A 57,671-nucleotide genomic window follows, 5' to 3' on the forward strand; every position below is an offset into this window, starting at 1 on the left:
CGGTGCTCCGGGAATTTCTATTAATGAAGAAGGGGATATGTTGAACCTATATTCAACGTTATCTGAACGAGTAGCTTCTTTTAGTTTTTTGGGTTGATTTTCCGCTCCTTTAAAGTTAGATAGCCTTATATATTCTCCGCTTGTATTATATTGGTGATTCTGTATAACAAATGTACATATAGGAACTGTAGCATCCTCAAAAGCAGAATATTCAAGTTGAACCAAACTTGATAAATTAGATTGATTTAATAAAAAACCTCTTAGTTTTTTATGGCTAGATATAAACATCCATGTATACGGGGTCATCAGTGCTGAGTACCCGTTTTCCTTTGTCATCTGTGAAGTCTTATATATAAATGCAGAATATAAATCAGATTTGTAATCTGTATAGTTAGTGTTCATAAATTTTTTAAGGACAGGATTAAATTTATTATGATATGGTGGATTAGTTACAATCACATCATACCTTTGAGATAACAACAATGCTTGTGTTAGTGCTGGTAACAGTTTGTGCTTTAGCTCATTAAAATAAGATTCATCTAACAAATCACTTATTCGGTTTTCTAAGTTATATATCCTGTTTATCCATTCTTTATACGGAACCTCAATTGGATTTATTAATGAACCAAACTGTTTTCCATTCTCAAATTGACTTAATAGTTCGTTGATTAATGACTTTTCTGTTTCACTTTCTGCAAAATAATCGATTGCTTCTGCAGATAATGATTGGTCTCCATCCAAAATTTCATATACATTCAACTTCGGACTTTCACCCTTACGACTTAATCTTGAGATAAAACGAGGTTGTTTTTCAGCTGCCTTCATCAACAATGCAAAGTTCGCAATTTGTTGGGCTCGTTTATCAATATCTAATCCATACAAGTTATTTTCTAATATTAATTTCGGAATGTCTCTTGATGGATATCCTGCTTCTTCATACATATCGTATAAAATTTCAAAAGCGTACAAAAGGATATGACCAGACCCGCATGCTGGATCCATAATTTTTATGTCTTCTAATGATTCAAATCCTGGATACAAGTGGTGGTTTTCCTCATGTTTTAAATAGTATTCCCAATGCTGAGCTAATTGATTGTCTTCATACTTTTCGTCATATAGTTTTCCCAATGAGTTTTGTACCATATACTGTACAATCCATTTAGGTGTAAACAATTGAGTTACAACAGGTAAGTCTTCCTTTTTAACAGCATTGTTTTTAAGTCCTCCAACCCGTTCTTTCTTCTCAGACATGTAGTATTGATAAAGCCAACCCAATACTTCTACATTGTCTGAACGAGAACCATCTTCTTCAAGCTGATAAAAGTTTTCATCAGTTAAATCATTAACAATTTTGCGTACAATAGATTCCTGATCTAATAAATAATCAGGTAATAATAATTCTGTGTAACTATCAATTCTTTCAAATAAGAAAGGTAATAATTTATTCAAACTGTTGCATTGAGCTACAAATAAATTACGGTAAGCTTGTTCATTTTCACCTTTTTGTAACAATTCATTTATTTGTTCATGATCTACATCCAGATTCATTGTTTCAAATTGAAGTAAAATATCCGGTTCGTTTTTACCAGTATTGCTCGATAATACATTAACTCTATCGGGTAAATAATTATTCACTTCCATATAACGAATCGCAATAATTCGGTTGAACCATGTATATGCTACTTCTTCTATTAGCTGATCATAACCGACAGCATTTAAGCGTTGTTGTAACGTATAGAAGGACTGCTTCAGTTCCGTAGAAAAAGACTTGCCGTTCACAAATAGTTGCCCATAGTTTTCCTCAATCTTAAATTCTACATTATCCTTGGTAATACCGTATTGTTCTGCTTTTAAAGAAACCTTTTCAAGCAAGTCACGTCTAGCTTCTACCGCAAATTTCTTCAATTCTGCTTTATTCATTGTTTCACTCCTATATGTATAGGTGCAGATGCTCATCTGCACCATAATCTATTACTTCACGAAATAATGTGTTTGCAACTCTTTGATTAGGCTTTGTTTTAACGACTCAATAGCACGTTCTAAATCTTCTTCAGATTCAATTGTATCTACTTGACTAAAGAAAGAGGTATATAATTCTTGCTCACTAATTTTCCTCGGTTGTCTCTTAACAGTTTCTGAATCATCTATTAAATCCTTAAGCATTTGGCGAGCCTTTATTGTTGTTGCATCCACAAGCTCATTAAGCTGTTGCTGATTGATTCGAGCACTTGATATACGTTCACCCTTTTTTATTTTCTCATGTAGCTGAGTTGCTTGATTTTTTTGTGATTGAATATATTCTACAATGCTTTCATATTGGTTATATTGATTGGCTAAGTTATCAAGTTGATTCAAAGATTTTTCGGATTGAACCATTACAGCTTGTTTTTGTTTAGTAGTTTCTTCTTGAGTGATCTTCTTTAAAACATCTGTCAACTTCGGCAATTGGCTGATTTCTTTTGTTGGCTCTTCTTGTAACAATATCCGTTTCATACGTTGTGCTGTTTCTTCTAACTCTTCATTATGAATAATTTCTATATCTTGCTTATGGTCTTTTAGAGCCTGTACCGCTTCATCAAATTTTACAATTGGATTTCCTTCATAGAATCCTTGCAAAGTCTCTAAAATGTCATACCACTCTTCTATATCATCTTCATATTGAATAAACGTACGGCAGAACTGTTCAGAATCACGGATTGCAAGTAGTTTTTGAGTATCATTCACAATCGTTCGTATATCACTTTCACTTGGGTATGGATACTCACTTGTTGGGTCTTGTTGGCGTCTTCTTCCTCGAATCTTCTCTATCGGTTGTACAAATTCTTCTTCTATCTTTTCTCGAATTAATTCTTCATAGGCGTCATATGTGTCATACGTTTGTGTATTCGAAAAGAAATCACGGACTAATGCAATAAGATCTTGTTTAACCTGGTGATCCATCTCTACTATTGGTAATACAACAATACGATCACGTTCCGAAATCTTCTCTAAACGGTCATAGAATTGATTGGACTTAGGGTTAAAAGCTTCACCTGCATAAGTAAAACGAACTTTTCCAGCATTCATTAATCCCATGAAAATACCAATCGTATCTTGTTCCTCCCATCCATAAGGGACAGTCTTATACTTTTGTACGACTTGTTTTAAGGTACGCTGATCATGGGAACGCTCAAGTTCCTCAATAAAATGCTTCACTTCATCAATTGCATTTTTATTTAGGTCACTAAATAAGCTTTGTTGTCCTAGATTCTCTGCCACTTGCATCCATTCATTCTTACTATTTTTAAATGAAATAGGTTCTTCTATATAATGGAATTTTGTATAAGTGTTGCGAATTAGCATGTCCATCGCTTGATCAACTTTACTTTCGAAAGCCCCGTTAAAATCACGGCGTTGACCTTGGATATAAAATTCAGCATTCTCACAGGCTTTCTTTAACAATACTGCTGCTTTATCCTCATATTCATCAACTTCAGTAACTTTTGTTTCGAAAATTCTTTTTTGTTGTGGACTTGTTGTGCTTGATTGCTTACGACGCACATAACTAGTCACTTGTTGAATATAAGCTAAAGCACTTTCCGCTTCAGCAACAAGGTCTTTGTCTAGAAGAATAATTAAATGTCCAGAGTTAGCTTGTAAAGCTGCCTCAGAATCTGTCATACCTTCCGAAAAAACTTGCATGGTTAATTCATGATTCATTTGACCTTTTACGTAATTATCAAATCGCTTATTATAATCAAAATGTTTGGTTTGTTCCTTATACGTATATTCATACTTAGGATAACGATACATCACGTTAAAAAAGAGGTTACCTAATCGTTCTTTAACAGCTGATGAATTGTAATCTTCTACGCGAATTTCGCGATTAATTTCTTGTTCTTCATCTGATAAGAATGAATACGACCCATCCGCATGTTGTTCGATGAACATTGCCATTTGAAGGCGGTTCAATGACTCCTTAATACGATATTCTAAAGGTTGACGTTCATCATAAACTGTCTCCACCATAAGTGTCGCAATATTAGTAGGAGTGGATTTTATATCATCTATCCCTTTGATTAGATAAAGTACTTGTAATACCTTTACATCATATTCTTCTAAACCTTCATTATTTCTAGCTCTATCCTGTGCTCTTGATATGGTACTTGTGATCGGTGACTCCAAATAATCACGAATAGATGGATAAAATTCCGCCAACGTCACCATATTATCGACATTTTCCTCAGCATTTAATTGTGCTGCTTCCTGAAAGGCTTTAAGTAATGAACGTTCACCACGTGAAGTATGCTGTCCACCTTCGCCTAAATTACGGATCTTAGTAAAGATTTTTTGTAATAAATCAATTTGATATGGAACGAACGGATAAAATGCTACAAATTCATCTATCGAACGATAACCTGAACGTAATTGAGTATTCTGCTTATCAAATGCTAAACGATTATGAATCAATTTCCCTTCTTGATCATGAATTGTTTTTAATGTATCTGCACCAACATCTTCTTTTTCTAATAGACGTTTTTTGATAACTTCATCCGTATTCGCACTAGTTAAGTTAATCTTAGTTTCAAATCTGCCCTGGATTTTTGAAAAATCTTTCGTAGTGTCAAGGTCTGAAACCGTTGCCTCTAGTTTTTCTTGTGATGTTACGATCACCCATGCCTGCCCATGGCATAAATCGCCCAAACGTTCAGTTATTGTTTGTAGATTTAACATCAAGTTTGTATTGTTACCAACATATTGACCAACCTCGTCAGCCAGGAAAACAATTCGATAATCCGGCCCTTGCTTTTTACAATGGTCGGCCACCAATTGAGCTACTGAATCCGCATCAATGGAAAACCACTCACGACTCATAATAAAGAAACTTTCTGCCGTATCAGTGTCATAGCCAACTGTCTCTAATGCTTGAATGACCTTCTTTTTTCTAAGCTTAATTTTCAAACGGAATTGTTCCCATGTCTTGCCGTTTTGATCAAGAATGGCTTGTTTAAAAGCATCATAAGTTCCATCGCTATCTAATTGGCGCTCCATATCAGCAACCCACAATGTATCCGAATAACCTAAATGATTATTAAATACTCTTAAAAAGACTTCAATAATCCGTTCCTTTTCTGCATCCTTAGATGAAGACGTGGAACGTGAATCAATGTTGAACAATAATACATCTGTTCTCTTTTCAGACAATTGTTGCATCATATTGAGTAGCTCTTGATTATCCGTTTTATCTTGGAAGTAATCGGCAGGTGTTTTGCCCGCAATCGTTTGATTATGTAACAAATAGGATAGTATCTTTAAGAAGTGGGATTTACCGGATCCAAAGAAACCAGATATCCATACCCCTACCTTAGTAGATGGTTGATTATAAACAGCTAAATAATTCCGATAAAACCGTTCTAAATAATGTTCACTTTCTTCTGTTAAGACATATTCATCTAATTCAGTTTTAACTACGTCTTCTTCAATTTGTTCAGCTTGAACAACATTATTAATTGGACGGAATATATCTTTTAGAAATAAATCTTTTATTTGCATATCGATACCCCCTAAGAAATACGTGACAATTGATAGTCATCCTCATAGTCAAGAATGCCAAACAATTTTAGTCGCAATCCTGTAAATTCACCTGGATAAAATAAGACTATTGGTTTCTTATAACCTTTGCTAGAAATAGCCTTTAGTAATTGACTAGATCTTAAAAACGGATGCGCAGAACCAACACCTGTTATAAAAATGATATCTGCCTCTTCAGTAATATCTTTAAACTGTTGAATCATTGTGTTGCTCTCATTTAATATCGGTTCAAATACATCAATCAAACCTTGTAATCCTTCCTCTTCCTCCAATTCAAATAATTCTTCTAACTCATCTTCGTCAAAAAATGAAAGGAGAAACTCAAATAAATTAACTTCTTTGATATTCATTTTTGTTCGCTTCAACATGTTCTTTATGTACACACGAACTTGCAATTCATCTTTTGGCGGATAGTCTAATACAAAATGAGGAATATCACTTCCAATCCCTTTTGGGTTCGTGAAACCATCTTGTATAATCCGCTTTTCCATTTGTTCTAATCGTTCATACGTCGATTTCATCCTTCATTCACCTTTTCTAAAACCGTAAAGGAATATAGTAGTGGGATATTCCTCTCAGCATAAGTTTTTAAAGTTTGACTAATATGTATTGGATTAACTTGGTACTTCGTCTGGTCAATCTTTTCAATCATCTTTGATTCTCTATAAAACAACATCAATGTGCTAATGAGACGTTTTATTGTTTCAGGTCTCCAATGACTGACTTTATCGCTGATATTCGCTTTTCCTTCAAAGAAATAATGAAAGTCATTTCTATATAATGGTTCTTGCTGTTCATATTTATAAACAATAATTTCCAAGTAAAACTCTAACGGTATTCGATATGCCTGTAAAAATGAGTATAGAGTTAATGCCTTTCGATCATAATCAATCGCTTGTAAGAAATGCTTCTGCATCTCATTGTTTAATGCCGTCGCACGATTATATACCATGTTAAATCGATTTTTGATACTAACTGGACTTCTTAACTGAAAGAGGTTACTTTCAATAATTTCCTCTAAGATTTGATTTTTATTTTTATCTTTTTGCAATAACTCGATAACAATAGCAATATCATTTTCAGACCATTTTTCCTTCGTAAACCCTGCTGAATATTCCATTATAACTACCTCCATCTAATGACTTACATTACTTTGATGGATAACTTGGTCAACCACTTCCAACCTACGTTTACCACATTGTTGTCGAAGGATTGTTGTGTAGATGCCTTCCTTCATAAATTTATTTGTATTGACGGCATACAATTTTTGGATAAGCTCTATCATCTTAGATTCATCTATTTCATCTTCCCAATATGTATCTATTACAAGGTTTATAGTTGCTGCTAAATCCCTTTGTGTCTTCTGAAATACCTTTATTTCCATAAAACCACCTCGGTGTTCTTACTTTTTTTATACTTTATCTTTATTTTATAGGTAGTTCTTTAGTAATACAACATTGAAGGTAAAAATTCTATATATTTTCCCAGAGCACCTGCATTCATATACGAAAGGGGGTACCCGTCCGTTTCATGCCCCACCCCCTTTTATTTAGACCGTTGTTTATCCATTTAGGATAGATAATGTTTTTTTGCGTTACAGAGACGACATGCGCTGTGAGAGGAGCACACTATGAAAGGAGAAATGAAGATGAACAACTCATTGGTCAAGATTCTTATTGAGGCTAAGAAACTAAACAAATGGATACCTGCCAAGTTTCTATTGAAATATGGCATTCAAATGGTTAACCTATCAAAGCTTGAGGATGATGGACTTATTCTGACTATGAAAAGTAAGTCAGATGGATTGCTATTGAAGTTAACACTCAAGGGTTATCACCACTTCAACAAATAATTAAGATTATCCAAAAACATTTAGGAGGAATTTTATTATGCGGAAGAACTTATGGATGGATCATGAATTGATTAATGGGAAAGGAGTTTCTATTACAGAGATTAAAACAATCTATCAATCGTTACTAGATCAGGATGTAAGAATTGCTAGCGAGATAGTAGATTCCATTGAATGCAATGACTACGTAAGGCTATCCCATTTACTAGCTAGTAGAAGTAAGATTCAATCAGCTATAAAGGAAGTTGAGTCATTACATGAAGATGTTTTGAAAGTTTCTACTAAAAAACGAATTTCACATGTAATTAGCAATGCTGCTGAATCTATGGGATCAAAAGGCGAAGATGTGTTGTTAAACGTTATTAACAGCCTAGAAAAGTTGAATCAAACAACACATGGTTTGGTAACTAAATCGCTAGATATTTCATCTAAAGCAATCAGTAAAGGTAATCAACTAAATCATAAAGCAGGAAAGTTTCTTGTTAAGAAGACTTCACAGGGGTTATCTATGCTTGCAGATGCAATTAATAAAAAGTCTTAATCTATTGAAAGGAGGTGAGAAACATATGAAAACTAACAAACATCTATTAAAGAACAATATCGTACCATTCTTCGGTAATGGTGAGGTTGTTTCACTACCTAATATCGTTATATCGACTATCGAATCAAAACGACGTGTAGAGGAACTACAAACGTTTGTTGAAGAGGTGATGGTGAAAGGTGTTGATTACGGTTTAGTAGATGGATTTTCAAAGCCTACATTACTTAAACCAGGTGCAGAAAAGCTATGCGATGTATTTGGGTTCTCGAAAACAGCAGATGTCGTAAATCGTATCGAACAATGGGAAGCAGGAATATTTGCTTATGAAGTGAAGATGACACTTATACGCAAAGACAATGGACTTGTTGAAGCTGAAGGCTTAGGTTCATGCAACAGCAAGGAATCTTCTTTTAAGCAACAAGATCCTTACACAATCGTCAATACCGTATTAAAGATGGCAAAAAAGAGAGCGTTGATTGATGCAGTTCTATCTGCAACACGTTCAAGTGGTATCTTCACACAAGACATTGAAGATTTTCCACAAGCAAAAACAGAAGCTAATAAAGGAGGTGGTGAACAAGCAACAAAAGCCCAACTACAAAAGATCTTCTGTATCGTTAATGAAATGGACATGCCGACAGATGTTGCAAAGGAATTGATGAAGATGACTTTTGGAGTTGAGCGTAGTACAAAGCTAACCAAAAAACAGGCATCAGACTTTATTCAAGATTTACTGATGCTGAAGGAGGTGAGAACGATGGATGAACAAAACCATATTGATTGAAAGCACATGGATTGCAGATGCGGTCGATGTGCTTTTTTATTGCACAAAAATAGATGAGCTCATCCTGCCAATGAACTCATCTACACTAAATATTATTCAACAACAGTATATCGTAACAGAAGTTTTCACTCAATCAGGAGGGGCGTAAATCGTCTCTCCTTTTTTATTTCTATCAAACAATAATGGAGGAATTTATAATGAACAATTCAATCGATAAAATCACTTTTAGAAATCTATTAGCAACAACAACTCGTGAAAAGGAAGATAGTTATGTAGTGAATGAACTATTCACCCGCTACCCATCTATTCAGGAATTATTAGCTGTAACCGAGGATGAGTTGCTGCAAATCAAAGGTATTGGAAAAGTAAAAGCTAAGCAGATCATTGCTGCTTTACAACTTGCACGTATGAATCCTTGCCCAGTTGAACAACGATTTACGATTCGTTCGCCACAAGATGCTTATGATTACCTTAAGGATATGCAATATTTAAATCAAGAGCATTTTGTAGTTCTTGGCTTAAATACTAAAAATCAAATAGTATTTCGTGAAACAGTATTTGTCGGTTCACTAAATGCTAGTATAGTACATCCAAGGGAGGTCTTTAATCATTTAGTCCGTCGCAGCTGTGCTAGTGCAATTGTCGGGCATAACCACCCTAGTGGAGACGTTTCACCAAGTATGGAAGACATTAATGTAACAAAACGTCTAGGCGAGGCTGGAAAGATGATGGGTATTGAAATATTGGATCATATCATCATTGGTCACGAAAAATATACTAGTTTGAAAGAAAAAGGATATCTATAAAAAATAATTTCTAGAAAGTCAGTGAAAGTGCTAAAAGCAGCACCAACACTGACTTTCTCTTAAAATATCAAGTTATGGGCTAAAGTTAGTGAAAGTCACCATTTTTTTGAAAGGTACCGCTATGGAAATGACCTTAAACCTTGGTATATATGGGTTTCCTAAGAGCCCCTTATAATTTTTATAATCTGTTAAAGACTAAAAATGCCCAATTACTATGTATTAATCCGCTACACACCAAAATTGTAACATTGAAATTTGAGAAACTTGATAAATTTATAAATACCCTATCTACGGATATGAAAACTATCCTTATAAATCATTTATGATAAGGTTCATTTTTCTGTATTTTAAATGCACGATATACCTGCTCCATTAAGATAAGCTTCATTAGTTGATGTGGAAATGTCATTTTTGAGAAGGATAATTTTTGATCTGCACGATTTAGCACATCATCACTTAAACCATTTGAGCCACCAATTACAAACGAAATCTGACTTCTACCATGGATGCTCAACTTCTCCATTTCACTAGCCAATTGTTCTGATGACCAGTTATCTCCTTGTATATCAAGAGCAATAACATATTGATTTAGTTTTATCTTGTTTAAGAGCCGTTCCCCTTCTTTTTGTTTTACTTGATATAGTTCCTTATTACTTAATTGCTCAGGGGCTTGTTCATCACTCACTTCGTCCATTGTTAATTTACAATATGGACGTAATCTTTTTTCAAACTCAGCAATACCTAATTTTAAATACTTTTCTTTCACTTTCCCTACGCTAACAATTTGTATCTGCATCTATGATCTCTCCCGATATAATAGTCCTTACTACAATTCTATAGGTTCAATATGTGTAAACCTTTCTGTATTATACCTTCTACCAAAGTCCCATCCAGTTATACTTACTTTATCATATGTTTGAAGAGCTATCGGATTACATTCTACTGCCACTAACGTATTTCTACCTCCCCAAACACTCATTTCCTTACAAGTCTCAGTAATGATCTTTAAAGGGAGTAATGGAGATCTTCTCATCCATTCCTCTATATCTTTACTTAATACACTCTGTATATCCATAACCGGATATACATATGCAGGGTGCTTTTTGAATGCCTTCTGTTCAGCCCTCGTTAACTTCTTATACGCAGTGTTTATCGAGCCTTCAGCTTTTATCAATCTCCTTATTTTAGACCTGCCGTCAATAGAATCAATATCGACCATATTCATATTTTTAAATCCATCATTTCTTGCGTTCAACAGAAAATAAGAAGCATTTTCTCTATTTTTCTTTGGAATTTTTCGTGTTCTTTCTATCCTAGTTAACTGCTTCCCTTTTAAACCACGTTGCTTAGCCTTATCATATACTTTAACTTGTTGTCCATTCCTTTTCCCCCAATAAATCGTTGTACTACTTACACTAGGCACTTTGGGATTGTTTCTTTGAGAACCTACAAACAGTCTTTCCGCGACTTCTAACGATGTGAATGCATCGATATCTATTTTCTCATCCCATGATGCTACTTCAACACCATTAAAAGTTCCTAAAATAAACGTTATAACATCTAACATATCTGAGGGTGTTAAATGGTTAATATCAGGATTAATTCTGATAATAGTATTCGGTAGATTAGTATATATCCTTCCCCATACAACTTGAAATAGCGGATGTGAAAGCATATAACTGTATCGATCGTCGGGGCCCGCATTACTGAAATACGATGCAGGCTTTACTGTGTTCCAAAAGTTACTTGTCACAGTTAAGTCAGAGTGAAAAATGATCCCATCATAAGGGCAAGTCCAATCGACGGGTTCAATCTTAGATAATATATGTTGCAATTCATATATACCTGCTAGCTGCTGTTCAAGTTTCGTTTTATTAAATCTCCACATCTTATTACCCTCCATATTTTTATAGAGAAACCCTTCGTACTCAAGGCTTCGAGCAACCTTATGCGACCATCAATAAGGATAGCTATTACCAAACAATTGCCTCAAATAATAAAACAAATATATTTTAATTAATGGTATATTTGTATTTATGTTAACAAAGAGTTATAATTGAGTAAAGTACTAAATACGAAAGGTGGAATTATAACTTGTCCAGTCGCCAAATCAATTCATTAGAATTTCAATTACTTGCTAAAAGCTCGCTTGGAGATCGTTTAAAGTTCTTTAGAATGGAGGTCAAAAAGCTTGATCCTAATAAAGATTACACAACAACTGCTATTGCAGAAAGAGTAGGTGTTACTCCCCAAAGCATCTCGGCCATTGAGCGAGGGGAATCGAAGAAGCCCTCTTTTCAACTCATTCATAAGCTGACTAAAGAATATGGTATCCCTTTAGAAGCTGCTACAAATGAATTTTATGAAGAGGAAAAATTATTTACAATAGGTCATCCAATTGAAGTAGATATTGACTTCACAGACTTTGAAATAATCGACGATTCTACCCCCAACCTAGGAATCTTGGTATATCAAGCAAATAGTGAAAATCAAATTCGATTTGTTTTGAATGAAGAAATCACTCATGTAAAAGACATCGATTTCATTAAATTACTATCCCGATTGATTTATGAGTTAGAGTTTTATCAGATGGAAAACTCCATTCATATTTCTGAACTGTTTAGAAAGGAAAGTCCCTTTGATAAAAGCATGAAATTATTTCGGGCAACCGAAGAGATTTACCCCTACATTTCGAAAAAGCAGTTTTCAAATGTGATTTACGAATTAACCAAAAACAAGAATGAAAGCGAGTGATTCTATGAATAAAAAAGAAAATTTCACAGAAGAAGAGGATAAGAATATTGCCCAGTGGATAAAGGATAGGCAAAATAATCAAAGTCGTTTTATTGATTTGCTTTCTGATTTGATCCAATCATCGTATTCATCCACAGTTAAGGAGGAAAAATAATGGATAACATAACAAAAGCCGTCCTTTATGCTCGTGTTAGTACGGAGGAACAAGCTACAGAAGGATATAGTATAAATGCTCAAAAAGAGCTTCTATACGAATACGCAAACAAGAATAACATTGAAATCATTGAAGAGTATATTGATGAGGGAAAAAGTGGAAAAAGCATTGAAGGTAGACCTGAAATGAAACGTCTGTTGAGAGACTCTAAGGAGGAAAACTTTAACGCAGTTATTATATATAAGCTTGATCGTTTATCTCGAAAAACAAAGGATGCACTTGAAATTGCGGAGAAGCTTGATTTCCATAATGTTCAGCTTATCAGTTATTCTGAAAACATCGATACTACTACCCCTGGCGGAAAGATGTTTTTCACTATTTTGAGTTCAGTTGCAGAAATGGAACGCTCCACTATTATTGACCGCGCTAAAATGGGGATGGTTCAACGTGCCAAAGAAGGCTACTACAATGGAGGAAGAGTGCTAGGTTACGACAGTGTCAATAAACATTTAGTGATAAATGAGGAAGAAGCTCATATCATCCGCTTAATATTTGATTATGCCGAGCAGGATCTAGGTTATAAGGCCATTGTAAGTCGTATTAATACCATGGGCTATAAAACAAAACGAGGATTTGATTTTTCCATTAACACCATTAAACAAATCCTAGACAATCCACTTTATATAGGAAAAATTCGTTTTAATATGTATGAAAACTGGGCTGAAAAGCATCGCAAAGGAAAGAACAAAGATTATATCCTTGTTGATGGGAAACATGAATCCATTATCGAGCAGCAGCAATGGAATCGAGTACAACAATCTCGAAAAAAGCGCTCAATAAAACCTGCACAATCTAATAATCCATACATATTAAATGGACTTATTAGATGCCCTGAATGCGGATATGGAATGGTTTCTGGATCTTCAAAAGGAGCGAAGGGTAAAAAGTACCGTTATTATGTATGTGGACTATTCCACAATAAAGGTAGCAAAGCATGTAGTGCACATTCCATTCGTGCAGATCGAGCAGAAGAACAAGTATTTGAGGAATTGGAACGCATCGTGTCTGAGCCTTATGTATTGAAACGGATTGTTGATAATGTTAATGAGAAACGTATTGATGCAAGAACCCCAATTAATGATGAGATTAAGATATTACAATCTAAGCTGAATAAGGTAGAAGTTCGAATTAATAACATTACGAATCAATTAATGGATGATCCCACACTGGTTGCTATTTTCAAGCCAAAATTAACTGGGCTTACCGAAGAACAAGCAGAGCTCCAAAGCAAACTTAAAGCTTTAAATACTGAATTAGAAGAATGTGATACAACACCTATTGATGCTCAAGCATTGCATAACCTTTTAGCAAACTTTGATAAGGTGATAAAGGATGCAGAGCCTGAACAACAAAAGGCATTACTCCGCTTAATCATAAAGAATATACAGATTAGCAAAGAGGCACCTCGTGGGATTGGGCGACATATAAAGAAAATCAATCTATACTTTGACTTTACAATAGAGGGATTAGAAGAACATACCCTGGATTTATTAGACACAGTTTCTATGGATTGTATTGCACCTGTTGAATCATGGATGTTAGAAAATGAGGATGGTAAAATGTTGAGCGAAATGATGGATTCGCTCAACATTTTACCCTTAAAAGATGTACGGTTCCCCCCTATTAATCCGAAAACTCCGATAAACCTGCTCCAACAACACCAGCCGCATCAACTGATGAGGAAACGTCATCTTAGAAAACGACAAAGCCAAATCACTCCGCTTCCGCACATCCTCACTAATCCCCAGTGAACCGCCAATCACAAACACAACCTTGCTCTTCCCGTAAGTCGCCAGCTCATCCAGCTTTTTAGCCAGCTGCTCCGAGCTCAGCATTTTCCCCTCAATCTCCAGCGTAATCACAAAAGCATCCGGATGAACCTGCGCAAGAATTCGCTCGCCTTCCTTACGCTTCACCTCTTCCATTTCCGCTTCACTCATCGTCTCCGGAGCTTTTTCATCTGCTACCTCGACTATATTCACTTTCGCATAAGCACCTAACCGCTTTTTATATTCATCGATACCCTGCTTCAAGTATTTTTCCTTTAGCTTTCCTACAGTGACAAGGGTTATATTCATTGAAATCTTCCTTTATAATTAAAATGGTATTTTTTCCGTTATATTGTCCTTCTATTTTACCATATACCCCAGAAAAAGTTGCCAATTCCCTGCATTTATCATTGATTCGTCCCTAAAAATGAATCTCTAACCTCTTTCTCGGGCCTCTCAGTCTTCACTATCCACACTATTGACTTCTCCCCGCTTCTCTGATAAATTAAAATTGTACAAAATGACAAACGCATACATAACATAAAGGAATGTTACCTTTATTGGGCATAACCTGACGAGATAGAGCACTTTTAGCGTGCCTTATTTTGTCAGGTTTTTTTATTGGATATTTTCCTTTGCTGTTATTTTAAAATTTAAAACGAAAGGAAGTAGAAATGATGGCAAACTATACTTTTCCAGACGGTTTTTTATGGGGAGGCGCGACCGCTGCTAATCAGGTAGAAGGAGCTTATCTGGAAGGCGGCAAAGGGCTGACAACCGTTGACTTAATGCCTGCGGGGGAGAAACGCGGACCTGTGATGAAGGGATATGTACCTTCACTGGAGCCGTTAGAAGGGGAATTTTATCCTTCTCATGAAGCGATTGATTTCTATCATCATTATAAATCGGATATTGCTTTATTTGCGGAGATGGGTTTTAAAGCTTTGCGTATTTCCATTGCTTGGTCGCGTATTTTCCCTACAGGTGAAGAGGAAATCCCGAATGAAGAAGGACTGCGCTTCTATGACAGTTTGTTCGATGAGTTGAAAAAGCATGATATGGAGCCTGTTGTTACACTTGCGCATTTCGATGTTCCTGTTCATCTGGTTGAAAAATACGGCAGCTGGCGTTCCAGAGAGGTAGTCGGACTTTTTGAGCATTATGCGAAAACTGTTTTCCAGCGCTATCAGGATAAGGTGAAATATTGGGTCACCTTCAATGAAATTAACATGCTGCTTCACCTTCCATTTATGGGTGCAGGCCTCACTTTCCAAGAAGGAGATAATGTCAAACAGATTCAGTATCAAGCTGCACATCATCAGCTTGTTGCCAGCGCATTAGCAGTAAAAGCATGCCATGAAATAATTCCGGACGCACAAATCGGCTGTATGCTTGCTGCTGGAATGTTCTATCCTTATACCTGTGATCCTGCCGATGTAAAAAAAGCAATGGACCGGGATCGTGAATCCTTCTTCTTTATCGATGTGCAGGCGCGCGGATATTATCCAAGCTATGCGAAGCGTTTCTTTAAAGAAAATAATATTTCTCTTGTAACAGAACCGCAGGATGAAGAAATTCTTGCTGCGCATACGGCAGATTATCTTGCCATGAGCTATTACTCCAGCAGAACAACAAGTACAGACCCGGAAATCACACGGAAATCTACCAGCGGGAATGTTTTTGGCTCTGTCCGCAACCCATATGTTAAAAAATCAGAATGGGGCTGGACAATTGATCCGCTTGGTTTCCGAATTACGATAAATCAGCTGTACGACCGTTATCAAAAGCCGATATTTGTTGTGGAAAACGGCTTAGGGGCGATTGATACACCGGATGAAAATGGGAATATTGAAGATGATTACCGCATCGAATACTTACGTGAACATATCTCCGCAATGGGAGAAGCCATTGAAGACGGTGTGCCAATCATCGGCTATACAAGCTGGGCTCCAATTGATATGGTCAGTGCATCCTCCGGCGAAATGAAAAAACGTTACGGTTATATTTATGTCGACCGTGATAATCAGGGGAATGGAACAAAGGCCCGCTCGAAAAAGAAAAGCTTTGACTGGTATAAAAAAGTGATCGCAACCAATGGACAGGACTTAGATTAATGTAAACGGGGCTTCATCCCCGTTTCCCTTCCTTCCCGTATGCCAAAAGGGCTCGGCCGGCTGCTGAAAATTATCTGATTTATACCATTTGAAAACGTTGACACAACGCCAGATATAGGATTATAATACTAACTAGATTATAAATAAGACTGTTTAGGGATTGTTACTGGTAGGCAGGCAAAACCCAAGTCACAGCGAAGAACGATACATTACTGTCACCGTTCTTCCTTTGACTTGGGTTTTTCATTTTTCACCCTGTATACGTGTGGAGGAAGGATATTAACATGAAAATTCACAAGGTAATTAATAACAATGTTGTTAGTGCATTTGATGAAGCTGGTCAAGAGCTAGTTGTGATGGGAAGGGGTCTTGCCTTTCAAAAGAAGCCAGGTCAAGAAGTGGATGAGACTAAAATTGAAAAGATCTTCACTCTGAAGGATCCGCAGACTTTTGATAATTTCAAATTACTTTTACGGGAAATTCCTGCCGCACTGATGTCAGATGTGGAGGATATCATTCAGGATGCCAAAGAAACCCTCGACACAGAATTAAGTGAAAAAATTTACTTATCACTCCCTGATCATATTCATTTTGCGATTGAGCGTTACAATCAGGGTATTGAAATAAAGAATGGTATTCTGTGGGAAATCAAACAAATCTATAAAGATGAGTTTGCTGTTGGGCAGCGTGCTGTCGAACGGATTAATAAATCCTTTGATGTGCAGCTTCCAGAGGATGAAGCTGCATTTGTTGCCATTCATATTTTAGAAGCAAGTCTGAATGAAAATACGAATCAGACGGTTAATACAACGAAATTCATTCAGCATATTATTAACATCGTCAAATATCATTTTAATGTGGAGTTTGATGAGGACTCCTTGAACTATGGACGCTTTATTACGCACTTAAAGTATTTTGCACAGCGCGTTTTCCATGGGTCACACTATAAAAATGATGATGATTACCTGTACATTATGATCAAGCAGAAGCATAAGGAAGCATCAAAATGTACGGAAAAAATAAAAGATTTTATCAAGAAAGAATATGACCACGATTTAACAAATGAAGAAATGCTCTACCTGACCATTCATATCGAACGGGTCGTCAATCGTTAGTCTTGAAGAAATTTTTTCAACAAAATAGAGAATGGCATTTAGGATTGTTACTGATAATGCAGGCAAAACCTAAGTCATGGAAAGGACATACTGCGTATGTGCTTCTTTTCCAATGGCTTAGGTTTTTTCTATAGATAATTAACAAAAAATGAGGAGGTTCAAAGATGGATAATCAAAAATTAGCTAAAGAAATTATCAAACAGGTCGGCGGCGAAGAGAATGTTAACTCACTTATTCATTGCGCAACACGCCTGCGTTTTAAATTAAAAGATAATTCCAAAGCGAACAAAGATAAATTAGAAAACACAGAAGGTATTATTACCACAAAAGAAAGCGGCGGGCAATTCCAGGTTGTTATCGGAAATACGGTGCCTGAGGTTTACCAGGAGATTGGAAAGATTACCAATCTTTTAGATGATGATCGTAAACAGGACAGTCAGGAAAATGAGAAAAGCGGAAATTTACTAGGCAGGATTGTTGACGTCATTTCCAGTATTTTTGCTCCTTTGCTTGGAGTAATGGCGGGTGCCGGTATTTTAAAAGGACTGCTGCTAATCTCGGATAATTTTAACTGGCTCGATGCAGAGGGCACTACCTATACCATTCTTTATGCAGCTTCTGACAGTTTGTTTTACTTCCTGCCTCTCTTGCTGGCAGTAACAACAGCACGTAAATTTGGGGCAAACCTTTTTACTGCATTGACGGTTGCCGGCGCACTTGTTTATCCTTCCATTATTGATTTGGAAGCGGCGGGCGATCCGGTTGGATTTTTCGGTATTCCTGTAGTAATGATGCCATATTCATCTACTGTTATACCTATTATTCTGTCTGTTATTATGATGAGCTATGTTGAAAAATTTGCGAATCGGTTTATTCATCAAAGTGTTAAGAATTTCTTGACGCCATTAATTTCTTTAGTTGTGATGGTTCCTTTAACTTTAATTGTGTTTGGACCAATCGGTGTATCTATTGGTAACGGTATTGCCGATGCTTTACTTGCCGGATTCAACTTCAGTCCATTACTTGCCGGCGCAGTTCTTGGTGCAGGATGGCAAATATTCGTTATTTTCGGTGTTCACTGGGGACTTGTGCCTGTGTTCATTAACAACGTTGCTGTCTACGGACAAGATGGTATTAAACCCGCTGCAACAGCATCTGTATTCGCACAAACCGGTGCTGCATTCGGGGTATTCCTGAAAACGAAAAATAAGAAAATGAAAGCTTTGGCTGGTTCAGCTACGGTTACTGCTCTATTTGGAATTACGGAGCCAGCTGTATACGGGGTTACTTTACGCCTGAAAAAACCATTTATTGCCGGAATTATCGGTGGTGCTGTCGGTGGTGCAATCATTGGCTATGGCGGTACACAGGCATTTGCTTCCGGAGCACCGGGATTACTGACTTTACCTATTTTCTATGGACCAGGCGGCGAAGGGTTCCTGGCACTTATCATTGGTATCACTGCTTCCTTTATTATTTCAGCAGTCCTCACCTATATTTTAGGATTTGATGATCCTGTTGAAGATCCTGTACAGGAGCCTGGCGCAGTATCAAATGAAAAGGAAACAATCGAAACAGTAGACGAACAAATCATGAGTCCAATCGAAGGAACATCCAAACCTTTAACAGAAGTATCTGACCCAACCTTCTCTTCAGAAGCCATGGGACAAGGTATTGCTATTGAACCAAGAGTCGGGCGCGTAGTTTCTCCGGTTGACGGAACAATTACCGTTGCTTTTAAAACGAAGCATGCTATTGGGATTGCTTCCGATAAAGGAGCAGAAATTTTAATTCACGTAGGTATGGATACTGTTCAACTGGACGGGGAACATTTCATCTCCCATATTAAAGAAGGAGATAAAATCAAAGTCGGAGATGTACTTGTAGAATTTGATATGGATAAAATCAAAGAAGCAGGTTATGAAATAACAACGCCTGTTATAATTACGAATTCCAATCAATACAGTGTTATTGAACCTACTAATCGAAAAGATCTGAAAGAATCAGATACACTGCTCACGCTTGTTCCAAAAGAATAAATGAAAAGAGCTAGCTGCTATTTTTCAATAATAGCAGCTAGCTCTTATTTAATGAAGGATAATATTATTTATACGAGCGAGGAATAGAGATTGCTTTTCTCCAGCAAGAAGAGCCTATTTTTCACTCTCTTCTTGACCAATCAGCCCGCACATCTTCATCCCATCTGCAATTCCATCGTCATCATGCGATTTCGTAATATATGTCGCGGCTTCCTTAATCTCCTCTACCGAGTTTTCCATTGCCACCGATGTTTTTACAAACTGAAACATTTCTAAGTCATTCAATCCATCGCCGAAAGCATATGTATTCTCTTTAGGCAGGCCGGTAATTTCTAAGAATTCTTTTATCCCTGTTGCTTTGGAAATGCCTTTTGGAAAAACATCACAGTTGTAGGGTGAGTTACGGACAAATTGGAGATCTGGGAATTTTTCCTGGTACTCTTCTTCACCTTCCTCAATAAATATTTCGACCTGGTAGACCGGTTTATTCATATAAATGTCATCATCGACAACCGGGATCTCTCTGTCGCAATACTCACAGTCCTTCTTTAACAGCTCAGATTGATCATTTGTTGTGTAAATCCGTTCAGCCGTGTGATAACAGATTGTTACACCTCTTTGCTCTGTATACTCCTCCAGCTTTTTTAATTGGACAGGATTAATCCTGTTCCGGTAGATAACCTCTCCTTCATGCACAATGAACTGCCCATTCATTAATACAGCTGACTGAATCCCTGTTTCTGCCTGCAGTTCCTTTGTCTCAAATACAGGTCTTCCAGTTGCGAGGACAGGTATGCCGTTATTTTCAATTAGTTTTTCGATTGCTTTTATGCTGCTCTCTGCTACTTTTTTTTCACTTGTTAGTAATGTTCCATCTAAATCAAAGAATACGATTGGTCTCTTTGTCATTTTTTTGACCTCCTCACATGTCCTGATGGAGTAATGTACCCTTATTCTAAAAGATAATGAGAGGAAAAGCTAGGCTTTCTATCTTTTTCTGAATTGTTTTCATTTCCAGTCTTTCCTATCCTTACAAGTTTCATGCTCTCCTAATTGTGGAATAGACAAACTAGGCAAAAAAGAAGCGTCCTATAAAGCCGCTTCATTAATATAAGAATTAAAATGCTCTTGATAAGGAGGCATATTTTATGTTTGATGATCGTGCAGGAAAAGTACTCGTTGAACAGCTCTCAGATTGGGGAGTGGACCATATTTATGGAATGCATGGTGACTCGATTAATAATCTGATGGAAGAGCTTCGAAAAGCCGAGGATAAAATAAAATTTATTCAGGTTCGTCATGAAGAAGCCGGGGCATTAGCTGCCTCTTCTTATGCAAAATTGACTGGAAAGCTTGGCGTTTGCCTATCGATTGCAGGACCCGGGGCGATTCATTTATTAAATGGTTTGTATGATGCGAAGAAGGATCACGCACCTGTTCTTGTCCTTGCCGGGCAGGTTCCAACGGATCAGATTGGAACAGATGGCTTTCAGGAAGTAAATATGGAACGTATTTTTGATGATGTCGCTGTCTTCAATAAGCAGGTTGTCTCAGAAGAGCAGCTCCCTTCTATGGTTAATCAGGCCATCCGAACAGCTTATGCGAAAAAAGGGGTAGCTGTCTTAACTCTGCCAGATGATATTTCTGCAGAAAAAATCAAGAATAAGGTACAGAAAAATGCCGTGCTGTATGAAGCACCCGAGCTTACACCGGACACTGCTGCGATGCAGGAAGCTGTTTCTGTAATTGAAAAGGCGAAGAAGCCAATTATTTTAGCAGGAACGGGAGCGAAAAAAGCTAAGGAAGAGCTGGCGGCATTTTCTGACAGGATTGCAGCTCCTGTTGTTATTTCCCTTCCTGCTAAAGGGGTTATGGAGGATGAACATCCAAACTTTCTTGGCAACCTGGGAATGATAGGAACTAAACCGGCTTATGAAGCAATGGAGGGTGCCGATTTGCTGATTCTGCTTGGTACCTCTTATCCGTATACGGAATTTTTACCCGAGGATGTAACATGCATTCAGATCGACAGTAATCCGCTTCAAATCGGTAAAAGGTATCCAGTGGATATCGGCATCGCCGGAGATGCAAAAAAAACACTCGCTTGGCTAAATGAACAGCTGCCTCAGACCGAAAAACGTGATTTCTTAGAAAAATATCAGGAGAAAATGGCAGCTTGGTGGGAGGAAATGAAAGCAGATGAAGAACAGGCCTCCACACCTATTAAACCGCAGCAGGTCATCCATGAAGTGCAGAAAATTACTGCGGACGATGCCATCCTGTCTGTTGATGTCGGTAATGTGACTGTATGGGCAGCACGCCATTTCCGGATGAAAACCACACAGGATTTCCTGACCTCCAGCTGGCTGGGCACCATGGGCTGTGGACTTCCTGGAGCCATTGCCAGTAAACTCGCTTTCCCTGATCGGCAGGTAATCGGTCTCTGCGGTGATGGCGGATTTACAATGAACATGCAGGATTTCCTGACTGCGGTGAAGTATAACCTGCCAATGATTATTGTCATTTTTAACAATGAACGGATTGGCATGATTAAATATGAGCAGGAGGCTGGGGGGAATCTGGATTATAAGACAGGTTTAGAGAGCTTTAACTTTGCCCGCTTTGCGGAAAATTGCGGCGGTAAAGGCTATCGCGTCGAAAAGTTTGAGGAGCTGAAGCCGTCTCTGGAGGCTGCTGCATCCTTTAATCAGCCGGCAATTATAGATGTCTGTATTGAAGACGAGCCGCCGATTCCGGGCAAGCTTTCTTATGATCAGGTAACTAGCTATTCGAAGCAGACAATTAAGAAGCTGTTTGAAAAGGGGAAACTGGAGCTTCCGCCGGTTCGTAAGGGGTTGAAGCGGATGTAAGGATATATTCCTTTACCCCTAAAAAGAGGCATGATCAATTTATGTGTTTGATCATGCCTCTTTTTTCACTTTCCGAACATGCTGCACATACTTATAATCTTTCTAACGTTTCCATCATACTCATAAACGATGCTTTATCTGTCATTTGCATGAGCTTCTGCAGACTTTCCGGATGCTCGATCAGCTTGCTGATCATTTCATAAAGTGGCTGCAGGTCCTCAACGCTGTTCTTCTTCACACTGAGCAACAGCACAAATTGAACCGTCCTTTCAGTTGTCCATGGAATCGGCTCAGTTAAGGTAGCAATCGAAATAAATGTCTGCTGCGACTGCGGCGTTAATGGATGCGGAATTGCCACCAGGTTGCCAAAAGCAGTAGGGGCGATTTTTTCTCTTTCATAAATGGATTCGAGAAATCGGGCTCTTTTCAGATCATCTGATTCTATTTCGCTGACCATAAATGCTAGAACATCTTCTTTGGCATGGAATGATTGATTTAAAAATAAATAGTCCTCTTGTAAAAAATCCCTGATGACGTTGGATGGGGTTCCGGCTATATAGGACGAAATATGCTGAAGATCATCCTTACTGATGATTGCATTCACCTCCACAACAGGAATACCTAAATCCTCATGAATCGGTATAGTCGTAATAATAAAATCTATATCATCTAATGGATAAGTGGATAACCGATAATATTCTGTGGTTCCTGCGATGTCCATTTTCCCATTAAATTTTGTCTTGAGCCGATAATAAATTAATTGAGACGTGCCCATTCCAGAAGCACAGACAATCAGGCAGCGTTTTGGTCCCTGCTTCAGCTTCTGCCTTTCCATTGCCGCACCGATGTGGAGTGCTAAATAGGCAATTTCGTTCTCATCAATGGTAACCTCTGTATATTTCTCAATCACGACTCCTGCATGTACGGCTGCCTGGAAAGCAAGCTGATAATTTTTCTTAATACTTTCCAGCATCGGATTTCTGATATTCATTCCATATTTATACCGGTTCATTGCCGGCTTCAAATGAAGTCCCAGGTTAATCATCAAATCCCTGTCGTGGCGAATATTTAAATGCATCTCCAGCTCAATACGATCTAATATCGCAATAACCAGTTCATAAATCGCCGGATCAAGGAGGCTTTCTATGTCCTGATTTTTCTCTATATCAGCAGTTGTCAATATCTTTGTACCTAATAAATGCAGCGCAACATAGGAGGTTTCCGTTGGAGGAAATATCACTCCTAACTCCTGCTCTGTATCCCCGACAATTTTTTCTGCAACCTTGTATTCTTTTGTATGGGTTATCTCCTGCTTGGGATTAGCGTCATTATCAACCGGATGACCGTTCTGAATACGCAGCACCGCAATGGCAATATGAATAAACAAATTCTGTATGGCAATATCTGAAAGGGTCATATGCTGCTTTTCCAGATGCGCAATGATTGTCTGCTTAATAAAGTCTGTCTGTTCCTTTGGCAGCCTGATGAAGCCGTCATATATATTGCCGTTGGAGTCACTTCCCCTTTGAATCAGGTATTCTGCCATACAAAACCGTATTTTCATCTCTTCCCCGATTATTCTAATTCCATAATTCGGCTTCACACGAATATCCAGATAGAAATTAGATAAATGCTCTCTTACTAATTTCATATCGTTTTGAATGGTTGCTTTGCTGATGTACATCTCATCTGCCAAGTCTTCCAGCTTCAAATAGTCCATGGTTAAAAGTAATTTCTGAATAATATAACGTACACGCTGATCCGGTGTATTTGGGATTTGTTTCTGATCTTTATTTTCATATAATGCCGTGGTTAAGAAGTGGCGAAATAACTGCTCATCCTCGATATGCAAGTGATACCCGCGGCCTTTTATCGATTGAATCGATGCTCCGTGCGAAAGAAGCTGCTGATTCAATTTTTTTATATCTTCTTGCGTGGTACGCGGGGTTACTTGATTAATATTTGCTATAAATTTGCTTGTCAAAGCTTTCTTTGCCTGAATTAATTCCTTCAATATAGAACGAAGCCGCCTGTCCATCATGACACCCCTCGCGAAAGAGAAGACGTTTTAAAAACATCTTCTCCCTATCTTTGTAACGAATCTATCTATATTATACTTTTTTCTTCCATCTCGTAATTATTTTTCTTCGTCAAAGCCATTTTCTTCACTTATACGCTTAAACCAATGGGCACTTTTCTTTGGCGTACGCTCCTTCGTTTCCAGATTGACAGAGAAGAATCCATAACGATTTTTATAGGCATTCGCCCAGGACCAGTTGTCCATTGTCGTCCATAGATGATAGCCCCTTGCATGACAGCCTTCTTCCATCGCCTGGTGCAGCCATTTTAAATGATCTCTGATAAACGTAATCCGATAATCATCCTGAATTTGCCCATCTACTATAAAGCGCTCTTCGTTTTGCACACCCATCCCGTTTTCTGAAATAAATGAATCGATATTATGATAGTTATCTTTTAAATTTATCATAATATCATAGATTCCCTTCTCATAAATCTCCCAGCCGCGATATTCGTTCATCCGTCTTCCCGGCATTTCATAATTATCAAAGAACCAGTCCGGCATAAACGGCCCATGCGGATTCGGGAGATGTTCCTTTGCCTTCACTCTTCTTGGCTGGTAGTAGTTCACACCCAATAAATCAATCGTATTTTCTTTAATTAGGGCTGCGTCGCCATCCTTTGTGTGAGGGAGATGGCTGTATTCAGCCAGCAATTGAATCAGATCCTTGGGATAATGTCCCAACACAGCCGGGTCTAAAAAGCTTCGGTTAAAAAATAGATCGGCAATATGGGCTGCTTTTTTATCTGCGGGATGATCACTCCTTGGATAGGACGGTGTGAGATTAAGGATAATCCCGATTTTCCCGTCCTTTATATCAAGCTCTTTAAATGCCTTCACGGCCTTCGCATGAGCGATAATTGTGTGATAAGCCACCTGAAAGGCCCGTTTGGCATCGACAATATTCGGATAATGAAAATTATATAGATAGCCGCCTTCCACAGGTACAATTGGTTCATTAAATGTAAACCACTTCTTGACACGATCACCGAAAAGCTCAAAGGCTGTTTTGGCATATTGCTGATACATATCGGTGACATCACGGTTTTCCCAACCGCCTATTTCCTGTAGTTCAAGCGGCATATCAAAGTGAAAAAGATTTACAAAGGGCTCAATCCCCTGCTTAATCAGTTCATCAATGACATGGTTATAAAAAGAAACAGCTTCCTGATTCACTTCACCTGTACCGCCTGGAATCAGCCTGGACCAGGAAATGGATAAGCGAAAAGAGTTATGCCCATATTCCTTCATTAATGCAATATCCTCCTGATACCGATGATAAAAATCAGAAGTATACTCCGGACCCACTTGGTTATAAAACCGCTCCGGCTCTATCTCGTACCAGTAATCCCAGATGTTTTTTCCTCTTCCGCCTTCATCAGCCGCCCCTTCAATCTGTGTTGCAGAGGTAGCACTTCCCCACCAGAAATCTTTTGGAAATTGATATTGTTGCGTTGTCATATAGAAAACCCTCCATTATTTCATTCGATATAGCTCAATGATTTCAATAGCCAAATCGCGTGTCGTCATTGCATTCATTAAATGATCCTGCGAATGTACAAGCAACAGATTAATTTCCTGCTTATCCCCCTTCGCCTCATCTTGCAATAATGCAGTTTGATAGTGATGTGCATTCGTTAATTCGTTTCCTGCCGCTTGAATCAGCTTGTCTGCTTCCTCGAATTTTCCTTCTTTGGCAACCTGGATTGCTTCCATTGCATTTGATTTCCCATTACCGGCATAAAGGATAATTTGAAAGGCGGTTTCTGTCATTTTTGATTGATCCATATTTATCTCCCCTACCTGTACAAGATTGCTTCTTTGGTGTATCTTTTCGATCAGCTTGCTTTGGTTTCTTCTCCTGATTTTTCTGTTTCATAATAGTTTTTATCGAGAATTTTCAGGAACGGCCACCAAATAATCATCACAACGAAGAGATTAAATGCCTGCAGTACAGCGCCCTGCCATGCATTTCCTGTAGCCAGAAAACCGCTGAGTAATGGCGGTGTTGTCCATGGCACGATAATCCCCGCAGGTTTTGGAACGAGCCCCGTCGACATGCTTACATACGTAATGACAGTTACCACCACTGGTGCAATAAGCCATGGAATAAGCACTAAGGGATTCATAATAATTGGAAGCCCGAAAATAATTGGCTCATTCACATTAAAAACGCCTGGCGGACCGCCTAATTTCCCAATTTCTTTTAATTGTCTGCTTCGCCCGATAAGTATAATCAAAATAATGACAGCTAAAGTCATTCCCGAACCGCCCATTCCGACAAGAAAGGAATCAATAAATTGCTTGGTAATTATGTTAGGTAATTCTGCTCCAGCTTGAAAGGCAGATAAATTCTGTTCATTCAGGCTGTACCAGATAGGATCAAAAACAGAGTTTACGATAATTTGTCCATGCAATCCAAAGAACCAGAATACTTGGATAAGCAATACTGCAATAATTGTCGCCGGTAATCCGCTTCCCAATTGGGTCAACGGTTCCTGAACAACTGTGTAAATAAAGTTTTGGACCGTCTCAAACGGTGTAAAGCTCATCAGAATGCGCACGAGAAGAAAAACAGAAAGTGTGAACGCAATCGGCAGTAACGCACTAAATGACTTGGACACTGCTCCCGGTACACCGGCAGGCATTTTTATCATCCAATTCTTTTGGACAAAAAAACGATATAATTCCGCAGAAATAAAAGCAGTGAATATCCCTAAGAACATCCCTTGAGCTCCCAATGCTGATGCAGGGATCACCCCGGCTACTCCCTCCAGCACCTGGGGAGTTAAAATAATAAATGCAGCAACTGCCACTACACCGCCATAAATCGCCTCTCCTTTGTAGTGCTCAATTAATTTATAACCGATACCAATAATGACAAACAGTCCCATAATACTTAACGTTGATGCTGAAGCAGGCCCCAGAGCCTCCTGATACCGAGCGAACGCATTCTCACTCATCACAGAATCCAGGAACGGGAAGTTGGCGATAACCACAAAGATCGAACCAAATATAATTAATGGCAGCGCAACCATAAAACCATCTCTTAACGCGGATAAATAACGGTTATTATTTAATTTATCCGCAATTGGGAGCAGTATATTCTCTAGCATCTGCATAAATTTACTATTTTCCATCCGAATAAACCTCCTTTGTATTCAAAACATTTTTCCGCCCTATCAGGAAAATAAAGACAATGCTTTCTCTAATACAGCTGCTCCATCCACTCTCCCATATGCTACAGGATCAATCACGTCGACAGGGATGCCTTCCTCAGCGGCAGCTTTTTCAAATTTCTTTTTTAAGAATCGCATTTGCGGACCAATTAACAGAACGTCTGCCTTTCCCAATTCCGTAAAAGCTTTATCCTGTGCCACTGCCCAGATTTTTACATCTATTCCCTTTGCAGATGCCGCTTCTTCCATTTTTGATACTAGCAGGCTTGTTGACATTCCCGATGAACAAGCTAATAAAATGTGCTTCATTGTTATTCCCCTCCTTGAGTTTATCTTGTTTTTCTCTACATTCATTGTATTAAATAAGCGCTTACATTAAAATCGATTATTTTTCCGCTGCTTAACGGAAATGGTTATAAAATGAAATTTTTCCTTACTGACTCATCCCGCAAGCAATAAAATGCTTTCCCAATGTGAACGGGAAAGCATTTTCTACTTTTTCTCATGATACTGTAGGCTCGGATAAAGATCGATAATTTCAGATGTGTTCTTACGTTCTGCTTCTATATTTCTAATAAGATGCTTCACTAAACCTTCAGCAATTTGTTCGGCTGGTACACCGACGGAATAAATCGGCATCTCGATGGACTTAAATTGCTTGATATTATCATAGGCAATAATGGTTTTCCGGGATTCCAGTCCATCGATATGATGTAAAGCTCCCATCGTAATATCATAACTCCCGCAAATAATACCGTCATGCAGTGTCTCCGTTTTTAAAAATTCTTTGACAGCCTGCTTTGTTGCCGTTTCGGTTAACCCGCCGGAATCAATGAGACGATAGTTTATCTGCTTCTCCCTGCAGTAATTTTCAATGGTTTCTTTCTTCACAATCTGCCGGATATCCTTTGTATGCAGCTCACCGATATAATCAATACTTTGATGCCCTTTTTCAATCAACAGGTCTACAGCCTGCTTCATGGCCCAATTATGATGGACGTTAATAATTGGATAAGGTAACTTCCGGGCAACCCCATAAGCAATGACAGGAATATTATTCGTGATTTTCTCTGGCAAGGTAGTAGCCTCTCCCTCATCAAAAACAATAACGCCATCAAAGCGTAATTCTAAAAACTTACTCGCTGCTGTAATTGGATTATCAATAGAGACAGCCATAAAGTATCCAGCCTGCTTTAATGCCTCATTTACCTGCGTTGCCAACGTTGTTATCGCTACTCTATCCACTGCCGGCCAAATCAAACCAATTGTATGACTCTTGTTTGATACGAGCGATCGGGCAGAGTTATTTGGAATATAATTCATCTCTTCCGCTTTTTCTTTAATTTTTCTTTTGGTTGCTTCTGTGACGAGCGGAGAATCCTTCAACGCCTTGCTCACTGTGGAATAACTCACCCCGCACTCGGTCGCAATATCCTTTAAAGTTACAGCCATTTGTTTACTCCTTAAAAATTATCTATTGATTTCTTCTTGATATAATTATATCATAAGGAATAGGAAGTTTGATTTTTTTTATACCCGAATAACAACGTTGTTATTTTAAGAGGAGGATAAATATGCGTATTTTTTTATTATGCATTGTAAGCGTTTTAACTTTATTGACAGGTTGCGCACAGGCGGATAGTTCAGGGGATACCAAGGAATTTGTTCTTGCTCATAACCAGCCTACCAACCATCCAATTCATGAATCACTGCTTGATTTCCAGAGGCTTTTAGATGAAAAATCAGATGGAAAGCTAAAGCTTAAAATTTATGCAAATGGACAGCTTGGCAGTGAACGGGAGGTTATTGAAATGACCCAGACCAACGCAGTACAGTTTACGAAAGTATCTGCAAGTGCATTAGAAAGTTTTTCAGAATCTTACTCTCTGTTTAGTATGCCATATCTATTTGATTCTCAGGAACAGTATCGTGATGTCATGAAAATGCCGGAAATTCAGGATGCTTTCTACAATAAAACAGAAGACAATGGATTTATCGGCATTACTTATTATGATGCAGGTGTACGGAATATGTATACCAAGGATCGAATGCTGGAAACCAATGAAGATATGCATGGCATAAAAACACGTGTTCAACCAAGTAAAACAAGTGTTCAAATGATTGAAGCGCTTGGTGGTACACCGACACCGATGGGATTTGGTGAAGTTTATACTGCTTTGCAGTCCGGGTTATTAGATGCAGCAGAAAATAATGAGTCTGCTCTGACTGATAATAAGCATGGTGAGGTTGCCAAGCATTATTTCTATACGGAGCACGCGATGGTTCCTGATATTTTAATTATGAATGTGGAAGCTTATAACCAGTTATCGGACGAGGAGCAGCAATGGGTTCGGGAAGCAGCAGAAGAATCCTCCGTTCTGCATGAGCCGCGTTGGGATGAGCGTATGCTGGAAGCTCGTGAAATTGCTGAGGATGAAATGGGAGTTACCTTCCACGAGATTGATAAAAGCAGCTTTATGGAAGCTGTAAAGCCATTACAGGATTCCTTCCAGGAAAATGAAGCTACGAAAGAACAATATGACTTAATTATGGGAGAGAAAGAGAATGAGTAATATTAAAAAGTATATTGATAAATGTCTTCTCGTCTTAACAGGAATTTTAATTGCTGTCATGTCCGTTCTATCTGTTTGGCAGGTTATCGCACGGTATATTCTTAACACACCCAGCACAGTCAGTGAAGAAGTCATCCGCATGCTTTTAATCTGGTTTGCTTTAACAAGCGCTGCGTATGTATTCGGCCAGCAAAAGCATATTGCAATTGTGTTTATCAAAGAAAAGCTGGCTCCGAAGGCACAGCTGGCGCTTCACCGTCTATCGAATGTTATTTTATTACTTGTTGCTGTTGTTCTTATGATTTGGGGAGGGATTCAGGTTATCAGTCTTACCTTGACCCAAACTGCTCCTTCTACAGGCATATCCATGGCATGGATGTATGGAGCCCTTCCAATTTCAGGACTCTTTATTATATTTTATGCTATCTATAACTTAGCAGTCGGGGATATGACATCATCTGAGGAAGGAAGTGAACAGCTATGACATTAATTGCAGGACTGGTACTATTTATTTCGTTTCTTGTAATGCTTATTTTGAGTATTCCGATTGCGATATCGATTATTTTAAGCTCCCTTTTGACAATGCTTTTGATTCTGCCCTTTGATGTAACTGTTGTTACTGCTGCACAAAGAATGGTTACAGGAATTGATAATTTTACAATGCTGTCCATTCCACTTTTTGTACTTGCGGGGATCTTGATGAATAATGGCGGGATTGCTTTCCGGCTGGTCAATTTCGCAAAGGTGTTAGTTGGAAAATTGCCTGGTTCCTTAGCTCATACAAACATTGTTGGGAACATGCTTTTCGGTTCTATTTCTGGATCAAGTGTAGCTGCCGCTGCCGCTATGGGTCGTATCATGACTCCTTTACAAGTAAAGCAAGGCTATCGGAAGGATTATTCTGCTGCTGCAAATATTGCTTCGGCACCGGCAGGGTTATTAATCCCGCCGAGTTCTTTATTAATCGTATACTCATTAGTTAGTGGCGGAACATCTATTGCAGCTTTATTTATGGCAGGATATATTCCAGGTATTTTATGGGGTATTACAGGAATGATTGTGGCTTATGTCTTAGCGAAAAAGCATAACTACCCTATATCTGAGAAAATCAGCTGGAAGGATCGTTTCTTTCTTATTCTTGATGCTATCCCAAGCTTGTTGCTGATTATTGTTGTTATTGGCGGTATTGTTGGAGGAATCTTCACTGCAACAGAAGGAGCTGCAGTTGCTGTTTTATACGCTTTTATTCTGTCTCTTATCTATAAGAGCTTTAAAATCGCTGATATCCCAACGATTATCAAAGAAACAGTTGAAATTACAGGTATGATTCTTTTATTGATTACCGCTTCCGCTCTATTCTCATTAGTAATGAGCTTTACAGGTCTGCCGGAAGCCATTTCAAATGGAATTCTATCACTGACAGAGAATCCGATTCTCTTATTACTTTTAATGAATCTTATTTTATTGCTTATCGGAACATTTATGGATATAACACCAGCAGTACTCATTTTCACACCAATTTTCCTGCCGATTGCAACATCTATTGGCTTAGATCCTGTTCATTTCGGTATCGTTATTGCATTCAACCTGTGTATCGGTAACATTACACCTCCTGTAGGAAGTGCATTATTTGTCGGAGCTAGTGTTGCCAATGTTAAAATTGAAAGTGTCATTAAGACACTTGTCCCTTATTTCATAGCGTTGATAGTGATGCTGCTCGCAATTACATTTATTCCGCAATTATCACTATTCTTACCGAATTTATTTGGACTATAAAGCAAGGAGAGTATATTTATGACACTCATTAATGAAAACTTTTTATTAACAACAACGAAAGCAAAAGAGCTCTATCAAGCTGTTAAAGATATTCCGATATATGATTTCCACTGCCACTTAAGCCCGCAGGAAATCTATGAGGATAAAAACTATGCCACAATTACGGATTTATGGCTCGGGCATGATCATTATAAATGGCGCCTGATGCGGGCTTACGGTATTGATGAAGCCCTGATTACCGGAGATGGCGACAGCTTTGAGAAATTTAAAGCGTTTATCGGTATGCTTCCAAAAGCCATCATGAATCCGATGTATCATTGGTGCTATTTGGAGCTTGCCCGTTACTTCAATCATTATGAAGGTGTACAGCATAGCGATGCCGGAGAGCTTTATAAGAAATTAAATGAAAAGCTCGGACAGCCAGATATGTCTCCGAGAAGTATCTTGCGGAAAAGCAATGTACAAGTAATATGCACCACAGATGATCCTTGCGATGACTTATACTATCATCAGCAGCTGGCAGCAGATAAATCCTTTGATATAGAGGTCCGTCCAACTTTTCGTCCGGACTTCTATGTTAGCCTGAAGCAGGAAACCATAGAGACAGCAATTCAGAAATTGCAGACAGCAACCGGTTCAGAAATTAATAGTTTATCTGATTATATCGGTGCTCTTGAAAACAGAGTAGATTACTTTAACAAACATGGTGCAAAAAGCGCTGATCAAAGCTTTGCTCAAGTAGTATTAACAGGATTATCTGAAGAAGCAGCTGCAGCATACTTTACTAATTTAAAAAATGGAAAAGCACTTGATAACCGGGAAACACGCGAACTGGCTGGCTGGCTGTTGTCCCGCCTGGCAAAATCATATAAAAAATATGGCTGGATCATGCAGCTGCATCTCGGACCGCTTCGAAATAATAACACGCTTCAATATGAGAAAATTGGTGCGGATGCTGGCTTTGACAGTCTTGGAAATTCGCTGAATGCAGAAGAATTGAATCAATTATTAGATTATCTGCATCAAAAAGACTGCTTGACCAACACCATTATTTACCCGCATAATGCCAATGATCATTCCATGGTACAGGCTGCTGCCGGTAATTTCACTTCAAAAGACGTGAAGGTACAGCTTGGTGCTGCCTGGTGGTATAATGACACGAAAGACGGGATGCTTCAGCATTTAATAGACTATGCAAACATCAGCCTGCTGTCAGAATTTGCAGGGATGCTTACTGATTCTCGAAGCCTGTTATCCTATTCCCGGCATGAATACTTCCGGCGTATTCTCTGCCAGCTTATCGGGTCTCTTGTGGAAAAGGGAGAAATTGAAGATGACCCGGTATTGCTGGAAGGTATTTTAAAGGATATCTGCTTTAACAATGCAGCACGCTTATTTAAAGTTGAAAATATCAAGGAGGTTTACTGATGCAATTGTCGTTTAGATGGTATGGAGATACCGATCCTGTTACCTTAGACAAAATAAAACAGATTCCCGATATGAAGAACATTGTTTCTGCAATTTATGATGTTCCCGTCGGTGAGGTTTGGCCAAAAGAGCGGATTGAAGGCTTAAAGGCTTCGATAGAAAAGGAAGGACTCTCTCTGGCTGTGATTGAGAGTCTGCCTGTTCACGAATCTATCAAACTTGGTGAAGCTGATCGGGATAACTATATTGCCAATTACAAAGAATCTTTGAAGAATCTTGCTGAAGCAGGAATCAAAACTGTCTGCTATAATTTTATGCCGGTTTTTGACTGGACAAGAACAGATTTAGAGCATGAATTAGAGGATGGCTCTACTGCTTTATTATATGATCATGATTTTATTAAAGAAATTGACCCTGTTACGACAAACTTGAATTTGCCCGGCTGGGATGAAAGTTATACAAAAGAAGATATGGCAGCTCTGATTGAAAAGTACCGCCAGATGACGGATGAAGATTTATGGGATAACTTGACCTATTTCTTAAATGAAGTATTGCCGGTTGCTATTGAGCATGATGTTGACCTGACAATTCATCCAGATGACCCACCTTGGTCTATCTTTGGGATTCCTCGTATCATTAAAGGAAGAGAAAGCTATCAGCGGCTGATTTCCATTAATGATGCAAAAAATAACGGAATCTGCTTCTGTACCGGTTCTCTTGGCTGCTTAGAAGAAAATAATCTTCCTGCACTTATTCGTGAATTTGGGGAACACATTCATTTTGTTCATATGCGGAATATTAAGCGGCTAGAAAACCATTCTTTTGTAGAGACAGCACACCTGTCTAAACTGGGATCGGTTGATATGAAAGAAGTTACGCGTGCATTAAAGGATATTGATTACACAGGAACCATTCGCCCAGATCATGGCAGAATGATTTGGGGCGAAACAGGAAGAGCGGGCTACGGCCTCTTTGACCGTGCATTAGGTGCAGCCTATATTAATGGCCTGATTGAAGGAGTCGAATAAGCTATGAAGTTATCATTTGAAGGACGGAATATTGTTATTACCGGAGCAAGTGGTGTGATTGGCAGTACTTTTGTGAAAGCTCTTGTTCAAGAAGGAGCGCATGTCGGCTTGATCGGCCGCAGCCGAGAAAAGCTTGAGAAGTTGATGGGAGAGGTAAACACGAAGAGCACACACACGATTGCTTTAGAAGCCGATGTGTTAGATAAAGCTTCTCTTGAAAAAGCAAAGCAGGCCTTTAACGCAAAGTTCGGAACAGTGAACGCGTTGATTAACTGTGCCGGAGGAAATCATCCTGATGCGACAACTGATGATGAGCACTATGAGAAGGATATCAAGAAAAACTTGTTCGGATTAAGTGAGGAAGGTGTGGAAAGTGTCTTTCGTTTAAATTACACTGGAACCTTCCTCCCTATCCAGGTATTTGGAACAGATTTAACAGAGGGCGAAGGAAATTCAATTGTTAACATTTCCTCTATGAATGCTTTTCAGCCTTTAACAAAAATACCGGCATATAGTGGTGCCAAGGCAGCAATCAGTAATTTCACACAATGGCTCAGTACTTACTTTGAAGGGAAAGTTCGTGTTAATGCCATCGCGCCAGGGTTCTTTGAAACAGCACAGAATAAAGGTCTTTTACGTAATGACGATGGCTCTTATTCCGAGCGTGCAGAGAAAATTTTAGGGCAAACACCGATGAAACGTTTTGGTGACCCGGAAGATTTAGTTGGAACATTGCTATGGCTGCTTGATCCAAACGCAAGCCGATTTGTTACTGGAATTGTAGTACCTGTTGATGGCGGATTTTCTTCGTATTCAGGAGTGTAAAAATAAAGGGAGAGGACGTTAATTTAGCGTTCTCCCTTTTTAATTTAGTAATAAAGCTGATTCCCCAAAAAAACCATCTGTATTCCAGTAAATAATACAGATGGTTTTTCCAGTTTATTAAAATGTCTTTGTTTCTACCTCTGTCAGCTCATCATTATACATCGGCAGGGAAGCTCCTTTTTTAACAAAGAAAGGAATATTAGCAAGCGAAACATCCAATGTAATCGTTCTTCCCCCTTCGTAAACATCGCCAGTATAATAATCGACCCAGCCTTCCGGATTTTTCGGCAGGTAGATTTGCCGTTCTGTTTGTCCTTCTTCTACAACAGGGCAGACAAGCAGTTTATCCCCCAGCATAAAATCATCACTATCTTTATACGTTTTCTCATCCTCTTCAAAAGCATAGAATGTCGGAAGAATAATTGGCTCATAATTATCGTGAGAATTTTCTACCAGACTTTGAATATAAGGATTCAGACGTTCATGAAGATGCATTGCTTCCTTCACTTCCTCCAACACCTCTTCATGCATCCACGCCTCGTTTACAGACCCATCATCATTCCATGAATGAATAGAGAATCTAGGATAAAATACACCGCATTGCACCCATCTCAAAAACAATTCAGGATCTGGCTTTGGTCCCGAAAAGCCGCCGATATCATGCCCAAAATTATAAATACCGGATAAGCTCAATCCAAGCGCTATTTTATTATTAAACTTCAGTGTATGCCAGCTTGTCCGATTATCTCCTGTCCAAGTCTGTACATACTTGGACATCCCCGCACAGCCTGAACGGCTGATAATATAAGGGTGCTCCTCTGTATTGTATGCAAGCTGCACCTCCCGGGATGCCTTCATCATCAAGAGTGACATGATGGCACGATAATCCTGGAAGTTTCCGCCTTTTCCAAATCCATGCACCTGCGCTTTTTGATCCCAAATTTCAAACTCGTTATTATCATTCCATGTGCAATTAATATGATTATCTAACAGCTTGGTTTTAATCTGATGCTTCCACCAGTTGATTGTATCTGGATTGGTAAAGTCTAAATAATATCCTTCATCATCCCAGAACTGAACCAGCAAAGGCTTTCCGTGTTCATCTTTAATAAACCCGTCAAACGCTAAAACCTCATCAAGCAAAGGATGATTCAGCATAAGTGATGGTTTAATATTTGCTACAATTTCTACACCTTCATCAGTAAAATGCTTTCCAAATGCTTTGGGATCCGGGAACTTATCATAATTCCAGTTAAACACATAGCGTTTCCCGTCAATGGAAGTATAGCCGGAAGAAAGATGGAAAGAGCGCACTTTTATATCATGACGGTTACATTGCTCCAGAAACCCATTTAGTAACTCTTGTGAATCCGGCAAATCTGTATACTGCATCGTAGAGCCAGAATAGGAAATCGCCCATGCCGGCATTTTAGCCGGTCTTCCTGTCAGCCAGCTGAATCGCTTTGTTACATCCTTGATTTGCGGTCCGGCGATCACATAATAATCTAAGAAATTACTATTTGTCTCATAATAGCGGTAATAACCATGGTAATTATCCAACTCCTGGCCAAAATCAAACACCGAGTTCTGGTAATCATCATAGAAAATTCCGATAGATTGACGAATTTCCGGCTTATAAGTGATATAAAACGGAATATGCTTGTATAACGGATCTGTTGTTTCCGCATTATATCCCATTGCATCAATATTATTCATCCGAAATCTTCTTCCATGTCTATCAGCAGCACCGGCTTTCTCTCCTAACCCGAAATACATCTCTTCTAAACCACGTTCAAGATAGTGGCATGTAGGCTGATTGGCACTAATATGATGCTGGTAGCTCTGCGTCTTGCGGTCTGTCATCACCTGTTCAAAGGATCCATCAGCATTTTTTTGAAACCAAGTTAAATAGAATCCTTCCTTTTGAATATCTAATTTTAATTCTTCTGTTGTAATGGTAATCGACTCATCCGACTCTGAAAAGCTGTATTCTGGCAAAGAGAACGGTTTCATATTTTGACGTGAAAGTCCTTCAAATGGCAATTCCGTATCTCCTGGCGTAATTGTCCAGGTTGGAAAGCTGATTTCTTCTTCCGTACTTACTCTTACATTAATAATCGACGGCTCCAGCACACGAATATGCGTATATATTGACTGCTCCTGATTATGCAAAATAATCTGATTCTCTTTATGAGCGGTTACATCAAACCTTTTCATTCTATTCCTCCTAAAATAACAACGTTGTTATTTATAATATGACATAATTTTAGAGAAAAAGAAAGGGATAATACTTTCTTTCCAGAAAAAACATCTTCTTTTCATCCATAAAAATAAAGAGAGAGAAGAATCTTTTTTCTCCCCTCCCTTTTATTCGAAAGGAAACAATCAATCGTCTCCTTCCTCCCATTGCACACGCTGCATAAATTCTGCCGAAGCTTTATAGCCCTGCTGCTGCAGGTACCAGTTATTTGCAGCTGCTTCTACTAACCCAGCCACATCCCGCCCTGGCTGGAGCTGAATTTCGATTCTTGGAATTTTCACACCCATGTATTCCTCATGATCTGTTTTTAACTCCAAATCATTATTGAGTGCATCCTTCTCCCACTTTGTCAGTTCAATATCCAGAGAAATACGTGATTCGTCCTGGAATGCCTTTCTGCCGTACATACGGACAACATTTAAGAGACCAACACTGCGAAGAGCAAGAAATTCCCGGTTAATATCATTATGTGTCCCGAGAATTGTCTGATGGCTCACTTTTTTCAATATAACAATGTCGTCGGAAACAAGACGATGCCCCCGGCCAATTAAGGTATGTGCCAGCTCACTCTTCCCTACACCGGACTCCCCGCGGATTAAAACACCAATGCCGGAGACATTCAGACATACACCATGAACGGCAATTTCTGTTGCCAGCTGACGTGTTAAATAATTATCTACTTTGGCGATAAAATCAACTGCCGTATCCGCTGTGCGCAGAAGAGGAATGTTCTCCTCCTGACAGAATTTAGTTAAATAAGTAAGCCCCTCTTGATTCGAAGTAACAATAAAGCATGGAGGATGATAGCTCACCACATGGTCTATCCGTTCCTTCCGTTCTTCAATATTCTGCTGCTTCAAAAAGTTAATTTCTTTTTTCCCTAAAATCTGCACACGCTCCATCGGGAAAAAATCAAAATAACCAATAAACTCCAAACCTGGGCGATGTGTCCTGGCCTTTTTGATGGTACGATCTAATTTTTCTCCTCCAGCCAGCACTTCTAATTGAAATTCTTTTACTAAGTCATTTACACTGATAGATTTCAAAGCTCCGCACTCCTCTCTACCCTGCTAGTTTCCCTATATTATAACGAATTATAGGATAAAGAGACAGGCTCATGTAGGAAAAATCGCTATTTTACGCATTTTATACCGTCAAATTTTGGACACGATAAAAATATGCTTGAATTTTTTCACTTCATTAACAAAAAGGAGCAGGAAAGCTGTGCGAGATCATATCACCTTTCTACACACTCTATTTAATAATTTGAACACGTTTAATATAGCGTCCATCTACTTCTAAGATGCAAAAGGTTAAATTCTCGCGTTCAAGAACATCTCCTTCTTCCGGGAAGGTAGTGAAATTTCTCAATATATATGCTGCAAGTACATCATCTTCTTCTGGGATATCCGTATCAAATGTATTGTTTAACTGATGCAGCGTAATCTTCCCATCACAGATAATTTCCGTTTCTGTCTGTTTTTCAATCAAAGCATCCTCTTCTATGTCTGTCTCATCTTCAATTTCCTGTCCAATCATCACTTCAATAATATCCTCTTGTGTTACAATACCTTCTGTACCGCCATATTCATCCAAAACAATGGCCATATGCTTTTTTTCCTCCAGCATTTTATGAAATACCCATTCGGTATTATTAAATTCATACACACGAAGCGGATTCATATCACTATAATTTGCCAGCGTTTTTTCTTTGTCATCGCTCCAGGCAATTAAGTATTTGGAATGAAAAACCCCGACAATATCATCGACATCCTCTCCAAAAACCGGATATCGTGTAAACGGGCTGGAAAGAACTAATTCTTTGACCTCCTGGTAGCTTGCTTCATGCTCCAGACCGACAATTTCGACACGGGGGGTTTTAAGAACATCCTTTACATTCAAATGATAAAAATCAAATACACCTCGAATCCGTGATGACTCCTCTTTTTGAAAAGCTCCTTCTGAGTCTGCAATATCAACAATTGCCCGCAGTTCTTCCTTGGAAACAGATTCAGCCTGTACTTCTCCTTTGGATAGTGCATTGGTAATCAAGCTTGTCAATCCATTTAATAAAAAGGTGACTGGTTTAAGGATAAATACAACCGCCCGGATAATTGGGTATACGATAAATGAAATACGGTTTGGAAAACTGGCTGCCACAGATTTTGGCAAAACCTCTGAGAATACAATAATGGTGACTGTAATAACAGCTGAAGCAATACCTATGTTCCAACCATAGTCTATCGCAATGATTGTAACCAGTGTAGGAAGGATAATATTTGCAATATTATTTCCAATTAAAATAGCTGTAATAAATTCACTGGGCTTAGAAATAAGATGAAGAATTTTTTTTGCTTTTTTATTTCCATCGTTTGCCTTTGCCTGCAACTTAACTTTGTTTGCCGCAGTTAAGGCTGTTTCACTTCCTGAAAAGAAAAAAGAGACAAATAATAAGAAAATGATCGCAATGATCACGAGTAAATTCCTCCTAAATAAGATAAAGTTTTTAGTGTGCTGATAATGCTTTCTAAGTAGAGATAAAAAGATAGCTTTCCTCGATTTGAAAACTATCTTTTCTATACTTGTCGGGTCTTAAAATTTATATTTATAATAAATTCTGAATGAACACCCGGATAACATCCGCTCCGCCGATAAGTGTTCCTAAGGAGCTTCCAATATTGGCAAATACGACAACAAGCAGAATGCGTGTTACTTTGTTATTCCAGAAGCCTTTTACAGAATGCACATCATCTGCTAATGAATCAAAATCTCCTACATTTGGCCGCTTAATATAAGCCTGAACGAATCCTGCAAACCACCCGGCTGCAAGTAATGGATTCAGCGAAGTAAATGGCGCTGCGACAAATGCTGTTAAAGCAGCTAATGGATGTGCCAACGCTACAAATGCACCGATAGCTGAGAGCGAGCCATTCCATAGCACCCAGCTGATTGTTTGTTGCCAGCCTGCGGACGGGTTCATCATAAATGTATAAGCAATAACCCCAATAATTAGAATAGGGATTGTCCATCCGATTACTTTCGGCCACTTTGATTTTGGCGGGCGCTCCCGCAGCTTTTCTAAATCCTGTTCTTTTTCAATTTCTTTTGTAATACCTGGAACATGCGCAGCGCCAAGTATAGCTACAACCTTCTCACCCGGAGCTTCTTTAATTTTTTGTGATAAATACTGGTCCCGTTCATCAATTAATGGCTTCTTTAAGTCTGGAAAATGCTCGGTAAACTCCTGAAGCATCGCATTAATCGTATCCTGCTGCTTCATTTTTTCTAATTCTTCTTCAGAAATTTCCTCTCTGCTGAAAATACTTCCAAATACCTGCATTAGCAGCATTGCCTTTCCTTTAAAGCTGATGTTTCCCCAAATTCTTGAGAATGTAATTTGAATATCCCGATCAGCTAAAACAAGCTCTGCACCTGTTTCTTCTGCAGATTCTATACCTTGTATCATTTCTTCTCCCGGGCGAATGCCGAATTGCTTAGCCATCCGCTTCTGAAAGGAAGAAACCGCCAAGTTCATTAATAGCATCACTGCTTTTTTATCCCGGATGACTTGAAAGATATCTGTGTTTTTCCATTTATTATTATCCTTCACAGATTGAAAACGCTGGGCGTCCAGCTCAATACATACAGAATCTGGATGCTCTCTTTCAATGACTTCCTTAACCTGCTCCGCACTATTTTTCGAAACATGGGCTGTCCCAATTAAAATATATTCTTTCCCATTTAAATGGATTCTTGTGATATTCTCCTCACTCATGTACCATCCTTCTTCCTGCTATGATAAAATCCAAAGCATTGTTCCTTTTTAAAGTTTGTATAACCTATTGTAATACATTTTCAACAAATAATTAAACATCAGCTCACAAATAACGTATGATATAGGAAGTAAGATAATAAAATGATTAAAAGTGCATGTTCAAAAAGCTGTCAGAGGAAGTCTTACAGGTTCATGTGAAATGCCTTTTTGAACATCCTCTAAAAAAGACACAAATATGGAGGATTACTTATGTTTCACTATCAAATAAATGAAGATTTGGTGATACGGCAGCTGCAAATGTCCGATGCGAATGCCTTATTTAGAACGGTAGAAAAATCCAGAGGCGAACTTCGTGAATGGCTTCCCTGGATTGAGACGACAAAAAAACCGGCGGATTGCTTAGCCTTTATTGATTTATGTCTTCAGGGCGCCCAGCGCAGACAGTCGCTCAATCTTGGTATTTTTAATCAGGATAAGCTTATTGGCTGTGTGAATTATAATTTTATTGATTGGCAAAATGGCAGCACCTCCATCGGTTACTGGTTAGATCCCGACTATCAAGGAAAGGGTGTTATGACAGCAGCTGTTCAAGTGTTGATTGATTATGCTTTTTACACATTACAGCTAAATCGGATTGAAATCCGGGCAGCAACACATAATAAAAAAAGCAGAGCCATTCCAGAACGGCTCCGTTTTCAAAAAGAGGGCATTATCCGGCAGGGAGAATGGTTATACGATCATTATGAAGATTTAGTTGTTTATGGGCTCTTGGCAAGGGAATGGACACATTAATACTTTAAAATACAACAATTTTTGACACTGCTTTATTTCTGCGTTTCTCTCATTTTCACTTCAATAATTTCTTTTGTACTGGTTTTAAAATAAATATCAATAATCACGCCAAATTCTTTTTCCTTACCGACCAGCCATAGCTTAAATGTTTCGACAGTTTGTTCTCCTTCTGTTTGTCTGCCTACATGCAAATAATCTACAATTTTATCTTGAGGATATTTCGCCTTGACTTCTTTCATGGCAACCTGTCCCCATTCTGCATATTCCGGTTCTTCTGCATTCACCCATGTCCCGATCAGCAAAGGAATGATAATAATACCGGCAAAAATAAGCGCTCGATACATTCGGTTCATCATGCCACCTCCTAATTAACATTAGCTTTTGTTATTTTTATGTTTTTATGCTAATCAGATGCTCGCATTTATTTCCCGGGAAATGGGCGCACTGCTTTTCTGTAAATAGTTATCCACAAGGCAATAACTCTATAATTTCTTGCCGCTAAAAAACAGGCTGTGCTTTACCACAGCCTGTTCGATTATTTCATCTGCACCCCATGCAGGTGAGCAAAGATACCTTTTTTCTGTAAGAGTTCCTCATGTGTTCCTTCTTCTTCAATGCCTTTTTTCGTCACAACCATAATGCGATCTGCCTCTTTAATTGTCGCAAGACGGTGGGCAATAACAAGTGTAGTACGGTCGGCTGCAAGCTCGTTCAATGCTTTTTGAATGATCATCTCTGTTTCTGTATCAAGTGCAGAGGTGGCTTCATCCAAAATTAGGATTGGTGGATTTTTCAAGAACATACGCGCAATCGCTATACGCTGTTTTTGACCTCCTGACAGCTTCAGTCCCCGTTCTCCGACCTGTGTTTCGTAACCATCTGGAAGCTCATTGATAAAGTCTTCCATATGTGCACGTTTGGCCGCAAGCTCTATTTCCTCATTCGTTGCTTCTAAATTACCATAAGCAATATTCTCACGCAGCGTTCCAGTAAATAGAAATACATCCTGCTGAACAACACCTATATTGCTGCGGAGGGATTCCTTTGTCATATCCCGGATATCCATTCCATCAATCGTAATCGATCCCTCATTCACATCATAAAATCTTGGGATTAACGCAGAGATAGTGGTTTTCCCTGCACCAGATGGTCCGACAAAAGCAACTGTTTCTCCTGGATTAATATGAAAGCTGATATCATTTAGAACAGGTTTTTTCGTTTTATCATAGCTGAAGCCGACTTGATTAAATCGGATATCTCCTTTTAAATCACTGACTACTGTGGCATCCGGCTTGTCCTCGACGTCCGGATTCACTGCCATCATATCTGAAAAACGTTTGAAGCCTGCCATTCCTTTTGGATACAGCTCCAAGAGTGCTGTTATTTTATTAATCGGTGTTGTTAATACATTTACAAACAAGATAAAACTGACTAATTCCCCATAGCTGAGACGATCCGTATAAGTGAACCAGGCACCTACTACAAGTACAAGCAGTGTCATTAAGCGCATAAGCAGGAAAATATTCGAATGAACAATTCCCATTATTTTATACGCCCCTACCTTCACAAGGCGGAACTTTTCATTATTCTCCTGGAAGCGTTCCTTCTCAAATTCTTCATTTGTAAAGGATTGTACAACGCGCACACCTGAAACAGCGTCTTCTATCCTCGCATTAACTCCCGCAATATTTGCATACATTTTCCTCCATGCCTTATTCATGCGAATGTTTCCAAACGTAATAAGGAAAATCAATAGAGGTACAGTAATAAGAACAATAAGTGCTAAAACTGGATTAATAGTGAACATAATAAAGAATGCACCCATAAATGTCATAATCGAGATAAAGAAATCCTCTGGGCCATGATGGGCCAGCTCTCCTAAATCGAATAAATCATTGGTAATACGGCTCATAATATGACCTGTTTTCGTATTATCAAAGAAACGAAAAGATTGTCTCTGTACCTGATAGAATAAATCCCGACGCATGTCTGTTTCTATATTAATACCGAGCTTGTGCCCTAAATAGGAAACAACATATTGCAAGTAAGTACTGATAATATAAATAATCAACAGCAATACAGAGGTGACAACAATAGCATTCCAGTCCTGACCAGGCAACAGCTGATCGATAAACCACTGAACAGCTACCGGAAATGCCAATTCAAGCAGTGCTACAACTACTGCAGCTGAGAAATCTATAATAAATAACCGCTTATGTGGTTTATAATATGAAAAAAATTGACGCAGCATTCTTATCTCCCTTTCTTTTGTTTTTTTATAATGGTAAGCACATATTAATGAATTATATATTTAATCTCTTATGAAAACAATATACTTAACTTCATATTCGAATTAAAAACGCAGGCCACAGCCGATTTTAAAATGCAGAGACTTACTCGAAATCTTAATTTGCAGTCTAATTTAGCTGCCCTTGAATAAGAATAAATTTCCGCTAAAACGATACTTTTCCAATGTACTGAGAAAGTTTGTCCCAGTCCGTGCATACCATTAAAAAAGGGGGGCGTTTCACGTGAAACCAATGAAGCTTATTTGCTATCTGGTGGGGTTTGTTTTTCTCGTTTCCGGACTGATGAAATTTATAGACCTGTCGATGGTCAGCAGTTTTGAACAGATGGGGGTGCCTTTATCTAATTATGTTTATTTTTTTGTAGCTCTTTTCGAAGTGATGGCGGGGATGCTATTAATCGGCAGAATATTTATCCACATATCCATTATTCCGCTTATCTTTATTATGCTTGGTGCACTCTTTTTTACAAAGGTGCCTGTCCTGACTGGCGATGGAGTATTCGCATTTCTCTTTGCATCGCGATTAGATATTACGTTACTTATATTGCTCATCTTCCTTTGGACACAACGCAAGGAAAAAGAAGCCTTTACTTAACTTTCCCACAACCAGATTGTGGACAACATCTGTGTAATTCTAAAAACCTGTATATATCTTATGGATAAACCAATCTTATCCACAATTATATCCACATATGCACAAATGTTCGCCGTTATCTTGTATAGGAACATGTTTTCCACACTAAATATAGAAAAGAAAATAATATTTATCCACCGTTTGTGCATAATTCTTTATTTCTGTGGATAATTAATGAACACAAAAAGAATGGATGATTCTTCTTTTCATCCATTCTTCTCTCATTATTCTTGAACCTCCAGCACAATCTCCGTTTGATTAAGCTCCCCGTCCCGATAATAGTCTACTTTTATATGATCTCCAACGTCTTTCTGCTCATAAAGGATTTTTCGCAAATCAATCGTGTTATACACAGGCTCGCCATCTAACGCTACAATGACATCATATTGTTCAATACCTGCTTTATCCGCTGGAGATGCGTTTTCCACACTCCATACATATACACCGCCATCTACTTCTAATGGCAGCTGCAAAGTATTTCTCCATTCATACTGAGGCAGCTCCTCAATTGAATAAATCTCTACACCTAAAAATGGACGGACGACTTCGCCATGCTCCTCCAGCTCCTGCATAACAGGAAGAGCACTATCAATTGGAATCGCAAATCCTATCCCCTCTACTGCTTCTTCATTAATTTTCATGGAATTAATCCCAATTAATTGTCCATATAAGTTAATCAGTGCTCCGCCACTATTTCCCGGATTAATCGCTGCATCTGTCTGAACAACTTCTGCCTGCCAGTCAGGCTGCCCATCAAAATTAAAATCCATTGGAATTGTACGCTCTGTTCCACTGATTACTCCTTGGGTAACTGTGCTCGATAAGTATGCTCCTAACGGGTTTCCAATAGCAATCGCTGGCTCTCCCACTTTTAAATTTGCTGAAGAGCCTACTTCCATTGCCTTATCTTTATTTCCACTCTCCATTTTAAGTACTGCTAAGTCTGTAAATAAATCACTTCCAATAATATCTGCTTCCATATGTGTATCATCATACATAATAACTTCCACTGCATCTGCATCTTCAATAACATGGTGGTTTGTTACAATATACGTTTCACCATTCTCTACTTTATAAATAACACCTGACCCAGTCCCTGCTTCAATACCATCTGCACCGGCTCCCCATGAAACATTCTGCTGAATATTGGTAATACCGACTACAGCCGGGGTTACTTGTTCAATAATATCTGTCAGCTGCGTGGAGACATCTACCTGCATTGGCTGACCTGCTGAATCATCATTGCTGCCGGAAGTCTCATTGTTTTCTTCTTCAGCAAGATTTGCCTGCTCAGTATTCTCATTATTAAGAAAATCAGGGTTAATAAGTATCACAAGTATTCCACCAATGATAATACCTAATAATAGCGGGACAAGCCATTTATTTTTATTGCCTGGCGGCTGTGGTGGCTGTGGCTGATCCGGTTGATCATTATATTCCATATATCCTTCTCCTTATCAATTTATCTACCTAAGTATTCCCAAAATTCCTTTAGTACTAAACCCATAATTCCTACTTCTTTATTAAATAAAAAGGACTGCATTGGGCGGCTAATTTCAGTTTATGCATAAATGAAATTTTTATCCCAATACAGGCCTCTGTACCTTTTCCTTTGAGAAATTCTAACCCGTTCAGACACGCTCCGTTACAGTACTGACCTCGTAAAGCGGTGTTGGTGCTTCGGGGTCTGTATCATGCAGTTCTAATTCAATTCCCCGTTCAGCCAGAATCTGATTGACAGACATGCGCGCCAGATCCTTCATATTATTGTCTAAGCTAAGATGAGCTAAATAAATCCGCTTGGTGCGGTTAGAGATAATATCCGCCAGAGCGAGACCGGAATCTTCATTTGAAACGTGCCCGGAGTCACCCAGAATACGTCGTTTTACATTCCATGGATAACGCCCCATCCGCAGCATCTCTACATCATGATTCGCCTCAAATATATAAGCATCTGCATCTTCGACAGTTTTCTTAATCCGTTCAGATACGTAGCCTAAATCTGTAACCAGTGCAACCTTTTGCCCGTTACTGCGGAAGGTATAAAACATTGGTTCTGCAGCATCATGAGATACACCAAAGGATTCGACTTCTATATCACCAAAGCTCCGGACCGATTCCATATCGAATTGAAACTTTTGGTCAATTGTCAGTTTGCCAAGGGAATTATCCATTGCCTGCCATGTTTTCTCATTTGCATAGATAGGCAGATTATACTTTCGGGCAAAGATACCCAGACCTTTAATATGGTCACTATGCTCATGTGTTACAAGAATTCCGTCAAGACGTGACGGATCAACATCAATCTCCCCAAAAAGTCCATCCATCTTTTTTCCGCTTAAGCCAGCGTCTACCAACAGGCGCTGCTGTTCTGATTCTATATAAAATGCGTTGCCTGTGCTCCCTGATGCAAGCACACTAAAACGTAAGGTCATTCTGACTCACTCCTAAAAGGCTCAATCTTATTCTCTATGACAGAAATAAGGTTATCAGCTAGAGAATCATCCTCATCCGCCATTAAATAGAGTTTTCTTAAATAATTATCCTCTAGCATTTTCACAAGATAATCTTTATAATTGCCGGAATACGTAGAGGATTCGGCTGCATTAACAAAATAATCACGCTCATCATCTACAGTTATTTTATAGGTCGGTGCGAATACTTGCGTTCCCTCTTCCGCTTCGGCAATTCTTGAGTAATAGCCATAGCTGACATCTGTTATATCATCTTCTGCATTTAAATAACGACTTTGAAGCAAGGAACTAATAGCAATCTTAGGAGTATTTAAGGTTGGGCTTCCCTGTGTATCGGTCTCCCCTAACATGGTTTGTGTATAATGTGTAATTTCATTATTATCATTAACATAAAAAGTAAGCATTGCATGTCGATTTAAGTAAATTGGATGCCCTTCCTTATTTTGAAAGAAAACAATAATATTTAAATCATCGTCCCATGCTCCAAAGGAAAAGTCGGATGCATCTAGAATATAAGGGCTGACCAGACTGGAAAGCGTTTCTTCATCCGCATTGTCAGGAATCTTTAATGGAGAAGAAAACTCTACTATTAATAATTTACTGTCCAGGGTCTTCTCGGCCTTGATATCCTTGTTATCATTTAAATTACTGATTTCCGATCCTGTAAATTTCTTTTGTGCGGAGGAAATATAACTCAGTTCCGGGACCTCAAAATCAACATCAGCAGAAATAGTAATGTTTTCCTCTCTCAGCTCTTCGTCCAGGTCCATATTACTCGTATCCAGCTCTGGAATATTCATTTCATCCTGTTTGCTGATAAATTGATATAGTAAATACCCATTCAGGACAAGGAAGCTGAGGATAAACAGTGTTTTAATATGTGACCATCGCATCTCAGCTTCCTCCTTCAACGTTCTGTGTTCCTGTATTTTTTTCTGGTACTGCTGACCAGCTGTCATTCACACGCTGGTACCAATCCGGCTCTAATAATACATAGTCCTCACCATTAACATCCTTTTCAACCGTCAAACGATATCCAATCTGCACATCCTGAATATCTGCTATATTTTTACTCTGCTGAATGCTCGAAATGATTTCATCGCTGTCTCTTAATTTTTTGCTGGATGTATTAGCAACAGTATCCAATGTTATCAATGAACGGGTGTATTCACTCAATTGATCACTCTGCCATCTTTGATAAATTGTTGATAAATCCATATAAGAATTATTTATAACAGGATATTGAAACCGATACAAACGGTAAGTAACACTGTCATTCGTATAGCTGTCCAGACGATAATCATCTGTAAACCCTGCATGTTCATTAATATTTTCCAAGCTTTGCTGAAAGACACTTTTGTCTACCGGTTCTTTATTCCACTCAGCAACATTGATAAACTTCATCCCATGCCCTGTAATATTTAACTGTCTATCATCTGTCCGATACATAATTGATTCCGGAGCAGATTTCGATTCACTCACCAGATTGGGACGGGTGAACATGATATTTCTAACATCAGCAGAATTAGTCCTATCGAAGGTATACTTAAATGATTCCATTGATTTTTCTTCAACTGGAATATATATATTTCTGGCAGTCTCCGTCAATAAATAATTTTCTTCAAATTTTTTATCTGTCAGATTACTAAACATCGACAGCAATTGCTCATAGTTTGTCGTAGAATGGATAGTGCCTTCAACTGCTTCATCCCCATCCAAAGAAACAAAATAAACCTTTAATAACTGATCTTCTTCTTGTAATTGAATATAAAACCGATCTACATAAAAGTTCATATTTTTCGACAATGTACGGTCTATATTTAAAATATTTTCAAATAAAGATAATGGAACTCCTGTTGGAAATATAATTTCTACTTCTGCATCAGCAGTCTTTTCTTCTGCATCTGTACTTTGCAAATCGGTAATTTCCCATGTCTGGATATCTTCAAATAATTCGGCACTATCTTCTGGATCCACATAGCTGTAGAATTCTCCGTTTATTTTAAAAACAACGTCATTTGGTTTTATAACATCATTTTCTTGCTTTTGCTCGCCGCCCAGATCAGCTTTATCAACCGACTCATCGTCATTTAGCGGTTCATACTCTGCTCGATAATTCCACATTCCAAAAGTGAGAATTAAGCTCGTTCCTATTAATATAATCAGCAACAATGATTTTGCAGTCTCTAACTTCATTTGCCTTTCCCCCGCTTCGAACCCATGAGTGGCAAGGTAAATAGAATTGTCGTTCCACGCCCTTCTTTACTTTGCGCCCAGATTTTCCCGTGATGGGCTTCTACAAGCTCTTTCGTGATAGCCAGACCAAGACCGGTGCCTCCAAGCTTTCTTGTTCTGGCGCGATCGGCACGGTAGAAACGATCAAATATTTTATCAAGCTTATCATATGGAATACCCACACCTTCATCCAGAATACTAATAATAACAATATGACGTCTTACATCGAGATTTACACGAACCTTTCCGCCTTCCGGAGAGTATTTGAAAGCGTTGGTAATAATGTTGTCAAACACCTGGGTAATTTTATCTCTATCCATCCATACAAATGATTTTCCTTTTGGTATATTACGCTCTAACGTAATTGTTTCGGGCAGATTCATTTCGTACCGGTCCAAAACCTGATGCACATAGCTCATGAATTCGGTTCTTTCCTTGTGCATCGGCAATTCATCCGAATCCATTTTAGATAGCTGCAGCAGGTCGTTTACCATCCGGATCATACGGTCTGTTTCTTTCTGTGTGACCTCTAAAAATCGCGGCGCAATTTCTTTGTTTTCCCAAGCACCATCAGATAACGCTTCTAGATAACTTTTCATTGTTGTCAGCGGCGTCCGGAGCTCATGTGACACATTCGACACAAAGTCTCTGCGTTCCTGATCAATTTTCTCCTGCTCAGTAACATCACTAATCACGGTGATAAAACCAGTCGTTTCTTCTTCCTCATCAACAACTGTAGAAAAATTAGCCCGTATAATAAACGGCGTTTCTTCATCACTGAAATCAATAATTATCGAACCGCTATCCGGCAGCTTACTGATATCGACAACTTTTTCTTCCAGCTTTAAAACATCAATTAAGTCCTCTCCAATGACATCATCCGGATTTAAACCAATCATTCTGGCTGCAGCATCATTCATCAATGTTACGGCCCCAGACTCGTCTGTAGCAATAACCCCGTCACTCATATAGGAAAGAACAGAGCTTAGTTTCCTCCGCTCCTCTTCAATGGTGGCATAGGAGTGCTTCAGTCTGCTGTTTAAATCATTAAATGCCTCCGCCAGCTGTCCGATTTCATCCCGGCCATAGATCTCGAGCTGCTGTGTAAAGTCTCCATTCGACATAATCAATGCTTGTTCACGCATTTCCTGAATCGGTTTAGTAATTGTACGTGCTACCAGAATCCCAAGTATTGCCGAGATACTTATCGCTAAGATAGAGCCCTGGAGAAAGATATTATTAATTCCTTCAATCTGATCATAAACCTCCTCCATAGAGGCTTTAAATTGAATTGCGCCGACTGTATTTCCTTCATCTCCGACCAACGGTTCCACATGTACATAGACTCTGCTATCTGTCTCCCGGTCAAAATATGGTTTTTGCTGGGATTTATCGAAAAGTAAGGTATTCCTTACATCGATATCTGTGGTTTTTCTCCCAATTTCCGATCTCCCATCGATCCGGTTTGTCCCTAAAGTCCTTCTTTGATTATCATATACATGGATTGTCGTTGCCAGATTATCTGTGTTGACATCATCAATAATTGTCTGAATTTCCTGCTCTAAACTCGGATCTTCTTCAGAACGGTCTCTTATAAAGGCTTGTTCCAGATTATAGCTCAGCATTTCGACACGCTCATTAATTGATTGTTTAAAGGTCGTCGTCAAGTCATCTTCCAACCGGTTGGTAAAAAAAGACCCAATAACCTGTACAGCTAAGATTAGCAGCAGGATGTAAATAATAATAAACTTTAACTGGATCGATCTGAAAAAACCAACTTTATTCATCATGCCTTACTCCTGCTCAGGATTACGTAAATAATACCCGACACCTCTTCTTGTTACAATCCATAATGGGTTACTAGGGTTTTCTTCAATTTTTTCACGCAAACGGCGGACCGTAACATCTACAGTACGCACATCTCCAAAATAATCATAGCCCCACACAGTTTCTAACAAGTGCTCCCGTGTCATTACCTGTCCGATATGACGTGCCAAATAGTGTAAGAGTTCAAATTCACGATGGGTTAATTCAATTTCTACTCCTTTACGAGAAACAACATACGCATCCGGATGAACGGCTAAATCTCCGATGACAATATCCTTCGTTGTTTTTGCCGGCTCTTCTGTAACATTCTCACGACGCAGATTTGCTTTGACACGTGCAATTAATTCACGATTGCTGAATGGTTTGGTTACATAGTCATCTGCACCCAGTTCTAATCCAAGCACTTTATCAATTTCTGCATCCTTTGCAGTCAGCATAATAACCGGGATACTCTGTGTTTTACGCACTTCACGCAAGACCTCATTCCCGTCTTTTCCAGGCAGCATGATATCTAGTAAAATTAGATTAGGGCGCTCTGATTCTGCGAGTTCAATCGCTGTATCCCCATCATTTGCCACCACTACCTGATAGCCTTCTTTTTCTAAGTTAAATTGTAATATATCTGCAATTGGCTGTTCATCATCGACAACTAATATTTTTTGACTCATTGGTTGCACATCCTTTTTTAGTTAAATAATTTATAAAAATGTTATTAGATTGGAATTAAAATTTTGCCTTTATAGCCTTCGCTACTGAAAAACACTACGCTTTTCCACAGGATTTTCCGTGTTTTTCCTCCGCTAATTATAGTGCTTAACCGTGGAATAAATGATTTTTATACAAATATCAAAAGATTTATTAATTATACTTCTGGTATTTGTATAAAATAATTTAATTGGATTCACTAAAATATAAATCCATATTATGAACAATGCTATTTCTACAAAGTCTATAGAAATAGAGACTTACTCTCTCTATTTTAACGTAAAACAGCGCTTCTGTCTTGTTGGCTGAATATAAATATACATTAGAAAAAATTGGATACATTATTTTTCAAAACTTACTTCATTCTATTTTTACGGAGTGCCAGAAAAATAATCAGTCCAAAAGTAATATAGATTATAATTGCTGCTATCCCTAACCATGTATAGAGGCGGAAAAATTCAATTAGCTGATAGATAACACCAAAAACTATAAAGATATAAAAAATAAAATAACCAGGCTTCTGCTTGCCTCTTTTTAAGAAAGAATAGACAAGCGTCGCTGCCAAAAAGGTGAAAATGATTAACATAATAATCGATAATATTAGCATAAAAACATCGAACTCTGCCCCTGGCTGGACAAAATTCATCGCTATCTCTCCTTTATCACTTTCCCTCATTTTAACATAGATTAGAACGTTCATTTTTCTCCGCACAGGAAAAGGAGCTGATCGCAAAAATCAGCTCCTTTTCCTACATTCATTACTTTATTATGGACGATACACACTTCTTACTACGTTTGTCTGCGAACGATCTGGACCAACAGAGAAGATAGATAATGGAATTTCTGTCAGCTGAGAAATCCGCTCCAGGTAGTGACGCGCATTGGCTGGAAGTTCATCCAATGTCTTCACTCCAGTAATATCCTCTGTCCAGCCTGGCATTTCTTCATATACCGGCTCACATTCTGCTAATGCTTTTAAGCTTGCAGGAAATTCTTTAATAATTTCCCCTTTGTAGCGATACGCAACGCAGATTTTTAATGTTTCAATACCAGTCAGTACATCAATGGAATTTAGAGATAAATCCGTAATTCCGCTCACACGGCGTGCATGGCGGACAACGACACTGTCAAACCAGCCTACACGGCGCGCGCGTCCTGTTGTTGTACCATATTCACGCCCGACCTCACGAATTTGATTTCCCACTTCATCATGTAATTCTGTTGGGAAAGGACCATCACCAACACGTGTTGTATATGCTTTTGACACACCTACAACATGATTGATTTTTGTTGGGCCTACACCAGAACCAATCGTCACACCACCGGCAATCGGGTTAGAAGACGTTACAAACGGATACGTACCTTGGTCAATATCAAGCATAACACCTTGTGCACCTTCAAACAGGACACGTTTGCCCTCATCAATAGCGTCGTTTAAAACAACAGATGTATCTACCACATAAGGAGCCATTTGCTGCCCATATTCATAGTACTCGTCTAAAATATCCTCGACTTGAATGGAATCGGACTCATATACTTTTTCAAATAAACGATTCTTTTCTTTTAAATTCTGTTCTAATTTTTCACGGAAGGCTTCTTTATCCATTAAATCAGCAATGCGGATACCGACACGTGCTGCTTTATCCATATAAGCAGGGCCGATCCCTTTTTTCGTCGTACCGATTTTATTAGCACCTTTTTCTTCTTCTTGAAGAATATCCAGCTTCAAATGGTATGGAAGAATCACATGCGCGCGATTACTGATACGAAGATTATCTGTAGAAACATTACGCTCATGTAAATAAGCAATTTCTTCTACAAATGCTTTTGGATCGATAACCATTCCGTTTCCAAGAACACAGGTTTTTTCACTAAAGAAAATTCCTGATGGTATTAAATGTAACTTGTACGTTACATCATCAAATTTAATCGTATGGCCAGCGTTATTTCCGCCTTGATAACGAGCAACTACTTCTGCATTTTGAGATAGGAAATCGGTAATTTTACCTTTCCCTTCATCTCCCCATTGCGTACCTACAACTACTACTGAGGACATGGTGCACCTCCAAGATTGATTTTATATATGAAACTTTTTGTCCTGCCTATTTTTTGCCTTTTGATAATATACACAGCTGAACAATCATTTATCATTATTTGTATTTTACTCACTAGTTAATAGTTTATCAGTTAAAAAAATAAACGTCAATGTAGAACACGAACGTTGTTTTTCATTTTAACTTTATCATACGCTTAATTCGTCTGTTTATATTTGTTGCAGCTTTAAAAACACGAACTAAATACAATAACAAAATGGTAATGTTCGGATTTCATCTATAAATATAAAAAGGCAACCCCAATATAATTATTGGAGCCGCCTTTCAAAAGGAAATCTCTATTTATTCAATACCTTCTGTCCATTCAGCTACTTTATCCTGATTAGCTTCTACCCAATCAGCAGCTGCGTCTTCTGGAGCAGCGCCTTCGTTAATAGCTAGCATAACCTCTTCCATATCATCTGTATCCCAATAGAAGTTATCTAATACTTGATATGCTTCCGGAGCGTCGTCTTCTAAGCCTTCACGAACCATTGTTTCAATAGATTCTGCTTCACCGAAAACACCTTCCGGGTCTTCAAGATATTTCAAATCATATTTTTGGAATTTCCAGTGTGGAGACCATCCAGTAACAACAATCTCATCTTCATTATTAATAGCACTGCCTAATTCTGTGGCCATTGCACCACTGGAAGAAGTTTGTACAGTCCAGCCATCCAGATTATCATATTCTTCCACTGCATTTTCAGCAGCATTTACAACACCAGCACCAGCTTCAATACCTGTAATGGTTTGACCTGCTTCATCGGTTAGATCTTCAATAGAATCTACATCCATATATTCCGGTACGACAAGACCAATTGCTGCTCCTTCTAAGTTAGGTCCAAGCTGTTCAACTTGGTCACCATAAGCTTCGAATTGCTCGGCATGTGTTCCTGGTAACCAGGCAGCTACCATTCCGTCTGCTTCACCGCTTGCAACTGCTTCCCACATAATGGCATTATCAAGTGGGGTTAATGTCACATCATAACCTAAATCCTCCAGTACTTTTCCGACAACATTTGTAGAGGCTACCTCTGTATCCCACTCTACATAGGCTAATTCGATTTTGCCATCTACTCCGCCTTCTGCAGAATCACTATCTCCGTCATCGCTGTCATTACTTCCACAACCAGCAACAACTAGTCCAAGTGCTAATGAACCAATAAGTCCTGCACGTTTCAGACTCCATTTAGACATAAATAAAACTCCCCTTTTCTTAAAATTATTTTTTCTATATTGACACTTTTCATATCAACAGAGGAATGAACCACTCTTAATTGAAAAGATTGTCATGCAGATTTATCTTTTTGCTTTATTCATATTTTGTGTAATACGGTCAATAATAATCGCCAGAATTACAATTCCGATACCAGCAACAAATCCGGTACCGACAGATGCACGTTGGAGAGAAGAAAGCACTTGACTTCCAAGTCCCGGCGCACCAATCATTGACGCAATTACAACCATTGAAAGTGCAAGCATTACCGTCTGGTTAATACCAGCCATAATCGTTCCTTTTGCCATAGGTAATTCTACTTTAAACAGCTTCTGTGACCCTGTAGCACCGAATGAATCAGATGCTTCAATTAAATCATTAGAAACCTGACGGATACCTAAGTTTGTAAAACGAACAGTCGGCGGTGTCGCAAAAATAAGAGATGCGAATACACCCGGAACCATCCCGATTCCGAAGAATGCTACCGCCGGGATTAAATATACGAATGCCGGCATTGTCTGCATAAAGTCTAATACTGGTGTAAGAATCGAATTGGCAATTTTGCTTTTTGCCATTAATATTCCCACTGGTACACCAATAATGACAGACAATAAACTTGCTAAAATAACCAAAGTCACTGTAGACATTAACGCATCCCATAATCCCTGGTTATATACAAACCATAGGCCAATGATAGAGAACACTGCTAATCCTAACTTCTTACCGGAAACAAAGAATGCAATCACGGCAACAATTAAGATAAACAGAATTGGCGGGATACCTGGTAGAAGATCTCCAGATACAAAGTCCATAAAATCGCCAAAATGGTCTTTAATTGGTTCGAAAAGAAATGCAAATGTATTTTGAATCCAGCTTGTCGCTGATTCAGTCCATTCTGCTAATGGTATTTTATCCATAAAATCAAGCATCTATATTCACCTCACCATCATTTGCAAGTGCGGCCAATACCGCTCCCCGGACAATAATTCCATTTAAACGATTATCATCGCCCACAACTGCAATCGGGATAGGAGTATCATAAATCATAGAGAAAATTTCTTGCATCGGTGTATCCGGTGCAACTTTTAATATATCTGTTTTTAAGATTTCTTTAATATCTGACACTTCCTTTTTACGAGCTTCGGAAGCATCGTCTGCTGTGACATAACCTTGTAATCGTCGTTTTTCATCAACAACAAGAATGCTTGAGATTCCTTCCTTGCGCATTCTTTCTAACGCTGCTCTAGGACCATGCTTATCAATATTGATTGTCTCCGGACGCTTCATGATATGACTTGCAGTGAGGATTTTCGAGCGGTCTACATCTTCCACAAATTTCTCAACGTAGTCATTTGCCGGATTCATTAGAATTTCTTCCGGTGTTCCAATTTGTACAATAACTCCATCCTTCATTAACGCAATTCGATCTCCTAAACGAAGAGCTTCATCAAGATCATGCGTAATAAAGATAATGGTTTTCTTCATCGTAGATTGTAAATCAATTAACTCATCCTGCATTTCTTTACGGATAAGCGGATCAAGTGCTGAGAAAGCTTCATCCATTAACAGTACTTTTGGATCGTTAGCCAAAGCACGGGCCAGTCCTACACGCTGCTGCATCCCGCCAGATAGCTGGCCAGGTTTCTGATGCATATAGTCACCTAATCCCACAAGCTTTAATGATTCTTCTGCACGTTTTTCCCGTTCAGCTTTATCAACGCCTTGTACTTCTAAACCGAATCCTGCATTTTGTAAGATGGTACGATGCGGAAAGAGCGCGAATTGCTGGAATACCATTCCTAATTTTTCACGACGTACTTGTCTTAATGCTTTTTTATCTAATGTCGCTAATTCTTTTCCATCAATAAGGATAGATCCTTCACTTGGATCAATTAAACGATTTACTAATCGGACTAAAGTAGACTTCCCACTACCTGACAGCCCCATTATGACGAATATTTCTCCTTCTTCTACAGAGAAACTGGCACGATTTACTCCGACAGTATTCCCTGTCTTTTTCAATATTTCTTCTTT

51 protein-coding genes and 1 pseudogene (2 of these 52 only partly in view) are annotated in these 57,671 nt (G+C 38.6%); 20 read left to right on the forward strand and 32 right to left on the reverse strand.

Going from position 1 to position 57,671, the window contains the following annotated elements:
- The 5 genes in view from pglX to MKY30_RS05605 are tightly spaced (at most 51 nt apart) and all read right to left on the reverse strand, a layout consistent with a single transcriptional unit that may run on beyond the window.
- Window positions 1–1,920, reverse strand: partial view of a BREX-1 system adenine-specific DNA-methyltransferase PglX gene (pglX, locus tag MKY30_RS05585; RefSeq protein ID WP_341083037.1) — the 5' portion only. Its footprint begins 1,533 nt before the window's first position; the window shows 1,920 of its 3,453 coding nt (coding positions 1–1,920); it begins with the start codon at window positions 1,918–1,920; its stop codon lies off the left edge, out of view.
- Between the two features lie 51 nt (window positions 1,921–1,971).
- On the reverse strand, window positions 1,972–5,532 hold the full coding sequence (gene brxC / locus MKY30_RS05590) for a BREX system P-loop protein BrxC (RefSeq protein WP_341083039.1): 3,561 nt from the start codon (window positions 5,530–5,532) through the stop codon (window positions 1,972–1,974).
- Window positions 5,533–5,543: 11 nt separating this feature from the next.
- Window positions 5,544–6,092: a BREX protein BrxB domain-containing protein gene (locus MKY30_RS05595; RefSeq protein WP_341083041.1), complete on the reverse strand. Its 549-nt coding sequence runs from the start codon at window positions 6,090–6,092 to the stop codon at window positions 5,544–5,546.
- The gene (locus MKY30_RS05600; RefSeq protein ID WP_341083043.1) at window positions 6,089–6,691 is read right to left on the reverse strand and encodes a DUF1819 family protein; all 603 of its coding nucleotides are present in this window, start codon (window positions 6,689–6,691) and stop codon (window positions 6,089–6,091) included. The genes MKY30_RS05595 and MKY30_RS05600 overlap by 4 nt, the downstream gene beginning before the upstream one ends.
- 15 nt (window positions 6,692–6,706) lie before the next feature.
- A complete protein-coding gene (locus MKY30_RS05605) occupies window positions 6,707–6,955 on the reverse strand; it encodes a TIGR04540 family protein (RefSeq protein ID WP_341083045.1) in 249 nt (82 codons plus the stop codon).
- A 246-nt stretch (window positions 6,956–7,201) separates the two neighbouring features.
- Here MKY30_RS05605 and MKY30_RS05610 point away from each other — a divergent pair, with 246 nt between their 5' ends.
- The 5 genes from MKY30_RS05610 to radC are packed head-to-tail and all read left to right on the forward strand — an operon-like array spanning window position 7,202 to window position 9,551.
- A complete protein-coding gene (locus tag MKY30_RS05610; RefSeq protein WP_341083047.1) occupies window positions 7,202–7,423 on the forward strand; it encodes a hypothetical protein in 222 nt (73 codons plus the stop codon).
- A 37-nt stretch (window positions 7,424–7,460) separates the two neighbouring features.
- Entirely contained in the window at window positions 7,461–7,961 is a 501-nt protein-coding gene (locus tag MKY30_RS05615; RefSeq protein ID WP_341083048.1) for a hypothetical protein, read from the forward strand.
- 25 nt (window positions 7,962–7,986) lie between these two features.
- On the forward strand, window positions 7,987–8,745 hold the full coding sequence (locus MKY30_RS05620; protein WP_341083052.1) for a hypothetical protein: 759 nt from the start codon (window positions 7,987–7,989) through the stop codon (window positions 8,743–8,745).
- A complete protein-coding gene (locus MKY30_RS05625) occupies window positions 8,723–8,893 on the forward strand; it encodes a hypothetical protein (RefSeq protein WP_341083054.1) in 171 nt (56 codons plus the stop codon). The genes MKY30_RS05620 and MKY30_RS05625 overlap by 23 nt, the downstream gene beginning before the upstream one ends.
- A gap of 49 nt (window positions 8,894–8,942) precedes the next feature.
- On the forward strand, window positions 8,943–9,551 hold the full coding sequence (gene radC, locus MKY30_RS05630; protein WP_341083055.1) for a RadC family protein: 609 nt from the start codon (window positions 8,943–8,945) through the stop codon (window positions 9,549–9,551).
- A gap of 316 nt (window positions 9,552–9,867) precedes the next feature.
- Here radC and rlmH (MKY30_RS05635) read toward each other — a convergent pair whose 3' ends face one another.
- Window positions 9,868–10,347 carry a 23S rRNA (pseudouridine(1915)-N(3))-methyltransferase RlmH gene (gene rlmH, locus MKY30_RS05635; RefSeq protein ID WP_341083056.1) on the reverse strand — a complete coding sequence of 160 codons (480 nt, stop codon included), beginning with the start codon at window positions 10,345–10,347 and terminating at the stop codon, window positions 9,868–9,870.
- A gap of 30 nt (window positions 10,348–10,377) precedes the next feature.
- The gene (locus MKY30_RS05640) at window positions 10,378–11,439 is read right to left on the reverse strand and encodes a hypothetical protein (protein ID WP_341083058.1); all 1,062 of its coding nucleotides are present in this window, start codon (window positions 11,437–11,439) and stop codon (window positions 10,378–10,380) included.
- Between the two features lie 206 nt (window positions 11,440–11,645).
- Between MKY30_RS05640 and MKY30_RS05645 the strand changes: the two genes are divergently transcribed.
- The 3 genes and pseudogenes from MKY30_RS05645 to MKY30_RS05655 form a co-directional block, all read left to right on the forward strand.
- Window positions 11,646–12,305, forward strand: a complete 660-nt coding sequence (locus MKY30_RS05645) for a helix-turn-helix transcriptional regulator (protein ID WP_341083060.1) — start codon at window positions 11,646–11,648, stop codon at window positions 12,303–12,305.
- A 4-nt stretch (window positions 12,306–12,309) separates the two neighbouring features.
- Complete coding sequence (locus MKY30_RS05650) at window positions 12,310–12,459, forward strand: hypothetical protein (protein ID WP_341083061.1); 150 nt, start codon at window positions 12,310–12,312, stop codon at window positions 12,457–12,459.
- Window positions 12,459–13,499: pseudogene (locus tag MKY30_RS05655) on the forward strand (recombinase family protein); the annotation flags it as partial. The gene MKY30_RS05650 and the pseudogene MKY30_RS05655, both read left to right, overlap by 1 nt.
- A gap of 618 nt (window positions 13,500–14,117) precedes the next feature.
- On the opposite strand, the gene rlmH (MKY30_RS05660) reads toward MKY30_RS05655, so the two are convergent.
- Window positions 14,118–14,597: a 23S rRNA (pseudouridine(1915)-N(3))-methyltransferase RlmH gene (gene rlmH, locus MKY30_RS05660; RefSeq protein WP_341083062.1), complete on the reverse strand. Its 480-nt coding sequence runs from the start codon at window positions 14,595–14,597 to the stop codon at window positions 14,118–14,120.
- Between the two features lie 368 nt (window positions 14,598–14,965).
- Here rlmH (MKY30_RS05660) and MKY30_RS05665 point away from each other — a divergent pair, with 368 nt between their 5' ends.
- The 3 genes from MKY30_RS05665 (at window position 14,966) to MKY30_RS05675 (ending at window position 19,556) form a co-directional block, all read left to right on the forward strand.
- The gene (locus tag MKY30_RS05665; RefSeq protein ID WP_341085598.1) at window positions 14,966–16,402 is read left to right on the forward strand and encodes a 6-phospho-beta-glucosidase; all 1,437 of its coding nucleotides are present in this window, start codon (window positions 14,966–14,968) and stop codon (window positions 16,400–16,402) included.
- 284 nt (window positions 16,403–16,686) lie between these two features.
- Window positions 16,687–17,517: a BglG family transcription antiterminator LicT gene (gene licT / locus MKY30_RS05670; protein WP_156986270.1), complete on the forward strand. Its 831-nt coding sequence runs from the start codon at window positions 16,687–16,689 to the stop codon at window positions 17,515–17,517.
- 164 nt (window positions 17,518–17,681) lie between these two features.
- Window positions 17,682–19,556 carry a beta-glucoside-specific PTS transporter subunit IIABC gene (locus MKY30_RS05675; RefSeq protein ID WP_156986271.1) on the forward strand — a complete coding sequence of 625 codons (1,875 nt, stop codon included), beginning with the start codon at window positions 17,682–17,684 and terminating at the stop codon, window positions 19,554–19,556.
- A gap of 114 nt (window positions 19,557–19,670) precedes the next feature.
- Here MKY30_RS05675 and MKY30_RS05680 read toward each other — a convergent pair whose 3' ends face one another.
- The gene (locus tag MKY30_RS05680; RefSeq protein ID WP_341083063.1) at window positions 19,671–20,465 is read right to left on the reverse strand and encodes a Cof-type HAD-IIB family hydrolase; all 795 of its coding nucleotides are present in this window, start codon (window positions 20,463–20,465) and stop codon (window positions 19,671–19,673) included.
- 239 nt (window positions 20,466–20,704) lie between these two features.
- On the opposite strand from MKY30_RS05680, the gene MKY30_RS05685 reads away from it, so the two are divergent.
- Window positions 20,705–22,426 carry a pyruvate oxidase gene (locus tag MKY30_RS05685; protein WP_156986273.1) on the forward strand — a complete coding sequence of 574 codons (1,722 nt, stop codon included), beginning with the start codon at window positions 20,705–20,707 and terminating at the stop codon, window positions 22,424–22,426.
- A gap of 91 nt (window positions 22,427–22,517) precedes the next feature.
- Here the strand turns inward: MKY30_RS05685 and MKY30_RS05690 are convergent, their stop codons facing one another.
- The 6 genes from MKY30_RS05690 to MKY30_RS05715 all read right to left on the reverse strand — a co-directional run bounded on the left by MKY30_RS05690 (window position 22,518) and on the right by MKY30_RS05715 (window position 29,137).
- Window positions 22,518–24,464, reverse strand: a complete 1,947-nt coding sequence (locus MKY30_RS05690) for a PRD domain-containing protein (protein WP_156986328.1) — start codon at window positions 24,462–24,464, stop codon at window positions 22,518–22,520.
- Window positions 24,465–24,563: 99 nt separating this feature from the next.
- Window positions 24,564–25,967, reverse strand: coding sequence for a glycoside hydrolase family 1 protein (locus MKY30_RS05695; protein ID WP_147212474.1), 1,404 nt, complete (start codon window positions 25,965–25,967; stop codon window positions 24,564–24,566).
- 15 nt (window positions 25,968–25,982) lie between these two features.
- Window positions 25,983–26,294, reverse strand: a complete 312-nt coding sequence (locus MKY30_RS05700) for a PTS lactose/cellobiose transporter subunit IIA (RefSeq protein ID WP_156986275.1) — start codon at window positions 26,292–26,294, stop codon at window positions 25,983–25,985.
- Window positions 26,295–26,344: 50 nt separating this feature from the next.
- Window positions 26,345–27,646, reverse strand: coding sequence for a PTS cellobiose transporter subunit IIC (gene celB, locus MKY30_RS05705; RefSeq protein WP_147212476.1), 1,302 nt, complete (start codon window positions 27,644–27,646; stop codon window positions 26,345–26,347).
- A 42-nt stretch (window positions 27,647–27,688) separates the two neighbouring features.
- Entirely contained in the window at window positions 27,689–27,994 is a 306-nt protein-coding gene (locus MKY30_RS05710; protein ID WP_147212477.1) for a PTS sugar transporter subunit IIB, read from the reverse strand.
- A 183-nt stretch (window positions 27,995–28,177) separates the two neighbouring features.
- On the reverse strand, window positions 28,178–29,137 hold the full coding sequence (locus tag MKY30_RS05715) for a LacI family DNA-binding transcriptional regulator (RefSeq protein ID WP_147212478.1): 960 nt from the start codon (window positions 29,135–29,137) through the stop codon (window positions 28,178–28,180).
- A gap of 122 nt (window positions 29,138–29,259) precedes the next feature.
- Between MKY30_RS05715 and MKY30_RS05720 the strand changes: the two genes are divergently transcribed.
- From MKY30_RS05720 to MKY30_RS05745, 6 genes are read left to right on the forward strand one after another with little or no spacing between them, the layout of a single operon-like run.
- The gene (locus MKY30_RS05720) at window positions 29,260–30,258 is read left to right on the forward strand and encodes a TRAP transporter substrate-binding protein (protein WP_147212479.1); all 999 of its coding nucleotides are present in this window, start codon (window positions 29,260–29,262) and stop codon (window positions 30,256–30,258) included.
- On the forward strand, window positions 30,251–30,742 hold the full coding sequence (locus tag MKY30_RS05725) for a TRAP transporter small permease (protein WP_147212480.1): 492 nt from the start codon (window positions 30,251–30,253) through the stop codon (window positions 30,740–30,742). The genes MKY30_RS05720 and MKY30_RS05725 overlap by 8 nt, the downstream gene beginning before the upstream one ends.
- Window positions 30,739–32,034, forward strand: a complete 1,296-nt coding sequence (locus tag MKY30_RS05730) for a TRAP transporter large permease (RefSeq protein ID WP_147212481.1) — start codon at window positions 30,739–30,741, stop codon at window positions 32,032–32,034. Before MKY30_RS05725 ends, MKY30_RS05730 begins: the two co-directional genes overlap by 4 nt.
- Before the next feature lie 18 nt (window positions 32,035–32,052).
- Window positions 32,053–33,462, forward strand: a complete 1,410-nt coding sequence (gene uxaC, locus MKY30_RS05735) for a glucuronate isomerase (RefSeq protein ID WP_341083068.1) — start codon at window positions 32,053–32,055, stop codon at window positions 33,460–33,462.
- Window positions 33,462–34,490, forward strand: a complete 1,029-nt coding sequence (locus MKY30_RS05740; protein WP_147212483.1) for a mannonate dehydratase — start codon at window positions 33,462–33,464, stop codon at window positions 34,488–34,490. The genes uxaC and MKY30_RS05740 overlap by 1 nt, the downstream gene beginning before the upstream one ends.
- A 3-nt stretch (window positions 34,491–34,493) precedes the next feature.
- On the forward strand, window positions 34,494–35,315 hold the full coding sequence (locus MKY30_RS05745; protein WP_341083071.1) for an SDR family oxidoreductase: 822 nt from the start codon (window positions 34,494–34,496) through the stop codon (window positions 35,313–35,315).
- A 117-nt stretch (window positions 35,316–35,432) separates the two neighbouring features.
- Here the strand turns inward: MKY30_RS05745 and MKY30_RS05750 are convergent, their stop codons facing one another.
- From MKY30_RS05750 to MKY30_RS05765, 4 genes are all read right to left on the reverse strand, one after another.
- Window positions 35,433–37,532, reverse strand: coding sequence for a glycoside hydrolase family 31 protein (locus MKY30_RS05750; RefSeq protein WP_341083073.1), 2,100 nt, complete (start codon window positions 37,530–37,532; stop codon window positions 35,433–35,435).
- Window positions 37,533–37,700: 168 nt separating this feature from the next.
- A complete protein-coding gene (gene hprK / locus MKY30_RS05755; protein ID WP_147212486.1) occupies window positions 37,701–38,621 on the reverse strand; it encodes an HPr(Ser) kinase/phosphatase in 921 nt (306 codons plus the stop codon).
- 208 nt (window positions 38,622–38,829) lie between these two features.
- Window positions 38,830–40,050 (reverse strand): CNNM domain-containing protein, encoded by a 1,221-nt coding sequence (locus MKY30_RS05760; protein ID WP_341083077.1) that lies wholly within the window; start codon window positions 40,048–40,050, stop codon window positions 38,830–38,832.
- 130 nt (window positions 40,051–40,180) lie between these two features.
- Window positions 40,181–41,350, reverse strand: coding sequence for a TraB/GumN family protein (locus tag MKY30_RS05765; protein WP_147212488.1), 1,170 nt, complete (start codon window positions 41,348–41,350; stop codon window positions 40,181–40,183).
- Window positions 41,351–41,599: 249 nt separating this feature from the next.
- On the opposite strand from MKY30_RS05765, the gene MKY30_RS05770 reads away from it, so the two are divergent.
- Window positions 41,600–42,142, forward strand: a complete 543-nt coding sequence (locus tag MKY30_RS05770; protein ID WP_341083079.1) for a GNAT family N-acetyltransferase — start codon at window positions 41,600–41,602, stop codon at window positions 42,140–42,142.
- Window positions 42,143–42,174: 32 nt separating this feature from the next.
- Here the strand turns inward: MKY30_RS05770 and MKY30_RS05775 are convergent, their stop codons facing one another.
- Both MKY30_RS05775 and MKY30_RS05780 read right to left on the reverse strand, forming a co-directional pair.
- Window positions 42,175–42,495 carry a DUF3889 domain-containing protein gene (locus tag MKY30_RS05775; protein WP_246145274.1) on the reverse strand — a complete coding sequence of 107 codons (321 nt, stop codon included), beginning with the start codon at window positions 42,493–42,495 and terminating at the stop codon, window positions 42,175–42,177.
- 182 nt (window positions 42,496–42,677) lie between these two features.
- Complete coding sequence (locus MKY30_RS05780) at window positions 42,678–44,393, reverse strand: ABC transporter ATP-binding protein (RefSeq protein ID WP_147212491.1); 1,716 nt, start codon at window positions 44,391–44,393, stop codon at window positions 42,678–42,680.
- A gap of 289 nt (window positions 44,394–44,682) precedes the next feature.
- On the opposite strand from MKY30_RS05780, the gene MKY30_RS05785 reads away from it, so the two are divergent.
- The gene (locus MKY30_RS05785) at window positions 44,683–45,045 is read left to right on the forward strand and encodes a DoxX family protein (protein ID WP_339286358.1); all 363 of its coding nucleotides are present in this window, start codon (window positions 44,683–44,685) and stop codon (window positions 45,043–45,045) included.
- 263 nt (window positions 45,046–45,308) lie between these two features.
- On the opposite strand, the gene MKY30_RS05790 is transcribed toward MKY30_RS05785, so the two are convergent.
- The 11 genes from MKY30_RS05790 to MKY30_RS05840 all read right to left on the reverse strand — a co-directional run.
- Window positions 45,309–46,526: a S1C family serine protease gene (locus MKY30_RS05790; RefSeq protein ID WP_341083081.1), complete on the reverse strand. Its 1,218-nt coding sequence runs from the start codon at window positions 46,524–46,526 to the stop codon at window positions 45,309–45,311.
- 189 nt (window positions 46,527–46,715) lie between these two features.
- Entirely contained in the window at window positions 46,716–47,519 is an 804-nt protein-coding gene (locus MKY30_RS05795) for an MBL fold metallo-hydrolase (protein ID WP_156986284.1), read from the reverse strand.
- Window positions 47,516–48,451: a two-component system regulatory protein YycI gene (locus MKY30_RS05800; protein ID WP_186813732.1), complete on the reverse strand. Its 936-nt coding sequence runs from the start codon at window positions 48,449–48,451 to the stop codon at window positions 47,516–47,518. The genes MKY30_RS05795 and MKY30_RS05800 overlap by 4 nt, the downstream gene beginning before the upstream one ends.
- Window position 48,452: 1 nt before the next feature.
- Complete coding sequence (locus tag MKY30_RS05805) at window positions 48,453–49,754, reverse strand: YycH family regulatory protein (RefSeq protein ID WP_339283844.1); 1,302 nt, start codon at window positions 49,752–49,754, stop codon at window positions 48,453–48,455.
- A complete protein-coding gene (gene walK, locus MKY30_RS05810) occupies window positions 49,751–51,580 on the reverse strand; it encodes a cell wall metabolism sensor histidine kinase WalK (protein WP_147212522.1) in 1,830 nt (609 codons plus the stop codon). Before walK ends, MKY30_RS05805 begins: the two co-directional genes overlap by 4 nt.
- Window positions 51,581–51,586: 6 nt before the next feature.
- Window positions 51,587–52,288 carry a response regulator YycF gene (gene yycF / locus MKY30_RS05815; RefSeq protein ID WP_147212497.1) on the reverse strand — a complete coding sequence of 234 codons (702 nt, stop codon included), beginning with the start codon at window positions 52,286–52,288 and terminating at the stop codon, window positions 51,587–51,589.
- Window positions 52,289–52,680: 392 nt separating this feature from the next.
- Window positions 52,681–52,971 (reverse strand): hypothetical protein, encoded by a 291-nt coding sequence (locus MKY30_RS05820; RefSeq protein ID WP_339283845.1) that lies wholly within the window; start codon window positions 52,969–52,971, stop codon window positions 52,681–52,683.
- A 120-nt stretch (window positions 52,972–53,091) separates the two neighbouring features.
- The gene (locus MKY30_RS05825) at window positions 53,092–54,381 is read right to left on the reverse strand and encodes an adenylosuccinate synthase (protein WP_147212499.1); all 1,290 of its coding nucleotides are present in this window, start codon (window positions 54,379–54,381) and stop codon (window positions 53,092–53,094) included.
- Between the two features lie 340 nt (window positions 54,382–54,721).
- Window positions 54,722–55,618, reverse strand: a complete 897-nt coding sequence (locus tag MKY30_RS05830) for a glycine betaine ABC transporter substrate-binding protein (RefSeq protein ID WP_341083083.1) — start codon at window positions 55,616–55,618, stop codon at window positions 54,722–54,724.
- Between the two features lie 102 nt (window positions 55,619–55,720).
- Window positions 55,721–56,566, reverse strand: coding sequence for an ABC transporter permease (locus MKY30_RS05835; protein ID WP_341083084.1), 846 nt, complete (start codon window positions 56,564–56,566; stop codon window positions 55,721–55,723).
- Window positions 56,559–57,671, reverse strand: partial view of a betaine/proline/choline family ABC transporter ATP-binding protein gene (locus MKY30_RS05840; protein WP_156986288.1) — the 3' portion only. Its footprint extends 87 nt past the window's final position; only the last 1,113 of its 1,200 coding nucleotides appear in the window; the start codon falls outside the window, past its right edge; the stop codon is at window positions 56,559–56,561. The genes MKY30_RS05835 and MKY30_RS05840 overlap by 8 nt, the downstream gene beginning before the upstream one ends.

Source organism: Oceanobacillus sp. FSL W8-0428 (assembly GCF_038004405.1).
Taxonomy (GTDB): domain Bacteria; phylum Bacillota; class Bacilli; order Bacillales; family Amphibacillaceae; genus Oceanobacillus; species Oceanobacillus sojae.

Bases quoted from the DNA above. Each gene is read 5' to 3' on its own strand.
- brxC (WP_341083039.1), bottom strand. From the start codon at position 5,532: ATGCAAATAAAAGATTTATTTCTAAAAGATATATTCCGTCCAATTAAT.
- MKY30_RS05595 (WP_341083041.1), bottom strand. From the start codon at position 6,092: ATGAAATCGACGTATGAACGATTAGAACAAATGGAAAAGCGGATTATA.
- MKY30_RS05600 (WP_341083043.1), bottom strand. From the start codon at position 6,691: ATGGAATATTCAGCAGGGTTTACGAAGGAAAAATGGTCTGAAAATGAT.
- MKY30_RS05605 (WP_341083045.1), bottom strand. From the start codon at position 6,955: ATGGAAATAAAGGTATTTCAGAAGACACAAAGGGATTTAGCAGCAACT.
- MKY30_RS05610 (WP_341083047.1), top strand. From the start codon at position 7,202: ATGAAAGGAGAAATGAAGATGAACAACTCATTGGTCAAGATTCTTATT.
- MKY30_RS05615 (WP_341083048.1), top strand. From the start codon at position 7,461: ATGCGGAAGAACTTATGGATGGATCATGAATTGATTAATGGGAAAGGA.
- MKY30_RS05620 (WP_341083052.1), top strand. From the start codon at position 7,987: ATGAAAACTAACAAACATCTATTAAAGAACAATATCGTACCATTCTTC.
- MKY30_RS05625 (WP_341083054.1), top strand. From the start codon at position 8,723: ATGAACAAAACCATATTGATTGAAAGCACATGGATTGCAGATGCGGTC.
- radC (WP_341083055.1), top strand. From the start codon at position 8,943: ATGAACAATTCAATCGATAAAATCACTTTTAGAAATCTATTAGCAACA.
- rlmH (WP_341083056.1), bottom strand. From the start codon at position 10,347: ATGCAGATACAAATTGTTAGCGTAGGGAAAGTGAAAGAAAAGTATTTA.
- MKY30_RS05640 (WP_341083058.1), bottom strand. From the start codon at position 11,439: ATGTGGAGATTTAATAAAACGAAACTTGAACAGCAGCTAGCAGGTATA.
- MKY30_RS05650 (WP_341083061.1), top strand. From the start codon at position 12,310: ATGAATAAAAAAGAAAATTTCACAGAAGAAGAGGATAAGAATATTGCC.
- rlmH (WP_341083062.1), bottom strand. From the start codon at position 14,597: ATGAATATAACCCTTGTCACTGTAGGAAAGCTAAAGGAAAAATACTTG.
- MKY30_RS05665 (WP_341085598.1), top strand. From the start codon at position 14,966: ATGGCAAACTATACTTTTCCAGACGGTTTTTTATGGGGAGGCGCGACC.
- licT (WP_156986270.1), top strand. From the start codon at position 16,687: ATGAAAATTCACAAGGTAATTAATAACAATGTTGTTAGTGCATTTGAT.
- MKY30_RS05675 (WP_156986271.1), top strand. From the start codon at position 17,682: ATGGATAATCAAAAATTAGCTAAAGAAATTATCAAACAGGTCGGCGGC.
- MKY30_RS05680 (WP_341083063.1), bottom strand. From the start codon at position 20,465: ATGACAAAGAGACCAATCGTATTCTTTGATTTAGATGGAACATTACTA.
- MKY30_RS05685 (WP_156986273.1), top strand. From the start codon at position 20,705: ATGTTTGATGATCGTGCAGGAAAAGTACTCGTTGAACAGCTCTCAGAT.
- MKY30_RS05690 (WP_156986328.1), bottom strand. From the start codon at position 24,464: ATGGACAGGCGGCTTCGTTCTATATTGAAGGAATTAATTCAGGCAAAG.
- MKY30_RS05695 (WP_147212474.1), bottom strand. From the start codon at position 25,967: ATGACAACGCAACAATATCAATTTCCAAAAGATTTCTGGTGGGGAAGT.
- MKY30_RS05700 (WP_156986275.1), bottom strand. From the start codon at position 26,294: ATGGATCAATCAAAAATGACAGAAACCGCCTTTCAAATTATCCTTTAT.
- celB (WP_147212476.1), bottom strand. From the start codon at position 27,646: ATGGAAAATAGTAAATTTATGCAGATGCTAGAGAATATACTGCTCCCA.
- MKY30_RS05710 (WP_147212477.1), bottom strand. From the start codon at position 27,994: ATGAAGCACATTTTATTAGCTTGTTCATCGGGAATGTCAACAAGCCTG.
- MKY30_RS05715 (WP_147212478.1), bottom strand. From the start codon at position 29,137: ATGGCTGTAACTTTAAAGGATATTGCGACCGAGTGCGGGGTGAGTTAT.
- MKY30_RS05720 (WP_147212479.1), top strand. From the start codon at position 29,260: ATGCGTATTTTTTTATTATGCATTGTAAGCGTTTTAACTTTATTGACA.
- MKY30_RS05725 (WP_147212480.1), top strand. From the start codon at position 30,251: ATGAGTAATATTAAAAAGTATATTGATAAATGTCTTCTCGTCTTAACA.
- MKY30_RS05730 (WP_147212481.1), top strand. From the start codon at position 30,739: ATGACATTAATTGCAGGACTGGTACTATTTATTTCGTTTCTTGTAATG.
- uxaC (WP_341083068.1), top strand. From the start codon at position 32,053: ATGACACTCATTAATGAAAACTTTTTATTAACAACAACGAAAGCAAAA.
- MKY30_RS05740 (WP_147212483.1), top strand. From the start codon at position 33,462: ATGCAATTGTCGTTTAGATGGTATGGAGATACCGATCCTGTTACCTTA.
- MKY30_RS05745 (WP_341083071.1), top strand. From the start codon at position 34,494: ATGAAGTTATCATTTGAAGGACGGAATATTGTTATTACCGGAGCAAGT.
- MKY30_RS05750 (WP_341083073.1), bottom strand. From the start codon at position 37,532: ATGAAAAGGTTTGATGTAACCGCTCATAAAGAGAATCAGATTATTTTG.
- MKY30_RS05765 (WP_147212488.1), bottom strand. From the start codon at position 41,350: ATGAGTGAGGAGAATATCACAAGAATCCATTTAAATGGGAAAGAATAT.
- MKY30_RS05770 (WP_341083079.1), top strand. From the start codon at position 41,600: ATGTTTCACTATCAAATAAATGAAGATTTGGTGATACGGCAGCTGCAA.
- MKY30_RS05775 (WP_246145274.1), bottom strand. From the start codon at position 42,495: ATGAACCGAATGTATCGAGCGCTTATTTTTGCCGGTATTATTATCATT.
- MKY30_RS05780 (WP_147212491.1), bottom strand. From the start codon at position 44,393: ATGCTGCGTCAATTTTTTTCATATTATAAACCACATAAGCGGTTATTT.
- MKY30_RS05785 (WP_339286358.1), top strand. From the start codon at position 44,683: ATGAAGCTTATTTGCTATCTGGTGGGGTTTGTTTTTCTCGTTTCCGGA.
- MKY30_RS05790 (WP_341083081.1), bottom strand. From the start codon at position 46,526: ATGGAATATAATGATCAACCGGATCAGCCACAGCCACCACAGCCGCCA.
- MKY30_RS05795 (WP_156986284.1), bottom strand. From the start codon at position 47,519: ATGACCTTACGTTTTAGTGTGCTTGCATCAGGGAGCACAGGCAACGCA.
- MKY30_RS05800 (WP_186813732.1), bottom strand. From the start codon at position 48,451: ATGCGATGGTCACATATTAAAACACTGTTTATCCTCAGCTTCCTTGTC.
- MKY30_RS05805 (WP_339283844.1), bottom strand. From the start codon at position 49,754: ATGAAGTTAGAGACTGCAAAATCATTGTTGCTGATTATATTAATAGGA.
- walK (WP_147212522.1), bottom strand. From the start codon at position 51,580: ATGAATAAAGTTGGTTTTTTCAGATCGATCCAGTTAAAGTTTATTATT.
- yycF (WP_147212497.1), bottom strand. From the start codon at position 52,288: ATGAGTCAAAAAATATTAGTTGTCGATGATGAACAGCCAATTGCAGAT.
- MKY30_RS05820 (WP_339283845.1), bottom strand. From the start codon at position 52,971: ATGAATTTTGTCCAGCCAGGGGCAGAGTTCGATGTTTTTATGCTAATA.
- MKY30_RS05825 (WP_147212499.1), bottom strand. From the start codon at position 54,381: ATGTCCTCAGTAGTAGTTGTAGGTACGCAATGGGGAGATGAAGGGAAA.
- MKY30_RS05830 (WP_341083083.1), bottom strand. From the start codon at position 55,618: ATGTCTAAATGGAGTCTGAAACGTGCAGGACTTATTGGTTCATTAGCA.
- MKY30_RS05835 (WP_341083084.1), bottom strand. From the start codon at position 56,566: ATGCTTGATTTTATGGATAAAATACCATTAGCAGAATGGACTGAATCA.